50 protein-coding genes and 3 pseudogenes are annotated in these 43,985 nt (G+C 51.1%); 38 read left to right on the top strand and 15 right to left on the bottom strand.

Annotation, left to right across the window (positions count from 1 at the left end):
- Positions 1–175: 175 nt before the first annotated feature.
- The gene (locus tag AC0QKW_RS17360) at positions 176–373 is read right to left on the bottom strand and encodes a ribbon-helix-helix domain-containing protein (RefSeq protein ID WP_473152345.1); all 198 of its coding nucleotides are present in this window, start codon (positions 371–373) and stop codon (positions 176–178) included.
- A 103-nt stretch (positions 374–476) separates the two neighbouring features.
- Here AC0QKW_RS17360 and map point away from each other — a divergent pair, with 103 nt between their 5' ends.
- From map to AC0QKW_RS17255, 21 genes and pseudogenes are all read left to right on the top strand, one after another.
- On the top strand, positions 477–1,301 hold the full coding sequence (gene map, locus AC0QKW_RS17355; protein ID WP_473152344.1) for a type I methionyl aminopeptidase: 825 nt from the start codon (positions 477–479) through the stop codon (positions 1,299–1,301).
- Between the two features lie 458 nt (positions 1,302–1,759).
- Positions 1,760–1,918: pseudogene (locus AC0QKW_RS17350) on the top strand (3-oxoacyl-ACP reductase); the annotation flags it as partial.
- Positions 1,919–1,951: 33 nt separating this feature from the next.
- Entirely contained in the window at positions 1,952–2,686 is a 735-nt protein-coding gene (locus tag AC0QKW_RS17345) for an SDR family oxidoreductase (RefSeq protein ID WP_473152343.1), read from the top strand.
- Between the two features lie 55 nt (positions 2,687–2,741).
- Positions 2,742–3,230: a nuclear transport factor 2 family protein gene (locus tag AC0QKW_RS17340; protein WP_473152342.1), complete on the top strand. Its 489-nt coding sequence runs from the start codon at positions 2,742–2,744 to the stop codon at positions 3,228–3,230.
- A gap of 293 nt (positions 3,231–3,523) precedes the next feature.
- Entirely contained in the window at positions 3,524–4,402 is an 879-nt protein-coding gene (locus AC0QKW_RS17335; RefSeq protein ID WP_473152341.1) for an NmrA family NAD(P)-binding protein, read from the top strand.
- A 31-nt stretch (positions 4,403–4,433) separates the two neighbouring features.
- Positions 4,434–5,177, top strand: coding sequence for a 3-oxoacyl-ACP reductase family protein (locus AC0QKW_RS17330; protein ID WP_473152340.1), 744 nt, complete (start codon positions 4,434–4,436; stop codon positions 5,175–5,177).
- A 47-nt stretch (positions 5,178–5,224) separates the two neighbouring features.
- Positions 5,225–5,404, top strand: coding sequence for a hypothetical protein (locus AC0QKW_RS17325; protein WP_473152339.1), 180 nt, complete (start codon positions 5,225–5,227; stop codon positions 5,402–5,404).
- 203 nt (positions 5,405–5,607) lie between these two features.
- Complete coding sequence (locus AC0QKW_RS17320) at positions 5,608–6,495, top strand: AraC family transcriptional regulator (RefSeq protein ID WP_473152338.1); 888 nt, start codon at positions 5,608–5,610, stop codon at positions 6,493–6,495.
- Positions 6,496–6,655: 160 nt separating this feature from the next.
- On the top strand, positions 6,656–7,417 hold the full coding sequence (locus tag AC0QKW_RS17315; protein ID WP_473152337.1) for an SDR family NAD(P)-dependent oxidoreductase: 762 nt from the start codon (positions 6,656–6,658) through the stop codon (positions 7,415–7,417).
- Between the two features lie 234 nt (positions 7,418–7,651).
- The gene (locus AC0QKW_RS17310; protein WP_473152336.1) at positions 7,652–8,299 is read left to right on the top strand and encodes a TetR/AcrR family transcriptional regulator; all 648 of its coding nucleotides are present in this window, start codon (positions 7,652–7,654) and stop codon (positions 8,297–8,299) included.
- Positions 8,300–8,463: 164 nt separating this feature from the next.
- Complete coding sequence (locus AC0QKW_RS17305) at positions 8,464–8,901, top strand: RDD family protein (protein WP_473152335.1); 438 nt, start codon at positions 8,464–8,466, stop codon at positions 8,899–8,901.
- Positions 8,902–9,026: 125 nt separating this feature from the next.
- Positions 9,027–9,086: pseudogene (locus AC0QKW_RS17300) on the top strand (AraC family transcriptional regulator); the annotation flags it as partial.
- A 306-nt stretch (positions 9,087–9,392) separates the two neighbouring features.
- The gene (locus AC0QKW_RS17295) at positions 9,393–10,376 is read left to right on the top strand and encodes a lysostaphin resistance A-like protein (RefSeq protein WP_473152334.1); all 984 of its coding nucleotides are present in this window, start codon (positions 9,393–9,395) and stop codon (positions 10,374–10,376) included.
- Positions 10,377–10,392: 16 nt separating this feature from the next.
- Entirely contained in the window at positions 10,393–10,491 is a 99-nt protein-coding gene (locus tag AC0QKW_RS17290) for an alpha/beta hydrolase (protein WP_473152333.1), read from the top strand.
- 55 nt (positions 10,492–10,546) lie between these two features.
- The gene (locus tag AC0QKW_RS17285; protein WP_473152332.1) at positions 10,547–11,287 is read left to right on the top strand and encodes a CPBP family intramembrane glutamic endopeptidase; all 741 of its coding nucleotides are present in this window, start codon (positions 10,547–10,549) and stop codon (positions 11,285–11,287) included.
- A gap of 177 nt (positions 11,288–11,464) precedes the next feature.
- Positions 11,465–13,207, top strand: coding sequence for a CocE/NonD family hydrolase (locus AC0QKW_RS17280; protein WP_473152331.1), 1,743 nt, complete (start codon positions 11,465–11,467; stop codon positions 13,205–13,207).
- A gap of 37 nt (positions 13,208–13,244) precedes the next feature.
- Positions 13,245–13,381: pseudogene (locus AC0QKW_RS17275) on the top strand (RidA family protein); the annotation flags it as partial.
- A gap of 88 nt (positions 13,382–13,469) precedes the next feature.
- Positions 13,470–14,150, top strand: coding sequence for a stage II sporulation protein M (locus tag AC0QKW_RS17270; RefSeq protein WP_473152330.1), 681 nt, complete (start codon positions 13,470–13,472; stop codon positions 14,148–14,150).
- Between the two features lie 72 nt (positions 14,151–14,222).
- A complete protein-coding gene (locus AC0QKW_RS17265; RefSeq protein ID WP_473152329.1) occupies positions 14,223–14,510 on the top strand; it encodes a hypothetical protein in 288 nt (95 codons plus the stop codon).
- A gap of 21 nt (positions 14,511–14,531) precedes the next feature.
- Positions 14,532–14,903 carry a hypothetical protein gene (locus AC0QKW_RS17260; RefSeq protein ID WP_473152328.1) on the top strand — a complete coding sequence of 124 codons (372 nt, stop codon included), beginning with the start codon at positions 14,532–14,534 and terminating at the stop codon, positions 14,901–14,903.
- Between the two features lie 153 nt (positions 14,904–15,056).
- Positions 15,057–15,953: a beta/gamma crystallin-related protein gene (locus AC0QKW_RS17255; protein ID WP_473152327.1), complete on the top strand. Its 897-nt coding sequence runs from the start codon at positions 15,057–15,059 to the stop codon at positions 15,951–15,953.
- 175 nt (positions 15,954–16,128) lie between these two features.
- Here AC0QKW_RS17255 and AC0QKW_RS17250 read toward each other — a convergent pair whose 3' ends face one another.
- Complete coding sequence (locus AC0QKW_RS17250; protein WP_473152326.1) at positions 16,129–16,290, bottom strand: hypothetical protein; 162 nt, start codon at positions 16,288–16,290, stop codon at positions 16,129–16,131.
- Between the two features lie 207 nt (positions 16,291–16,497).
- Here AC0QKW_RS17250 and AC0QKW_RS17245 point away from each other — a divergent pair, with 207 nt between their 5' ends.
- From AC0QKW_RS17245 to blaOXA, 8 genes are all read left to right on the top strand, one after another.
- Positions 16,498–16,845 (top strand): hypothetical protein, encoded by a 348-nt coding sequence (locus AC0QKW_RS17245; RefSeq protein WP_473152325.1) that lies wholly within the window; start codon positions 16,498–16,500, stop codon positions 16,843–16,845.
- Between the two features lie 185 nt (positions 16,846–17,030).
- Entirely contained in the window at positions 17,031–17,648 is a 618-nt protein-coding gene (locus tag AC0QKW_RS17240) for a hypothetical protein (protein ID WP_473152324.1), read from the top strand.
- Between the two features lie 431 nt (positions 17,649–18,079).
- Positions 18,080–18,943 carry an SDR family oxidoreductase gene (locus tag AC0QKW_RS17235; RefSeq protein ID WP_473152323.1) on the top strand — a complete coding sequence of 288 codons (864 nt, stop codon included), beginning with the start codon at positions 18,080–18,082 and terminating at the stop codon, positions 18,941–18,943.
- 162 nt (positions 18,944–19,105) lie between these two features.
- A complete protein-coding gene (locus AC0QKW_RS17230; RefSeq protein ID WP_473152322.1) occupies positions 19,106–19,495 on the top strand; it encodes a hypothetical protein in 390 nt (129 codons plus the stop codon).
- Positions 19,496–19,674: 179 nt separating this feature from the next.
- Positions 19,675–20,568 (top strand): AraC family transcriptional regulator, encoded by an 894-nt coding sequence (locus AC0QKW_RS17225; protein ID WP_473152321.1) that lies wholly within the window; start codon positions 19,675–19,677, stop codon positions 20,566–20,568.
- Between the two features lie 116 nt (positions 20,569–20,684).
- Positions 20,685–21,521: an alpha/beta fold hydrolase gene (locus tag AC0QKW_RS17220; protein WP_473152320.1), complete on the top strand. Its 837-nt coding sequence runs from the start codon at positions 20,685–20,687 to the stop codon at positions 21,519–21,521.
- Between the two features lie 138 nt (positions 21,522–21,659).
- Positions 21,660–22,061 carry a RidA family protein gene (locus AC0QKW_RS17215; protein WP_473152319.1) on the top strand — a complete coding sequence of 134 codons (402 nt, stop codon included), beginning with the start codon at positions 21,660–21,662 and terminating at the stop codon, positions 22,059–22,061.
- 81 nt (positions 22,062–22,142) lie between these two features.
- A complete protein-coding gene (blaOXA, locus tag AC0QKW_RS17210; protein WP_473152318.1) occupies positions 22,143–23,051 on the top strand; it encodes a class D beta-lactamase in 909 nt (302 codons plus the stop codon).
- A 223-nt stretch (positions 23,052–23,274) separates the two neighbouring features.
- On the opposite strand, the gene AC0QKW_RS17205 is transcribed toward blaOXA, so the two are convergent.
- A complete protein-coding gene (locus tag AC0QKW_RS17205; RefSeq protein ID WP_473152317.1) occupies positions 23,275–23,646 on the bottom strand; it encodes a hypothetical protein in 372 nt (123 codons plus the stop codon).
- A gap of 1,115 nt (positions 23,647–24,761) precedes the next feature.
- Here AC0QKW_RS17205 and AC0QKW_RS17200 point away from each other — a divergent pair.
- Positions 24,762–25,046: a hypothetical protein gene (locus AC0QKW_RS17200; RefSeq protein ID WP_473152316.1), complete on the top strand. Its 285-nt coding sequence runs from the start codon at positions 24,762–24,764 to the stop codon at positions 25,044–25,046.
- Positions 25,047–25,116: 70 nt separating this feature from the next.
- On the opposite strand, the gene AC0QKW_RS17195 is transcribed toward AC0QKW_RS17200, so the two are convergent.
- Both AC0QKW_RS17195 and AC0QKW_RS17190 read right to left on the bottom strand, forming a co-directional pair.
- Complete coding sequence (locus AC0QKW_RS17195) at positions 25,117–25,548, bottom strand: HNH endonuclease (RefSeq protein WP_473152315.1); 432 nt, start codon at positions 25,546–25,548, stop codon at positions 25,117–25,119.
- A complete protein-coding gene (locus AC0QKW_RS17190; protein ID WP_473152314.1) occupies positions 25,538–25,930 on the bottom strand; it encodes a hypothetical protein in 393 nt (130 codons plus the stop codon). The genes AC0QKW_RS17195 and AC0QKW_RS17190 overlap by 11 nt, the downstream gene beginning before the upstream one ends.
- 240 nt (positions 25,931–26,170) lie before the next feature.
- On the opposite strand from AC0QKW_RS17190, the gene AC0QKW_RS17185 reads away from it, so the two are divergent.
- Entirely contained in the window at positions 26,171–26,530 is a 360-nt protein-coding gene (locus tag AC0QKW_RS17185) for a Pepco domain-containing protein (RefSeq protein WP_473152313.1), read from the top strand.
- A 14-nt stretch (positions 26,531–26,544) separates the two neighbouring features.
- Complete coding sequence (locus AC0QKW_RS17180) at positions 26,545–28,503, top strand: SUMF1/EgtB/PvdO family nonheme iron enzyme (protein WP_473152312.1); 1,959 nt, start codon at positions 26,545–26,547, stop codon at positions 28,501–28,503.
- 20 nt (positions 28,504–28,523) lie between these two features.
- On the opposite strand, the gene AC0QKW_RS17175 is transcribed toward AC0QKW_RS17180, so the two are convergent.
- The 4 genes from AC0QKW_RS17175 to AC0QKW_RS17160 form a co-directional block, all read right to left on the bottom strand.
- A complete protein-coding gene (locus tag AC0QKW_RS17175) occupies positions 28,524–29,840 on the bottom strand; it encodes an SNIPE associated domain-containing protein (RefSeq protein WP_473152311.1) in 1,317 nt (438 codons plus the stop codon).
- Positions 29,841–30,185: 345 nt separating this feature from the next.
- On the bottom strand, positions 30,186–30,404 hold the full coding sequence (locus AC0QKW_RS17170) for a hypothetical protein (RefSeq protein ID WP_473152346.1): 219 nt from the start codon (positions 30,402–30,404) through the stop codon (positions 30,186–30,188).
- A 13-nt stretch (positions 30,405–30,417) separates the two neighbouring features.
- Positions 30,418–30,840: a PIN domain-containing protein gene (locus AC0QKW_RS17165; protein ID WP_473152310.1), complete on the bottom strand. Its 423-nt coding sequence runs from the start codon at positions 30,838–30,840 to the stop codon at positions 30,418–30,420.
- A gap of 32 nt (positions 30,841–30,872) precedes the next feature.
- The gene (locus tag AC0QKW_RS17160) at positions 30,873–31,178 is read right to left on the bottom strand and encodes a UPF0175 family protein (protein ID WP_473152309.1); all 306 of its coding nucleotides are present in this window, start codon (positions 31,176–31,178) and stop codon (positions 30,873–30,875) included.
- Positions 31,179–31,459: 281 nt separating this feature from the next.
- Between AC0QKW_RS17160 and AC0QKW_RS17155 the strand changes: the two genes are divergently transcribed.
- On the top strand, positions 31,460–32,002 hold the full coding sequence (locus AC0QKW_RS17155) for a hypothetical protein (RefSeq protein ID WP_473152308.1): 543 nt from the start codon (positions 31,460–31,462) through the stop codon (positions 32,000–32,002).
- A 15-nt stretch (positions 32,003–32,017) separates the two neighbouring features.
- Entirely contained in the window at positions 32,018–32,563 is a 546-nt protein-coding gene (locus AC0QKW_RS17150) for a hypothetical protein (RefSeq protein WP_473152307.1), read from the top strand.
- 43 nt (positions 32,564–32,606) lie between these two features.
- Here AC0QKW_RS17150 and AC0QKW_RS17145 read toward each other — a convergent pair whose 3' ends face one another.
- The 3 genes from AC0QKW_RS17145 to AC0QKW_RS17135 all read right to left on the bottom strand — a co-directional run bounded on the left by AC0QKW_RS17145 (position 32,607) and on the right by AC0QKW_RS17135 (position 38,115).
- Complete coding sequence (locus tag AC0QKW_RS17145) at positions 32,607–35,687, bottom strand: helicase HerA domain-containing protein (RefSeq protein WP_473152306.1); 3,081 nt, start codon at positions 35,685–35,687, stop codon at positions 32,607–32,609.
- 116 nt (positions 35,688–35,803) lie between these two features.
- Positions 35,804–36,859: a hypothetical protein gene (locus tag AC0QKW_RS17140; protein WP_473152305.1), complete on the bottom strand. Its 1,056-nt coding sequence runs from the start codon at positions 36,857–36,859 to the stop codon at positions 35,804–35,806.
- Positions 36,856–38,115 carry a DUF559 domain-containing protein gene (locus AC0QKW_RS17135; RefSeq protein ID WP_473152304.1) on the bottom strand — a complete coding sequence of 420 codons (1,260 nt, stop codon included), beginning with the start codon at positions 38,113–38,115 and terminating at the stop codon, positions 36,856–36,858. The genes AC0QKW_RS17140 and AC0QKW_RS17135 overlap by 4 nt, the downstream gene beginning before the upstream one ends.
- A 289-nt stretch (positions 38,116–38,404) precedes the next feature.
- On the opposite strand from AC0QKW_RS17135, the gene AC0QKW_RS17130 reads away from it, so the two are divergent.
- The 3 genes from AC0QKW_RS17130 to AC0QKW_RS17120 all read left to right on the top strand — a co-directional run bounded on the left by AC0QKW_RS17130 (position 38,405) and on the right by AC0QKW_RS17120 (position 42,006).
- Complete coding sequence (locus AC0QKW_RS17130) at positions 38,405–38,899, top strand: hypothetical protein (RefSeq protein WP_473152303.1); 495 nt, start codon at positions 38,405–38,407, stop codon at positions 38,897–38,899.
- Between the two features lie 65 nt (positions 38,900–38,964).
- Positions 38,965–41,277 (top strand): tetratricopeptide repeat protein, encoded by a 2,313-nt coding sequence (locus tag AC0QKW_RS17125; protein ID WP_473152302.1) that lies wholly within the window; start codon positions 38,965–38,967, stop codon positions 41,275–41,277.
- A gap of 105 nt (positions 41,278–41,382) precedes the next feature.
- Complete coding sequence (locus AC0QKW_RS17120) at positions 41,383–42,006, top strand: Uma2 family endonuclease (RefSeq protein ID WP_473152301.1); 624 nt, start codon at positions 41,383–41,385, stop codon at positions 42,004–42,006.
- Between the two features lie 117 nt (positions 42,007–42,123).
- On the opposite strand, the gene AC0QKW_RS17115 is transcribed toward AC0QKW_RS17120, so the two are convergent.
- The 3 genes from AC0QKW_RS17115 to AC0QKW_RS17105 all read right to left on the bottom strand — a co-directional run bounded on the left by AC0QKW_RS17115 (position 42,124) and on the right by AC0QKW_RS17105 (position 43,487).
- Positions 42,124–42,708: a hypothetical protein gene (locus tag AC0QKW_RS17115; RefSeq protein ID WP_473152300.1), complete on the bottom strand. Its 585-nt coding sequence runs from the start codon at positions 42,706–42,708 to the stop codon at positions 42,124–42,126.
- Between the two features lie 99 nt (positions 42,709–42,807).
- Positions 42,808–43,119 (bottom strand): helix-turn-helix domain-containing protein, encoded by a 312-nt coding sequence (locus tag AC0QKW_RS17110; protein WP_473152299.1) that lies wholly within the window; start codon positions 43,117–43,119, stop codon positions 42,808–42,810.
- 11 nt (positions 43,120–43,130) lie between these two features.
- Positions 43,131–43,487 (bottom strand): hypothetical protein, encoded by a 357-nt coding sequence (locus tag AC0QKW_RS17105; protein WP_473152298.1) that lies wholly within the window; start codon positions 43,485–43,487, stop codon positions 43,131–43,133.
- Between the two features lie 154 nt (positions 43,488–43,641).
- Between AC0QKW_RS17105 and AC0QKW_RS17100 the strand changes: the two genes are divergently transcribed.
- Positions 43,642–43,926 carry a hypothetical protein gene (locus tag AC0QKW_RS17100; protein WP_473152297.1) on the top strand — a complete coding sequence of 95 codons (285 nt, stop codon included), beginning with the start codon at positions 43,642–43,644 and terminating at the stop codon, positions 43,924–43,926.
- The last annotated feature ends 59 nt before the right edge of the window (positions 43,927–43,985 follow it).

The following is a 43,985-nucleotide window of genomic DNA, read 5'->3' as shown; positions in this document are numbered from 1 at the left end:
TGGCGTCTCGGAAACAACATGAGCAGCGCATCTATCGAATCGAGTTCAAAATACACACGTACTGCTATGCTGCCGATTAGTTTTGTCAGTCAACCAGATCAGCAGGTCTGCCCCGATTGAGAGCTGGGTCACTGTCAGTGCAATGAGCGCAGCCTACTCTACAAGAACTCTAATTTCAGCGCATATTGACTACTTCCAAAACACTTCGCTGTTTTCGGCGTTCTTGCAAAGACTTATCAATCAATTTTGCGACCAGCCAAGAGACAGATCGTTCATCTGCCTGTGCCCATTCCTCCAGTTCTTGCTTTAGCTCTGGAGAAACATAAGCAACCACTCGCTCCAAGTCTGTTTTGCCGCCCATTTTAAGTTTCACGCCTGTTTTTCTTGACTCCAAGATACCAGTAATAGCCTAGCCTGTGTTGTGCTATGCCATGCTGTGCTAGCCTGGCATAGCATGAGTAATCAAGGCTTTATCCATGGACCGTCAGAATTTGCTCTCGATCGCCGGAGATTTTGTCCAACCTCAGGGCCATCGAGGCCTTGTCTTGCTTTCGAATAGAGAATTAGACAAAATGCGGCAGGTTGGACGACTGGCTGCGAACCTCCTCAAGCATCTGGAATCAATGGTGCAACCTGGGGTGAGTACGCAAGCTTTAAATGATGAGGCGGCGCGCTGGATGCAGAACCATGGGGCAACCAGTGCCACCCTTGGCTACGCCCCCCCTGGTCATCCCCCTTTTACGGGTTCAATTTGCACCAGTGTTAATGAAGTGGTTTGTCACGGAATTCCGAATCCAAAGCAGATTCTCAAAGACGGAGATATTGTCAACATTGATGTGACACCACGCCTAGACGGTTACCATGGCGACACGTCTAAAACATTCCTGGTTGGTAATGTATCTGCAACCGCCCGGAAACTGGTTGAAGCCACTCAAACATCGATGATGCGAGGCATTGCTGAAATCAAGCCTGGGGCAAGAATTGGTGATATTGGTGCTGCAATTCAAGCCTATGCCGAGGCGCAGGGGTTCTCAGTTGTTCGAGATATGGTTGGGCATGGCATAGGCAAACAGATGCATACAGAGCTGCAAATTCCTCACTATGGCAAACGAGGCAGCGGGTTGAAACTGCGTCCAGGAATGGTTTTTACGGTTGAACCGATGCTAAACGAAGGGACTCATGAGCTTAAATTTCTCGCGGATGGTTGGACTGTGGTTACCAAAGACAAAAAACTCTCTGCTCAGTTTGAGCATACCGTTGCTGTGACTGAGGAAGGGGTAGAAATTCTGACTCTTCCTTGAATTTCAAGACGCAACTCCTTATTTATTTCTTGAGAGAGAAGCACAATATTGCTCTAAAAATAAACCGCTGCTCCGGAATCCGGTCCCTGTGGGGATAGCTGACTCTTAACATCGCCGTCGAGGGACTGGGTCTTGGCCTATCTAGCTCTTTCCCTAAGCTTTTATCATTGGGGCGGCGCGACAGCGTCATGGACGATTGGCATGAAAAGTCATTGCAGCGGACTTTTGAGAGCAAACTTACCAGCTCTAGCTGAGTCTCGAAAGTCTCTGCCAATGGTCGGTTGAAGCCGTAAAAGGGGCCGGAAGATACTTTCCAATAGAATCGCTCCTGATTAGTGGCTATCTGTATTTGAGAGTTTTCGAAGACTTTTGAAATTACCATAAGAATCTGATAAATCACAATAAGAATCTGAAAGAACTTGAGTATTGGAACTCATTATGCTCAAGCTAATTACACTTTCATCGATTCGCAAGCTGCGTCAGGTCGAGTGGGTCTTCCCGATGATATTAGCAGGGCATTAGCGAAGCTTGCCAAAGGTATCGCAGCATTGCTCTCCGAAGACAATCGCTGGGTAAATGTACAGAGAATCGAAGTCTCTGGCGGTCAGTCTATTTAATTTCAATCCACCTCAACGGTCAGGAGAACCATTATGTTGAATGTAGAAAATAAAGTGATTGCTATCACTGGAGCCAGTAGCGGTATCGGTGAAGCCACCGCGAAGCTGCTCGCCCAAAAAGGCGCAAAAGTCGTTTTGGGGGCACGACGGATAGACAAGCTAGAAAAGCTAGTTAAAGAGATTCATGCCTCCGGTGGCACAGCAGAGTTCAAAGCGCTCGATGTCACCGATCGCGACGATGTAAAAGCATTTGTGGAGTTTGCCAAAACCAAATTTGGCCGCGTCGATGTCATCTTTAACAATGCTGGCGTAATGCCCCTATCACCGATGAATGCCCTGAAAGTCGAAGAATGGGACAACATGATCAATGTGAATATCCGGGGCGTGCTTAATGGCATTGCAGCGGGCTTGCCCATTATGGCCGCGCAGGGCGGTGGGCAGTTCATCAATACCGCATCGATTGGGGCTCATGTGGTCGTTCCGACGGGGGCCGTCTATTGCGCCACGAAATATGCGGTTTGGGCTATCTCTGAAGGACTGCGCCAGGAATCGCAAACTATTCGCGTCACTACGATCTCTCCGGGTGTCGTTGAGACGGAGCTGGGCTCTGATATTACAGACGGGTCGGCGAAAGGTGCTTTGCAGGAATTTCGCAAAATTTCGCTCAGCCCAGATGCGATCGCGAGAGCGGTGCTGTACGCCGTATCCCAACCCGATGATGTTGACGTGAATGAAATCATAGTCCGACCGACAGCCAGTGCGTTCTGAAGGGAATTAGTCAAAGCATAGGAGCGTTATCACCAACACAAAGAACATTGTCGTAATGAAACCATTTCATTTTTTAGCTGCTATGGCGCTTATTCTCACGGTAGGCTGTAACGCTGTCGGACAAACTTCTGTTCACAATGAAACACCGGCACCAAGTAAAAAGGCTGTTGTCGAGGCGAGTTTTCAGCAATGGCAAGATGGTACCGGCTCTCCTTTCGAGCTTTTATCGGAGGATATGCGTTGGACGATTAGTGGCTTTAATACATATGCCAGCACTTACACACGCGAGCCTTTTGAAGTAGAGCTGATTGCGCCTTTTAATGAGCGCGTAGAGGAGCCTTTAAGGCCAACGCAGTGGCAAGTTTATGAAGATGGTGACGTTGTTATTATTCATTTTGATGCCGAAACAACCTTGATTAATGGAGAACAGTATAGGAACAGCTATGCCTGGTTTTTTACTTTCGAGGATGAGGAAGTGACTGAAGTTACCGCATTCTTGGACATGCCAGCTTTTGAAAAAGCTTTGGAAATAGAAGTTAGGTAACCAATGAATTAAATTGTGGATTACACCTGATGAGTTGATGGAAACTGTGTATCTCACGGACAGTTACGTCCAGCTTTCTTCACGCTTGAATTGCAGCAGGAATTCTCAAAGAGCTGTTCCAGGAAAACAACGTTAGTTTTCCAGTAGCATCGCCGAATTAAATATTTTCAAATGTAGTCATATCCCTCTTCTGTCTAGGGCAATCGCATTTTTATCCAAGTCAATGAAGTGATTGTCCGCCCGATCCGCCAAACGATGATGTAAACACGCTATAGAGCCAAGGGGAAAATCTTGTGTATGTAGTTTTTGGTGCGACTGGGCAGACGGGTTCTGCGGTTGCTGACGCTTTGCTTGAGAAAAATCAGTTGGTGCGGGTCGTTTTGCGATCGGACAAAACCGCCGCTGCTTGGCGGGCGAGAGGCGCAGACGTTACTTTTGCAGACCTAAGCGATTTAGAAGCGATGACCCATGCGATGCGGAATGCGGACGCTGTTTATGCGATGAATCCGCCTGCCTACAACATCGCCAATATGTTTGCGGTGGCGAGAGGAATCGGTGAGCGTTACGTTGCTGCTATCAAAAATTCTGGCGTGCAGAAAGTCGTGTTGCTGTCTTCGATCGGCTCACAACACGCCTCGGGCACGGGAAACATTTTTACGACGCATATTTTAGAGACAATTTTTGGCGATTTGGAAATCCCTGTTGCTTTTTTGCGAGCATCAGCATTTTTGGAAAACTGGGGCAGCGTGGCGAAGGTTGCCGCTGAGCAAGGTATTTTGCCGAGCTTCTATACGCCGCTTGAGCGCAAGATTCCGATGGTGTGCGCTGCCGATATCGGACGTGCCGTTGCCCAAGCAATGACCGCAGACTGGACGAGCAAACGCATCATCGAACTGCACGGCGCAGCAGATTATTCGCCAAACGATGTCGCCGCCGCTTTTGCCGCCGTTCTCGGACGCGACGTACAGGCTGTCGCTGTCCCCGAAATCGAGTGGCAGGCAACAATGTCCGGATTCGGCTTTTCGCTTGAAGCCGTCAACAGTTACAGCGAGATGATGCGCGGCTTTAATTCTGGTCACATTGTTTTTGAAGGGGGAAGCCACGTTCAAACAGTCAGGGGGCAAACACTGCTTTCAGATGTCGTCAGCAAACTGATCGAAGCACAAACTTGAGTCAACAATTTCACACCTAAAGAAGTCCATCATGACGACAACACTTGCAGGCAAAGTTGCCCTGGTTACGGGCGGTTCACGCGGTTTAGGCGCGGCGATTGCCAAGCGTCTCGCTCACGATGGGGCCGCTGTTGCGCTCACCTACACCAGCTCACCCCAAAAAGCTGATCAGGTGGTTCGGGATATTGAAGCAACTGGGGGAAAAGCCCTGGCGATTCGGGCTGATAGTGCCGATGTAGATGCGGTAAAACACGCCGTCGCTGAGACTGTTAACACCCTCGGTCGGCTCGACATTCTCGTCAACAACGCAGGCGTTTTGGTTGTAGCGCCGATCGACCAGTTCTCGATGGAAGAGTTTGACCGACTCGTCGCCATTAATATCAAAGGCGTCTTCGTCGCCACTCAAGAGGCCGTTCGTCACATGAGCGAGGGAGGACGGATTATCATGATTGGCAGCTTCATCAGTGATTTTATCCCCTTTGCCGGTCTCTCGGTCTATGCGTTGTCGAAGGGGGCGATCGCTAGTTTTACCCGTGGCCTCGCCCGCGATTTGGGGACTCGCGGCATCACGGTCAACAATATTCAACCGGGTCCGATCGATACCGATATGAATCCCGCAGATGGGGACTCTGCTAAAGAAATCACTAACATGATTGCTCTTGGTCGCTACGGACAGGACAACGAGGTGGCTGGCATGGTTTCCTATCTCGTCGGCCCTGAAGCCGCTTTTGTCACGGGTGCAAGCCTCAAAATTGATGGCGGCATAGCTGCTTAAACAAGACGTAAGCAGTTACAAATCAGCATTTCATTGAGGATGATTCCATGAAGCGTTCAGTATCACAATGCAAGAATGATTCTGAGTATAAGATTACACCTCAACCTGATTATCGCTGTGACTCTCCAGTGAATGATGCCCTGATTGCGATCGCGCAAGAAGTTGCTGAATTGCTGAAACAAGCCTATCCAGCACAAGCTGATAAAAGCGACAGTATAGAGAATTAATAGTCAGGCGCAATTTTGCTGAATGAACGATCAGCGGCTGGATTAGAAAAGTCTGTCTAAGGAGAGAAGCGTTGATGGCTAGCTTGTGCCCTGATGCGCCAGTTATTATCTTAGGCTCCTAACTAGTAGACGCTTTTGCTGCGCCAGAGCCAGGCTGAGAGGTGTTATTTTGTAACTGCAAGCAATCGGTGAGAGCAAGCTCCATGGCCAGCAACCAGCTCAACTCGCTCGAACTCTGCCAACGGTTCAATAAACCACTGATGCTCTCCAGTCGTCAAATGAACTGGAGTGGCATTTTGGTAGAGCAGTGTCAAAGTCCTGTTTCAACCTATGAGGCAGAACTCCCAGCCCTCTCAGACCACTGGCTCAGCTTACACCTAGGGAATCCTACTCCTTTAATTCAGAAACGGGACAATCGCCTGCATAAATCCATCCTCTGCGAAGGGGATAATCTCTTTATTCCGGCTGGACAGCCAAGCTACTGGTGTCAAGATAAAGGTGGTACCACCTGCTCTCCACTATTCATTTGCTTAAAACCAGAACTGATTCAACAGGTTGCTGAAGCCTCTGATATTGATTCAAGTCGGTTCGAGTTTATGCATAGTTTCGGCCAGCAAGATTCTCAACTTCACCAAGTAGGCATGCTGCTGTTCGCTGAGTTGCGATCGGGTGGGGTAATGGGGAAACTTTATGCCGAATCACTCGCTCAAGTTTTGGTGATCCATTTGCTGCGACACTATTCGAGTTTGATACAACCAATCTCGGCCCAAAATAACAGCTTCACTCGCGCTCAGCTTCAGCAGGCGATCGATTACATCCATACCTACCTAAATCGAGACTTATCTTTGGCTGAACTGGCAAGTGTTGTTAACATCAGCCCAACTTACTTTGCGAGTTTGTTTAAGCAGGAAATGGGAATTTCGCCCCACCAGTATGTGATAAAACAGCGCGTAGAACGGGCGAAATTGATGCTGTCAAAAACAGATCTGGCGATCGCAGACATCGCCCTGCAAGTCGGCTTCTCTAGCCAAAGCCATTTGACGCAGCAGTTTAAGCGATTTACTGGCATGACACCAAAGCAGGTGCGCTAACAGGAAGAATCTGACAAATTAGGTTAAGAATCTGAAAGAAGTTAAGCGCAAGAACTCGGTACATTTAGAACACTCAGAATAGATAGAACGGCAGGATTAATATCTCCATTGATTCTATCTAGGAGTACACCTGACTATCTTGCATTGTAGAAATAAGGTAATGACCCAAGATAAACCAAAAATTGCTCTAGTGACAGGAGCAAGTCGAGGACTGGGAAAGAATACTGCTTTGGCAGTGGCAAAGAAAGGAGTGGGCGTAATTGTGACCTATCTCAACGGTGAAGCGGAAGCAAAATCCGTTGTTTCTGAAATTGAGGCAATGGGCAATAAAGCAGTGGCATTGCAGCTCGATATCGGCAACATCGAAACCCTTGATGCGTTTGCGATACAAGTCAAGCAAGCCCTGCAAAACACTTGGGACATCGAGCAATTCGACTTCCTCATCAATAACGCTGGAATTAGCGGCGGTTCACTGTTTGCAGAAACAACAGAGGAAGAATTTGATCGAATATTCAACGTTAACTTTAAGGGGGTCTTCTTTCTCACTCAGAAATTGCTGCCATTGATCAAAGATGGTGGACGAATAGTGAATTTTTCATCGTTTCTGACCCGCACCATAAGCCCAGGCCGAGCGATCTATGCCAGCATGAAGGGCGCGATCGAGGTTCTGACTCGCTCCTTAGCGAAGGAACTAGGACAGCGGCAAATCACAGTGAATGTAGTCGCTCCAGGAGCGATCGCCACCGAGGGCAGTGTCGTGCGGGACAATCCAGAGATCAATAAGTACATCACGTCCCAAACTGCTTTAGGTCGGGTGGGTGAACCCGATGATATTGGAGGTGCGATCGCGCTGTTGCTGTCGGAAGAGAATCGATGGATTACTGGACAGAGAATCGAAGTCTCCGGGGGGCAGTCTCTCTAGCTCAAATCAACTTCAATCGGTAGACAAGGGTGACCTCACCCCTGCCGACTGTGGCGGAGTCTCTCAGATGTCATTCCCTGACTAGCTTCCAGAGTTTGAATGCCTATTGGCTCAATGTGAATGTTGCTGATTAGTAAAGCAACCTCTTGTCACTTAGTGTCATCCAGTGCTATTGTGTCACTTAGTGACAGTCTTTGAAGGAAGACTGTCGTGGGGAGTGACGGTGCCAACGGTATGACGAAGAACGAGCGCAAGCCAGGGGGGATGAGTGAGCAGCGGCACCAGCGGATACGTCTGGAGATTTCGCGGGAGGCGGCGCGTTTGTTCTGGGAGCAAGGCGTCGCTGCCACGACCGGCGAGCAAATCGCCGCTGCAGTGGGTCTCTCGGTGCGCACTCTCTGGCGGTACTTCCGTAACAAGGAGAGCTGTGTCGAGCCGGTCTTGGCGCAGGATGGTGAGGAGTTTGTGGCGCTATTGCGTCGCTGGCCTCGGGATGTCTCCCTTGAAGATCACCTTATGGAGTGGGCGGTGAATCGGACTAAAGATCCTGATCAGCAGTCCTTTGATCAGGCTGTGATCAAGATGACCGTATTGGCCGAAAAAGAGCCGGATCTGCGGACGGCCTGGCTGATGACCAATGACAGAATAGAGCGCGCTCTGGTCGAGATCTTCGCAGATCGCCTGCGGCGATCGCCTGACGATATCGAGGTGCGGCTGCACGCCGCCGCCGCCACCGCAGTCGTGCGCGTTATCAGTGAAGACATCAGTGCGGCCCTGATGGCGGGAGCCGATCCCACCTCGCTTGGCAACACGCTTGGGCAGATGGCCCACGCCGTGCACACAGCTACAGGTGGGACGATCGGCGATCCTGTCGATCCTTAAACCCATTAACAACTGAAATCAGCAACAAGAGTACATTAACAACTGAAATCAGCAACAAGAGTAAAGGAGTTGATCCTCATGTCTCAAATTCCTTCCAGCCATCCCCAAAGGCTGTTCAGAGTATTTTGCTTAGACAATTGTGGAAAACATTTGAGGACATAAAGATGAATAAAGCGACCTTCTTGCAGCGGGCTGCTGCATGGTTAATTGATCAAGCTGTTCTCTCAATCATCTATTCACTAACAGCGGTTGCCATTGGAGTGATTATTGGAGCTTTCAATAATAGCGGGATACGTGTACCCAATTTAATTTTAGCCCCGAGCTTGATTGTATTTTCAGTCGCTCCTGCATTTGGGCATTTTTTGTATTTTGGTTATCTTTGGAGTCAGCGAGAGCGATCAATTGGCATGGGAGTGATGAACATCAGAGTCGTTCAATCCGATGGGCATTTACTATCTTTTTTGATGGCTGGCCTGCGCGGCTCGTTGGGTTACTTCCTAAGTGGGCTAATCTTTGGGTTAGGCTATCTCTGGTTTTTTGTGGATAAACAACAGCAAGCATGGCACGACAAGATTTTTAATACTGTAGTGTTGGAACAATAGCTTAGACAATTTTTAACATCGAGAATCGACTAGAAGACTAGCGGCTCATATATCCTTGGCAAAGCTTAATTCATTTTTGATAGAGAGCTTTTCAGCTGACCTGAAGAAACAGCTGATCACGCCAAAGCCATTTGACGCAACAGTTTAAGCGACTCACTGGCATGACACCAAAACAGATTCGCTAGCGACCTAGGAAGCTAATAAATCACCGTAAGAATCTGAAAGAAGTTGAGTGTTAAAACTCACATACTCAAGTTGGTTAAGACAAAGACAAGCTGTACCAAAAGTATATAAACACATCACAGCAATTCTGTTGATAGTGGCCGTCGACACTCGAATCGTGGTTCGACTAAGGGCAAGTGCATGTCCAACGATGCCGGATCTGGTGACCCCAGATCTATCGAAGTCATCGTTAAATCTTGAAACTATCGACGGCTGTGATCAGTAACCCGACCCAAGTACTACATAACTTACCCATCAAGGGAACGAAGATGAAGATGCAAAATACCGAAAGAACGCAGGGAATCATCGCAGAAGCGAAAAAAGTTACCTACGTGGAGGCTGCCCGGTGGGGTAAGCATCGGGGGTGGCGGTATATTCTGGGATTAGTCGTCATTTTTTTTGTGGGGTTGGTGATCGGCGGCATCGCCATCCCCCGCATCGCGTTCCTACTCGGCGGTCAGGAGGCGCTTGCGGCGTTCAGGCAGCTGGATTACGCCGCATTCGGTCCCGTAGGAGGCTTCGTTGCGTTCAGGGCAACTTTTCCGTTCCTCCTCGCGGGAATCTTGATCGCCGTCACCCTCGTTCACCGTCGCCACCCCCGAACGCTGATCACGGCTCGGGAAAAGATTAGCTGGCGGCGGGTCGGCCATGGGTTTGTGGCGTGGTCTGTGCCAACGTGGCTGATCGCTGGACTGGGACAGTACGTCTTCTATCCCGACACCTTCTCTTTCAACTTCGACCTCGAAACGTTCGCACTCTTCGTCCCACTGGCTATAGTCTTTACCGCGATCCAGACGACTACAGAGGAGCTGTTCTTTCGCGGCTACATTATGCAGGGCGCGAGCATTGTTTGGACGAACCGCGTGTTTCTGGCGATGGTGCCAGCCACGATCTTCGCCCTAGCGCACCTGCTCAACTCGGAGGCAAGCGCGGGCGGTTGGCTCACGGTCTTCTTCAACTACTTCCTCGTTCCGGGGCTGGTGTGGACCGTGGTTTCCTTGATTGACGGAACCACCGAACTCGCTATCGGCGTACACTTCGCGCACAACATTGGCGGCAATCTCTTGGTAGGCGTAGCCGGAAGCACCGGGAACGCACCGACTCTGTTCACAATTAGCACGTTCCACGCGACCTACACAGCGCTATCGATGCTGCTTGTCGTACCCGTGTTTCTGGCGATCGCCTACAAGGTGTTCAAACCCGACGGGGTATCCAAACCCGTTTTCCAGAGCGAGCAGATTGGTCGTCGATGATCTCGTCCAGGACGGTGTGGCTCTCGCCGACGACAACGCCTGCATCGACGACATCATCGACGACTACCTCATCAACCTCGAACTGCCCGACGAAGGGGCGACCTGCACCCGATAACCACCAGATCGCGAAGGCTTGAAAACAGTTCTGAGATAACGCTAAGGATAGAGTCATGGTTAAGCATAAAAACGTTAGGCTGCGACTATTTGGGCTGCTGTGGTTAGCAGGCATGGCTGGGGTAATGTCCCTGGTGTTGCTGCCTTTGCCCTTGCTCCCAGAGGGTGCCCCACCTGCCGCTGTGGTCAGACTACTAATGCTGGTGCAGCCCGCGGTTTTGGTGTCGGTAGCGGTGCTGATAGGGGTGCTCTTGGCCCATCGGCTAGAGCTGACGGCACCGGGGGCAGAGGCGCTGGCCGTGGGGCGATCGTGGCGGCAAGCTATGGTTCCTCAACTGCTGCCCGGTGTGGCGGGTGGGTTGATCAGCGGCGCACTAATGACGGTAATTACCCTGCTGTCTCGCCCGCTGCTGCCACTAGCCGATGGGGCGGCTGAGACCCCCCCGCTGCTAGTGCGATTTCTCTACGGCGGTATTACCGAAGAAATTTTGATCCGCTGGGGACTGATGACGCTGCTGCTATGGCTGGGCTGGCGATTTGGGCAGCATCGCCAGGGCAAACCCCAGACCCGATGGGTGGTTGTCGCCATTGCCGTCTCATCCCTGATGTTTGCAGCGGGCCACTTGCCCGCTGCGATCGCCCTAGGACTATCGTTAAACCCAGTCCTAGTCGGGTTCTTGCTCATCCAAAATGCTTTGTTTGCAGTGGTTGCGGGGTATTTGTTCTGGCGCTACGGGCTAGAGGCCGCCATGATTGCCCACATCGTAGTTCATGCCATGCTGGCCCTCCTCGGCTGAGGTATCTTCTGGCGACCGGGCAAGGTGGCCGCAGGTATCGTGGCCACAAGCCCCCTGCCGGATGGGCTGGACGGCAAAGCATTCACCACCATGGCTCAAATTTTTTCTAACAGGTCACGAAATCGTGGCCGACTCACGCACGACTCAAGACCAACAGCTTCCATCAGGAGGAGAATTATGCGCGTTCCAAAAACCTACGTCAAGCGCTTATTAACAGGCACAGCGGCGATGTTGCTTGTCTTCGCTGGAGCACCTGCCGCATTGACACAGTCAGAGGCGATCGCGACTGCTGCGGTTGCCACCGCCGACAAAGCGGTCACGTACGCCGAGAACGCTCGCGTTCCCCAAGGTGCGGCCTGGACGCAGCACTACTTTCCGTCCTCAGAAGGCTCCGACGTTGAACTGCACGCCGACGTTCTGTTGCCTGAAGGACTGGCCGCAGGCGAGAGGGTGCCGGTGATCCTGTCGGTTGGAGCCTACTTCGGGCACTCCGGCCAACAGGCACTGGAAAACCACGCGCACACCGGCCCCTCGAACCGCTTCAACGACCTGGTCGAAGGCACCGATCTATTCAACCGCGGCTACGCCCTGGTGATGGTTGACCTGCGCGGCTTCGGCGGCTCCACCGGATGTCTAGACTTCATGGGGCCCGGTGAGCAAGCCGACGTGAAGGCCGCGATCGCCTGGGCCGCGAGCCAGCCCTGGTCTACGGGTGCTGTCGGCATGTATGGCAAGTCCTATGATGCCATCACCGGTTTAGTGGGCAACAACCTCGACCAGGACGCGCTCAAAGCCGTCGTCGCCCAGGAGCCGATCTGGGATCTGCACCGCAGCGCCTGGTCAAACGGCGTCCCCCGCTCGACCATCGTGGATGTGTCGCGCACCTATAACGAGATTGCTATCTTGCCGCCGCTGCCCGACGATGACGAGCGCTACCGAACCAATGCCGCCTACGAGCAGATGAACCCGCTGTGCCTGCTAGTGAACTCGCTCGGCTACCAGGACGCTGACCCGAACTCGGAGTTCTGGCAGTTCCGTAACCTGGCCGAGCGCGCCAAGGGCACCGACACTCCGCTATTGTTCACGCAGGGTTTCCTTGAGTGGAAGGCCGAAGCCGAAGCGGTGGAGGAGTTTCTCGCCAACCACCAGGGGCCGCAGCGCGGCTGGCTCGGCCCTTGGGAGCATTACCGGGGCAACGAGCGCACTGCCGATGGAAAACTGGAAATGGGCCGAGAGGACTGGTTCGACGAGGTAATGTCCTTCTACGACCAGCACCTCAAGGGCATCGAACCGACCGTGGACTACCCAGCCTACGTTGTGCAAGACAGTACCGGCACCTGGCGCGCCCAGGACACTTGGCCCGTCGTGGAGTACTCCGCCACCATCGCGCTTGGCGGCGGGTCGTACCTGGACGACGGCCTGCTCGCCGAACCTGCAACCGAGACTCCCAACCGCTTCTTCGTCTGGTCTGAGCCACTTGGGCAGTCGGTTCGGATCACTGGTACGCCGCAGGTGTCTCTGAATACCGAGGGCCACGGCAACGTCATGGTCGAGCTGTATGACGTCGCCCCAGACGGCAGCGCCGTTGCGTTCAACCGGCAGGTAGCGGTCGTGAAACCCGGCACGACCAGCTTCGACTTCAGATCAACTGACTGGACGCTGCAGGCTGGTCACGCGTTGGCCGTCGAAATTGGCACCATTCAGCCCTCTCTGGCCCCCGACAACGACTGGATTGATACACCGTCGCTTGAAACAATCACCGTCAGCGACGCCCAACTCGAGCTTGCCCTAGACGACCCAGCCAACGACACCGTCATCCCTGGCGATCACGCGCCGTGGCTGGACATCTATCGGCAAGCGTACGCGGAGCAGTTGTCCCCTGGGGTTCCCAGCTTCACGCTGCCGACGGAAGACCGCTGAACCCACATCCTAGGCTGGGTCGTGCTGTATGCACGCGGAGGCTAACGATGCAGTGGTCAGGCTATGTCTCCACTACATGCCCAACCACGCCCCCATTTGGACACAGATGGAGTCGCGGCGCTTGGACTGCCAACGATGCAGATTGAAATCTGCGCGACTGCAATTGTCCCGTGAGTTTTGCCTCATCGACAGCGCTGCTCTACGCGGCAGTTCTCACTCTTAAACATCACTACATCCATCACCAAACATTGGAGATAAAAATATGTCACGCAAAGCGATCGCCACAAAGCGCCCTATTCAACCAAATCATGAAGCAAGACACATCCACTTGCTTCGCAGACCCTTCCAGATCATTCGCGCCAATTTTCGCGCCTACCTCATCATCAACGCCATTGTGTATGGCTTAGTCATCGCTGGGATAGTAGCAGCGATGGTCTTCCCCGACCTAGGCGCAGCTCAGGCGGCCACCCTGGAAGACAACGGAACGGCAGATCTTGTTCGATCCCTATTCAATAACCCCTGGCTGTTTTCGACGACCATCCTGGGAGTCAACGTCATGACTGGCGTGCTGTGGATCGTGCTCCCTTCGCTGATCGTTCCCTTCACTGGCATCGCCCTATTTGCGTATAAAGCATTCACTTTAGGGTTAGCCATGGCCCCGTCTACCGAGATTATGGCGGTGGCACTAATCCCACACTCGCTAACGATACTCATCGAACTCCAAGCCTACGCCCTCTTGATGTTTGGCGCATACATCCTCGGTCGGTCTTGGGTTCGCCCCGCCACCATCGGTGCTCGGAACCATCGTCAGGGTTACGTCCATGGGCTAAAACAGCTCGGTTGGCTGAGCCTGGCCACGCTCCCACTGTTCATCGTCGGCGCGATCTGGGAGGCGTTCTCGCTCCGCTACCTGGTTCCTCTGCTAACCCAATGGTTGCTGTAGCCCTAAACAAACCAAATCATGATGGTTTCTTGAATCGATTGTCAGCTCTGCAATTTTAAGATGGTGAATCAAATGATTAAGTACAAAGATTTTGCGCCTCGAATTACCGAACGAGGCCCCTTCGGCGGCCCCTCCGAGTATGAATCTTTTTCGGAAGTCGTGAGTGCTGTAAATCAGTGGATCGAAAGTACAACGATACAGGTAATCAATGTTGAAACCGTTGTTTTACCCGATCGGATTGAAGGCACCGGTGATGGTGACTACGGAGTGAAGACCAGTAATGCTTTCTACCCAGTGATGATCAGTCAGGGACTTGCAATCAATTGTTTTCAATGTGTGCGGGTTTGGTACCGAGAATAAGCTTCACCGGAGAAGAAAAAAATGAAACGATCTACCTTGTTTACTTTCCTGTATCTTGCGCTGGGAGTCTGTTTGACGGCGATCGCGTTTGGATACCAAAACCTGCCTTCGGGTCTTCAAGCCAGCCTGTTGATCAGTGCAGGAGTGTCCTACATCGCTTGTATTTTCAATCCATTTTGGCGGGAGAGGACAATCCGCTTCTATCGCAGCCGCAATTCATCGGTCATCCTATCCTCGTTGGTGATTGGATTCACTATTATTTGGATGATCTGGCAGGTTCAGAGTCAGAACTGGACAACGGAAGCCATTTTACAGGCGTTTCCGTGGCTAATAGGTGTTTTACTGTTTGCTGAAAACATTGTGATTATAAGGCAAGTGAATTCTGAACATTAGTAGCTAAATCAAAACAACAATAGCCCGGACATTTGTCTGGGCAAGCGCTGAAACCCCTGATCTTTCGTTGACTAGACCACTGTGGAAGAGGGCTGAAACTCTCATTCTGCCGTTGGCTCACAAAAACTGTCCGGAGTGTTGATAAATAAAAGTATGAAAAAAACATTTTGGCTGTGGATAGTGGTTGGCATACTGGGTGCCCTATTGGCTCAGCCTGGCGCGATCGCCCAAACGACCCAAATTATTCTATTTGACGGGCCTGACTTTAGCGGTGAACAGCGATCATTTTCCTCTGGGATGCGTAACTTAAACAACCAGGGCTTTAACGATCGCGCCGAATCAATGGTTGTGGTCTCGGGCACCTGGCAAGTCTGCTCTGACTTTGGCTTCCGAGGCAACTGCAAAACCTTTAGCCCCGGCAACTACTCGTCATTGGGTTCCTTTGGGCTAGCCAATGCTATTACCTCCATTCAGCCCGAAACCACCACTACGCCGTCGGTCGGTGGCGGCGCTAGCCCTCGCATTACCGTCTATTCAGACTCTGGCTTTAGCGGTAACAATGCCGCCTTTACCACTTCCATTAACAATCTCATCCCCCGCGGGCTCAACGACACCATTTCGTCGATTCAAATCGATGGTGGCAACTGGCAGCTGTGCGCCGACGTAAACTACCGGGGCAGGTGCCAAACCTTAGGCCCCGGCAGCTACAGCAACCTCAGCGCCCTGGGGCTGCAAGACACCATCAGCTCAATGCAGCTAGTCAGCAGCGATAGCTCGGGCAGCAGTGGGTCTAGCGGTAGCTTGATCACGGTGTACCTCGACGTTAACTACGGTGGTAGCAGCATCACGGTCTCTGACTCGATCGACAACCTGATCCCTCGGGGGCTCAACGATCAGATCTCCTCGGTGCGCATTCAAAGCGGCACCTGGCGACTGTGTTCAGACGTCGGCTACCGAGGCAACTGCCGTACCCTAGGCACCGGCAGCTACAGCAACCTGAGCGGTCTAGGCTTGCAAGACAACATCAGCTCGATTCAGCGCATCCGGTGATCGCGATTGATGGAGACGGGACAGCCGGGACGGCTATCCCACAAGAATTGTCCCAAGTATAGAACAAGGAACACCATGAATAAGCTCAAGTTTTTTGTCACCCGCGGCTATGGGGAATACATGCTGAATGAATTGCATTACTCGCAAGCGGCAAGAAACTTTCTTTAAACGCTTGTTAAGTGGTTTCTACCTTCCACCTTCGCTTATTTTTGACGAGTCTTCGTAGCATCAATCGAATCGTCACTACATAAATCATGCCTTCATGATTCTCTGGCAATCGCTCATAGTCTCGATTCAATATTCGTGCATTCTCTAGCCAAGTCCATGTTTGCTCCACTGTCCATCTTTATAGCTCTATCTGAACCTCAGGACATTATTTCAGGGGAGCTATTTGCTGCGATGAGTCAACAATATTCTCGGCTCAACTTCAAAGGATCGAACATGGCAAATCCAGTCCGCAAATATGAATCCAGTTCGTTCATTTTTACTCCGAAGGGAACTGCGTTCATGTTTAAATCTAACAGTATCAAGAGTAAAATCAACCATGTTTAAGCGATTCTCTAAAGTTTCGATCCTGTTAGTCACAGTTACAGCATTGGTGATGGTTTGTTTACAATCTTTTGGGGCAAAGCCTGTCCTATCTGAGATACCGAATCTAGGCTCCTTAAATCAGCCAACACTGATTGCAACAGCCGCTCTTCCTCCTGATCTTGTCCCGGCTGTTTTAGGCGGCAGACCTGTTTATGTACTGTATGTGACCAGAGCCGAAGATACAGTTCTCATCCGTTGTTATCCCGGTTATGAACCTACGATCACCGTTCGAGCAATGGGAAGTAATCCCAATGCCAATACTCAAAAAGAAGGTGTTATGATGTGCCGCCCTTCTGCTTAGAACTGATACGACAAATTTGCTCTGGTATCGCTACAGGCATATGGACAGAAGCTGCTTCAAACCGATGCGGTGTTCAGACCTGAAGAACGTCCTGAAGCGCGATTGCGAATTAGATAGAAACTGCTCTCACACGGGCTAGGCTGAATAGTACAGGTATAGAGTTGAAGTGCAACTCTGAGGTGAGCATGATGGTTCAGCATGAATGGCAAGATGAAACACGACAGTTGGCGATCGCGCCTCGCCTGTGGCTCTGGTGGACATTGGCTACTGCAATTGCAGGGGCGATCGTCGGAGCACTGGAAGCGTCAGGATTTCAGTTTATAGCAACCATATTTTTCACAGGTTTGTTTATTGGCACAGCCCAATGGCTCATTTTGCGCCAGTACATTCCTAAAGCCTTTTGGTGGATAGTGGTTAGCACACTGGGATGGACTTCTGGGATACTGCTACTGAGTTTTTACGAAAGCCTTTTTGACCCGCTTATTGAATTCCTAAATACGCTTGGCTTGTGGTATGTTTTTTGGATGAATTTGGTCAATCAGCCGATTGTGCTGGCTATTCTTGGCGCGGCTCAATTTCCGATTTTGAGACGATTTTTCCGTAAAGCGCATTGGTGGATTTTGGTCAGCGCTTTAGGTGGTGCATTAGAAGGAGCAAGCGGCTCAATTGTCGCGTACATTTTGCAGCCAGTGCTACTGCCAGCACCATTCTCGACAGCATTGGCCTATGGGTCAGGTTGGCTAGGCTACGGCATCGTTACCGGAATTTTCCTACAATGGCTGTTGCGTCATCAAGCCCGATAGAGCCAAGTATTTCATCGGGTGTGCGCAGGGAAGATTTCAATTTAAGAGAATAATAAAACCGTCTTATAAGCGGCAAATATGGCGATCGCAGAAACCGAAAATGAATATTTTCGTTCTCCTGCACTGACGAAGCTAACTGCAAGAAATCGGTGAGAGCAAGCTCTATGGCCAGCACCCTGCTCAACTCGCTCGAACTCAGCCATCGGTGGAATAAAACGCTGATGTTCTCCAGTCGCCAAACGAACTGGAATGGCATTTAAGCAAAGCAGTATCAAAGCCCTGCTTCAACGATTTACCTTATTTACTTTCCTTCACCTCGCACTAGGAGTCTGTCTGACAGCAATATGCCTGTACAAAACATTAATTCGAGTCATTGAGGCATCGATTTTTTAGTCAAAGCTTACTACAACACACCCATTAGGAGGTTTCCAATGAACCAGAAGATTTTAGTAACGGGCGCAACTGGGAGTAACGGTACAGAGATTATCAAACGACTCGCAGCGCAGAACGTGCAAGTCCGCGCAATGGTTCGTAACTATGATCGAGCAAAGAAGATTGCACTCCCAAATGTTGAAGTGGTGGAGGGAAACTTCGATCGCCCTGAGACCTTGTTGAAAGCGCTGACTGAAGTAGATCGCGCCTTTCTCTTAACGAACTCTACAGAACACGCAGAAGCCCAACAACTCGCGTTTGTTGATGCGGCTCGTCAGAGTGGTGTCAAGCATATCGTCAAACTATCGCAATTTGCAGCCGATGCCCATTCGCCCGTGCGCTTTTTGCGTTACCATGCCGCAGTCGAAGCGGCAATTCAAGCATCAGAAATGACGTACACATTTCTGCGTCCCAACCTCTTTATGCAGGGCTTATTAAGCTTTAAATCGACAATCACGAGCCAAAACGCCTTCTATGCAGCGATCGGCGATGCAAAAGTTAGCGTGGTAGACGTGCGCGATATTGCAGAAGTTGCAGTAGCTGCCCTAACAGAAACAGGACATGAGGGAAAGATTTATACCCTCACCGGACCACAGGCATTGACTCATGCAGAGATGGCAGAACAACTCTCGGCTGCGCTCAATCGTCAGATTACATTCGTCGATATTCCATCTGAAGCAATGCGCGATCAACTACTCAAAATTGGGATGCCACCTTGGCAAGCAGACGGGCTAATTGAGGATTATGCGCACTACCAACGCAATGAGGCAGCAGTGGTTTCGTCTGATATACAGGACGCAATTGATCAAGAGCCGCGCAGTTTTAAGACATTCGCCTGCGACTACGCAACCATGTTTGGCTAGATGCAGCCCAATCAGCCTGCTGCACCGAAACGAACCTGAGTCGTTGTTTAAAGAGAAGCCGTTCGCCAATGGATGACAGAGATATACCTATAAATATCAACGCCTAGGGTCGCAAACTGGATTGCTGAAGGCAGTTTAGTCACAGCACTGGGCGACATCACATTGACGAAAAAGACGGAGGTTTGGCTCATCAAGCATACTGCAATGTCTGGCGCTTTCGCAGCATTAAGATCATCAAATTTAGGGCCTTTACCATCAAAACTGAAGCTAAGGATGAAACCAGTATCGCAGCACAAAAAATCTTTGCCAGTCGATTACAAATCAGCCGCCGAGAATAATCCGATGACGAATTCAACATCACAACGCGAGAATATTTCTGAGTATGAGATTTTACCTCAGACTCATTCTCTCCATGACCCTAAAATTAACTATGCCCTGATTGCGATCGCGCAAGAAGTCGCTGAGTTGTTGAAACAGTCCTATCTATTACAAGGACAAGCTGATAAAATTGACAGCATAGAGGTAATAGGCAGAAACAATTCTGCTGAATGATCGATTCCTGTCTGAGTTGAAAGAATCTGTCTAAGGAGAGAAGTATTAATCGCTAGCTTATGGCCTAAAACTTTTGTTGTTATCTTGGCTTTCTGACTGACAAGCGCTTTTCTGTATCATGGTTGACTTGGAAAAATTCTAATTTTTGTAACTGCAAGCAATCGGTGAGAGCAAGCTCTATGGCCAGCAACCCGCTCAACTCGCTCGAACTCAGCCACCAGTGGAATAAAACGCTGATGTTCTCCAGTCGCCAAATGAACTGGAATAGCGTTTTGGTGGAGCAGTGTCAAAGCCCTGCTTCAGCGTTTGAAATGGAACTCCCTGCTTTAGCCGATCACTGGCTCTACTTTCACACGGGAGGTCCTGCCCCTTTATTTCAAAAACGCGACGATCGCCTGCATGAATCAACCCTCCACCGAGGGGACAGCCTTTTGATTCCAGCTGGACAACCAAGCTATTGGTGTCAAGCACCAGATATGAGTGATGTCATTTGTGCTCCACTGCACATTTGCCTAAAACCGGAATTAATTCAACAAGTTGCTGAAGTCTCTGATATTGATTCAACACGATTCGAGCTTGTGCATGGTTTTGGTCAGCAAGATTTGCAACTTCATCACATTGGCATGCTAATGTTCGCTGAGTTGAAATCGGGCGGGATGATGGGGCAGTTATATATCGAATCACTCACTCAGGCTTTAGTGATTCATTTACTACGACGCTATTCGACCCTAGCGAAACCGATTGCATCACCAAACAGCCGATTAACTCATACCCAGTTGCAGCAGGCAATCGATTACATCCACGCTCATTTAAATCGAGATTTATCCTTGGCTGAACTGGCAAGCGTCGTTAATATCAGCCCGACTTACTTTGCAAGCTTGTTTAAGAAAGTAATGGGGATTTCGCCGCATCAGTATGTGATCAAACAGCGAGTGGAACGGGCAGAAGTAATGTTGAAGGGAACAGATTTGGCGATCGCCGACATCGCTCTACAAGTCGGCTTTTCCAGTCAAAGCCATCTGACGCAACAGTTTAAGCGACTAACCGGAGTAACACCGAAACAGGTGCGCTAACACCTTAAGGATCTGACAATTCACCCTAAGAATCTGAAAGAAATCGAGCATTAGAACTCACTATACTTCGGTTAAATCAGATAAGAACATTTTGCAATGTTCATTAGGAGGTCAATATGCCTTATGTAACTGTTGGTCAAGAAAACTCTGCAAACATTGATATCTATTACGAAGACCTTGGGGCCGGTCAACCCATTGTTCTCATTCATGGATTCCCCCTCAACGGCCATTCCTGGGAAAAGCAGGTCTTGGTGCTGCTAAATGCAGGATATCGAGTAATCACCTACGATCGCCGAGGATTTGGTGCGTCCAGCCAGCCCTCGTTTGGCTATGACTACGATACCTTTGCTGTCGATTTGAACACGCTGATGACCAAACTTGACTTGCATGATGCTGTGCTGGTCGGCTTCTCTATGGGAACCGGCGAAGTCACGCGCTATCTTGGCAACTATGGCTCAGAGCGGGTGCAAAAAGCCGTGCTGATGGCTCCAGTACCGCCCTTCCTGCTGAAGACCGCTGATAATCCTGAAGGCGTTGACCAGAGCATTTTCGATGGCATTATGAAAGCGATCGTTAAAGACCGTCCCGCTTACTTTTCTGACTTTTTCAGAGAATTTTTTAATGTGGATGTGCTGCTGGGCGAGCGCATCAGCAACTATGCCATTCAAGCCTGCTGGAATGTAGCAGCCGGGGCTTCTGCTAAAGGAACTTTGGATTGTGTTCCGTCCTGGCTCACCGATTTCCGCGATGATCTGCCCCGGATTGATGTACCTACCCTAATCATTCATGGCGATGCCGATCGCATTTTGCCACTGGAATCTACCGCCGCAAGACTCCCGGCACTGATTAACAACAGCCAGCTTAAGATTATCCCTGGTGGGCCGCACGCCATCAACTGGACTCACGCTGATCAGGTCAATCCCATCTTGCTGGACTTTCTTCAGCAGAAATAGTTAGTAATCTACCGTATTTCTGACTAGTGAACAAGTTGTGAATTCAACTTGTTCACGGTTCCGATCTAGCTGGCTGGCATAGGCTGAATGTTCAACACCTGAATTCAAAAAATTAATTGCCACAAACAAAGGAATACCATGAATAAGCCAGAGTTTTTTGTCACCCCCGGTTATGGGGAATACATGCTGAATAACTTGCATTACTCGCAAGCGGTAAAAATTGGCGATCGCGTAGAGACATCAGGTCAAGGTGGTTGGGATGACAATCTGCAAATTCCCGAATCGCTCGCAGACGAGATTGCCCAGGCATTTCGAAATATAGAGCGAACCCTAGCGGCCGCCGGGGCGGGTTGGGAGCATGTTGTCCATGTCAATTCTTACCACGCTGGCGGGTTGCCTCCGGAGGTGAACGAGGTGATGGTTAGGCTATATCGCCATTACATGCCCGACCATGCCCCAATTTGGACACAGGTAGGCGTCGCGGCACTTGGGCTCCCAACGATGCGGATTGAAATCCGCGTGACTGCAATCGTTCCATGAGTTTTGCATAGGCGGCAGCACTAGCGATACTGCTGTCGCCTATGCATAGAACGAAGACTTTTATCCGAATAAGATAGCACTATGAATCATCGTTTTCTTTTACTTGTCTCTTTGGTCATGGGTAGTGCAGGGATACTGCTCACTTCACCTATTTCAGCAGGGCATAAACTAGATACTCCGCAAATTGCGCAGCGACCAAAAATAAGTATTTCGATCACCGTAGATGATAGGTCTTGGGGCAGTGTAGAAAGGCAAGAGCGACCGGATTGGGCCAGTTTCTTCGACAGCGCTGAGGCTCAAGGAACTATCGTGGTATTAGATCAGCGCGGAGACGCTCAGCAGTTGTGGGTCTACAACCCGGAGCGGGCTGACAGAGCTTATTCCCCAGCATCAACGTTTAAGATTCCGCATTCTCTCTTTGCGCTCGACGCCGGTGTTGTTCGGGATGAATTTCAAGTTTTTGAGTGGGATGGAGTGGAGAGGGACTTTGCCCCACACAATCAAGATCAAACTTTGCGCTCAGCCATGCGAAACTCAGCCGTTTGGGTTTACGAAATTTTTGCTGACGAAATTGGAGAAGCGAAAGCAAGAGAGTATTTGACGCAAATTGATTACGGAAACGCAGACCCAAGCACTAATGAAGGTGCTTACTGGATTGATGGAGCACTAGCAATCTCGGCACAAGAGCAAGTTTATTTTCTACAGAAGCTGTACCAAAATGAACTACCTTTTAGGGTTGAGTACCAACGATTAGTCAAGGATATTATGATCGTTGAAGCAGAGCGGGACTGGATTCTACGGGCTAAAACTGGCTGGGAAGGGCGCTGGGGCTGGTGGGTAGGGTGGGTCGAGTGGTCAACAGGACCTGTGTTTTTTGCTCTCAATATCGATACGCCAAACCGATTGGACGACCTCTATAAAAGAGAGGAAATTACACGCCATATCTTGCAATCCATTGATGCATTGCCTGCGGAAGAAAATCCCAAATAGCGCTAGCTTATCAGTACATCTTTCTTGCGCATAATTGGGAGACTCTGTACATTAGGCGATTTGCCGCGCCATTTCGACGCCGGACTTGCTGCGTAGAAAGTTGATGGGATTGCATACCTCGGATTCGAGAAAGCCGGGGGCTAGCGCTCGCACGTCGTAGCGCCAATTCTCAAGGCCCGTAAGCTGTGCTCACAAGCCTTGAGAATTAGGTTTTGAGAATCGCTTACGAAGCGTTGGCCTTGGGGGTGCGGCGGCGGCGCTTGTATTCAGACTTTTTCTTGTAGCCAACGGCCTGGGCTTCGTCGCTGTTGGGGCCATACTGGCCGCGCACGGTTTCTTTCATCGCCATCACCATGTCGTGAAACTCGACCTCGGCCAGGCGGGCCGCATCGGAGGCAGCTTTGATCGCGGCCATGAGTTCGGTCTCTTGTTGCTGTTTGGCTCGCATGGTCTCATACCCGGCTTTGAGCGCTTCGGGGGTGGCTTCACTGCGGACGGGGATGTAGTTTTTGATGAAGCCCATGCCGTGGAAGGAATCAATATCGGCCTCAATGGTTTTGGCGGGAACGCGACGGGAAAAGTCAACGGTGTTCATGGTTAGATACGCCCTGAATAGGGGTGGATAATTGGGTTAATTTGGGCAGTGGGCAACGCAGCCGCTGGTCTGGGGCGATGACCTGGGGAAGTGGCTTGAATTGCGGCAATGGGTAAACCGAGATGACGGCGGGGGTTGGCGTCTGATTGTCTCGCCTAAGGGCAGATTGCCCAGTAGAAACAGGCTAATTTTGGGAGAATTAGCAAGATTGTGACCAAAGATGATGGATTTTGATGAAGAAACGATGAATTGGGCGGCGTGGAGAAATGGATGTTGCAGGCGAACGGTTGATGGGCGCGCTGCAACCTTGAGTTTTCTGAGGGTTCAGGGCGGTTTAGATTGATGGCAGAACCATTTGCGGCCCAAATACAAGATTCTGCTCTATGAAAACAATGTTTTGCATTGATGGCGGAATCATTTGCGGGTTTGGAGGAAAGGTTTGCCAGGGCGGCGGAATCATTTGTGGATTCGGAGGAAAGATTCGTGCCCGTGAAGGAAAGGTTTGCGGGGGTGGAGGAATGATCTGTGGCGCTGGAGGAAGCCTACGCGAGGTCGAAAGGATGATCTGCCTGGGTGGAGGAACCTTTTGGGTGGATGGAGGAAAGGTTTGAGCGGGCTGAAGCTTCTACCAAGCGGTCAGAAGAACCTCCCAGCAGATGAAATAAAGGTTGCAAGGGGGCGAAGGAAGGGCTCATAGGGGCTGATGAAGGGTTTGGGGTGGCGAATGAACTTTACCAGCAGCGAAAGTAAAGGTATAGGGCTAGAAACCGGGTTTCTTGGGGATGTGTAAGGGTTAAGTGCAACCAGGCAAAGAAACCCGGTTTTCAAGCTCAAGGTTTCTATCAGACGGTAACAATTCTTACTTGCGCCCGGTGCGCGATTGGACTAAATTACTGAGCTAAGGCTGTGTGCGTGCAGTCTGAACTTCCCAAGAATTTGGTCGAGCGCCACTGGAAGGTGTTGGAGCACCAACCAGCGGCTGACCCCCAAGCCTGATCTAGCCAGTCTCGGAGGCTGAGTATTATGTTACTCGTGGCCGCCCTGAACGGTATATGTTTGGGAGCGGCCAAGTTTTTGGGATTCCTACCCATCGTTTCATCGGAGGAATCCCGATTATGTTGTGTTTGCCATATTTGGTGTCGTCGGCCCGTCGGGGTGGGGTGACTAGTCCGTTGCTGTTGGCGAATCCTGAGGCCCAGCCGGGGCGGGAGCGATTGCGCCATTTGGTGATTGGCTCGCCGGAGGGGGTGCGAGCGACGATTAATCTGCTGCATGTGTTGACCTATGCGGAGCAGGCCACTTGGAGTCAGTTGATTACGATCCCGCGATCGGGGATTTTGATTACCCCGGAGCAGGGGGAGGTGTTTAGTCTGCTGAGGCGTGACAGACAAACAGATTAACCGTAAGCCAGCCCCCCAGGTTTAAGCACTCTTGGGGGGCTGGCAATAAAATTTGGGTTTGGACATTTAGCTATTGGGGAGGGTGCAAGCCTGCTGAGGCTAGGAGGCGCCGTAGGTTAATCACCCCTGGCCGATTCAGGGAAAGAGCGTCGATGGTAGCGCGACCGCAGGGTGTTTGCCCCACTATTTGGGTGGTGTCTGCGCTCCAGCTAAAGTGTTCGTGCCAGTTTCGCTGTCGAGGGTTGAAGATAGGGGCGGTTTCACCGGTCGATGGATCAATGAAATATATTTTGGTATGCTTGCGCCCGTTGCAGCCAAAGCAAGCCCAGGCCAGGTTTTCTAGGGTGGTTGCCCCGCCTCGCTGACGAGGTTGAATGTGGTCGATGGTAAAGCTGTCGGCAGAAAACTCGGCGGGGCAGCGGCAATACTCACAAAGCTGGTTGGCTCGCTGAGCAACCTCTTGCCGAAGACTGGGCGGCACACGTTTAGACTCAGGCGGCATTGAAGGGCTGCGCGTGGGATGAAAACTGTTGGTTAAGGCTGATTAGGTCAAGGTTGCGGAGCTTAGCTAGCGCCATGAGGGCTTCGAGACGCTCGACACGGTATTGCTCTAGGCGATCTTCGTAGTGCAGCAGTTCTTGGTGCTCGGCGTCGCTTAGCTCGCCCCACTCACATTTGTCGCGCAGTTCATCTAGGCGGTTTTGCTCTGGGGCGGGTAGTTGCCATTGGATGGTGGCTAACAATGGGGCCTCGGCTGGGTTGGCTGGGGTTGGGGAGGCAGGCTCAGCTAATACCTCCAGCAGTTGCACAACTGCGGCCAGCTTGTTTTGCGGGAGCTGGTCGAGGAGGGCGATCGCCCGTTGTCGGATATCAAGTGGAGGCATGACAAGACTTAGGGGCAAGGCTAGCTCTCATCTTAACAGGTGACTTTATGAGATTCTGCTTGGCTTACATACCACTAACAGAATCTAACTAAGCGTATTGTGGAGGTTGTCTTTAGCTAAGCTAGTAAAACAATGAGTTAACAGAGACATCCAGCCTCTAGCCTTTAGAAACCTAGCAATATGGTAATTGATACGGTTAAACTTACTTAGAGCCCAATCTTCACAACCATCCTACTTTACATGGCAGACGACTACATATACGTCATTACCGACACGGTACCTTCAGGTGGGCGTGATGGCAATGTTCCTCGTAATCCTTACGCAGATAATCCACCGCGTATCCAAACTACCAATCGTCTTGGCATTCCAGTTTCGGCAGAAAAATTAGAGCAAGGCATAGCAGATTTTTTACAGACTATGGGCCGAGTCATCGGACAAGCCCAAGAGCGTGCAACTGAGCTAGGCAATATGGAACTTGATGAGATTGAGCTATCTGTAGAAGTCAGTGGGGAAGGGCAGTTAAGCTTGTTAGGATCAGGTACAAAATTTGGCGGCAGTGGCGCAATGACCCTACGCTTTAAGAAAAAGAATTTAAACTAGTATTTACCTGAAAAATGGCTAAAAACTGGGCATTGGTTATCGGTATAAACGAGTACAATCCGGTTAATTTTAGGCCGTTGCGATACGCTCGACAAGATGCTGAACGTGTAAGAGATTTCTTCCAAAGTGTTGGATTCGAAGTCTGTTTTTTTGCCAAGGATGCTCCGCCGCTAATCCTGCCTGATGGTCAGTTTGAAACACAACCAACTTACGGCAACTTAATCACTTTTTTACAGGATCGTTTCGAGAGCCCCTTTTTGAGCATTGGTGATAATTGCTGGTTCTTTTTTGCGGGACATGGCGAGCGACACCAGGATCGCGATTATTTAATGCCAATGGATGCAAACTCGCGAGGGTCAAAAATAATAGCTGGTTTAGAAGTCAATGAAATTCAAGGATATTTGAGCCGCTGTGGTGCTGACAACGTGATTATGATTCTCGATGCCTGTCGTAGCGAAGGGAGCCGAGACAGTTCAGGTATAGGGCGAGATACTCAAAATGGAATAATTACTTTTTCTTCTTGTCAACCTACGCAAAAAGCATGGGAAATCGAGGAATTGGAGCAAGGAGCTTTTACTTATGCTTTTTTAGAGGCAATGCAGTTACCAGGAGAACGAAGTTGTGCCACTGTAGAGCGATTAAGTGATTATCTAAAACAACGAGTTCCTGCCCTTTGTAAGCAATACGGAAAAGCTCCAGCCCAGGAGCCGCGTATTAAAGTTGATCCGATTGAGAAACAGCACTTTATTCTAATCCCGAAATATGCAAGACAGTCGGATATTAACCAGCTAAAGCTGGATATATTTCGTTTAAAGAGCACCAACTTAGCTCTCGCAGAACAAATATGCATTCGACTTAATGCTCAAGCCATGGGTCAAGACTTAGAAGTGCTTGACATGTTGCTAGATATTCGCAACGAGATAAGGAACAAACCCTCTCAGGGTTTAGGAGACACATCCAAAAAAGTTGACGATGGCTCATTAACTCGTTCAAATTCTACTGGGATTGACTTCAATGATCGTCAATTAAAATCCGAAGATCTTATAAGTTTATCTGTCAGCAATAAAAGCTTGATTTCAGTTAGTGAAGAATCAATTCAAGCTTATCCATCCTTGCAATCTTCTCTTAAGAAATTGAATTTTGAAGTTATATCCAATGATTCACAAGGAAAAATACTTTCAAGGGAAATCGGTCAAGCATATATCTTAACTGAAGCCCTTAATGATGACATACATCTTGAGCTGGCTTTTATACCAAAAGGGGAGTTTCTTATGGGGACTACGGAAAGAATATCTCTTAATGAACTTCCGGAACATCGAGTAGAAGTTCGAACATTTCTTATAGGAAGATATCCCGTAACTCAGGAACAATGGAAAACAATTTCAAGCATGCCAAAAGTTGATCGAGAATTGAAAAAGCTTCCATCAAGAAAAGGCGGCAGAAAGCATCCTGTAGTAGAAATCACATGGGAAGATGCAAATGAGTTCTGTAAACGCTTATCAAAGTTCACAAAACGCATTTATAGACTGCCAAACGAAGCCGAGTGGGAATACGCCTGTAGAGCAGGCACGAGAACCCCTTATCATTTTGGCAATGCTATTACAACAGACCTAGCAAACTATGATGGAAATTATCCTTGTAGACCTGATTTAAAGGGTGTTTTTCGCAATAAAACTACTCCTGTAGAAGAATTTTGCAACCCAAATTCATTTGGAATTTTCGATATGCATGGAAACGTATGGGAGTGGTGTGCAGATGATTGGCATAATGACTATACCAACGCGCCATGTGACGGGCGTGTTTGGAGAGATAAAGATATAAATCCAAGCAAAGTTATGCGTGGTGGATCATGGATAAGCGAAGCTATGAAATGCCGTTCTGCTTGTCGGCAAAGAGGTAATATTAACTACAAGTTTCCTGACACTGGTTTCAGGGTAGTGTGTGAGCTAGAAAACCTTGAAAAACTTAATTAATGACTAGGCTGCATCAGTTATTATAATTGGTTGTTTTCTCCCAAGGAACGAACATACTCATCTTGCATGGGGATATGCTCACATTCCTCAATGTCTTTAATTAAACCCGTTTCCTTGGCGACTTGTCTTATTCCTTCTTTGATTTTTGGCAGAGGAACGCGAAAGAAATCGCGCCTTGGGTTCACCTTATTGACTTTTTCTCGAAGAAACAGGTTATGAATTCTTTCTATAGAAACTGAAGCATCTTCGGTGTAAGCTTTCAGGTGAATAATAAAAGGGAAAGGAACATAAGGATTCATATTTTTAATATATCTGTCAGGCTCGCCGCTCTGTGTAACAAATACTCTGTAAACACCTTCGCCTAAAGAGCCCTCATTAGAAACAACATAAATCACGCCAGACTTTATCGATCTATATCGTGAAATAGCATTTTCTTGGTCTTGCTTTGCTTTATCGATGAGTGCTTCATACTCTTTCCTCTTGCATTCTAAATCTTGCAAATTCTTTCCTATAGATTTTTGCATTTCAAGCTTTATCTTTTCTATTTCTTGCTCATACTCTTTTTGTTGTTCAAGTGCGTTCTCTTCATCCTGCTTAGCTTTTTCAATATCCTCTCTCTCTTTTTTCTCTCTCCTTAGCTTTTCACGAAAGTAACGATTCCGTTCTCTCTCCTCTTCCTTTTTAAACTCCATTTCATATTTGACTTCTAGTTCTCTAACCCTCAACCGTAAGTATTCTTCCGAAATTTGGCACTGCAATACTTGAGAAGATTTATTCAATCTTTCAAAACTTTTGTTGATTCTATTTTTCAATCGCTGAATATTCCCAGTCTTGGCTTCGTTAACTGCTGAATCGCAAACTGAGTCGAAGGCTTCAAGAATTACTTTAAGGTGAGCTATAATCATTCTCGAACCTTTTTTGGGGTCGTTATTAACTACCCAGTTCTGGCTGCAAAAGGCTGCTTTTCCAGATCTAATCAAGCTTTTTCTTTCAGCAGTTATCTGATCAAATCTAAGCTGATAATCTTCCGATTTCGAAAAATAGTAAACTGGCTCATAAAATCCAAGTTCTTGGAGATGATCCTCTTCCTCAAGCCTGTGAAGTCTACTCTCCAGTTCCTCAATAGAACGAATTGTCCCTTCTTCTTTTTCTTGAAGAGAGATTATCTGACTTTCTTTGCTTATAATCGCCAACTCTAGCTTCCTTTCCATCTCCTCCTTAGACAAAAGACCGCTATACCTACTTAATTTGGCAAAGAGACTTTGTTTTTCCTGGTATAGCTTGTAAGTTTCATATCCTAAAAAAAGTAAGCCGAGGGCAAGTAAGGTAGAAAGCATATGACAAATGATTATTTCTAGGACTTCATGGAAATTAAAAGATTAAATTTGTGTCAGAATTTGCCGAACCAAATCTTGATAGTTTGTAAAACTCTGCTCTTGAGTTTTCTAAAGCGGAGTTGCTGAGGTCGCCTATAGCTAACAAAACCTATGATCATCTGAAGCATAAAGCATCAAAAACATACAATCAAATTCAAGATAGCCTTTCCCATTCCCGGCAATGCTATTGAACAAAGCTAGGCTTCAATCACAACCTAATCCAGTGCCCTGCCGCGCCCTTCTCCAGGGCACTGGCTTCATAAGAGGAGATGGATATCTATAATCCTTGTGCAGCAAGGGTTGTAGTCAATTAACCTTAAATTCCTGAAAGTGCTTGCTAGGCAATGCTTTCAGCCATCTATCACCTGTTGGCAGACTAGTGCTGGCCCGAGTCAGTTGGCAGAAGATCTCGGTATCAGCCACCGTCTCGCGGGAGAGGATCTCCCACAGGTAGCGCAGTTGGGCCGACTCACTGGTCCAACCACCGGGCTTTTCGAGGAACGTCAGCGGGGCCGCTTGTCGCATAAGTTCTTTTATTTCATGCCTCGTTGACATACTCAAGCACAGCCGCAATGAAACGCTGACTGAAATATATACCAACCTCGTGCATAGCTTCTAGCAATGGTTTAACAGCGCTAATCTGCCCTAGCTGTTTCGCCTGAATCAATAAACCTACCGAGCCTGTTACCCTGAGTTGCAAAGACTCAGCGACCTTGCGGCCAGTCAATTCATCCATCAGCACTAGCGTTGCCCGTTTTTCTAACGCTAAGGCAATCACCTCAGCTTTACCCCTATCTAGCGTGGGTAACAGCAGCCGCATTGGGTCCTCAGATTGCAGCCTTTCAACCCGAATCCAAGATTCCTGCGCTAAGTTAATCTGCCCAGCCGCCGAGCCTGTGTAGTTCGACACCTCCTCAGCGACGGCATTTGGAATAACCAGCTTCTCGACCACATTCTGCATGAGCGAGAGCTGCCCAATTCTGGCAAACGCGATCAGAGGTGTGGCATTGCAGATTTATGGCAGTCACGGTCTGCCAATTCAGCAATACCAGCTAAATCCGTTGTAAGGGCAGACTCATCATAGTCAAAGACCACAATGCCCCGCTGAGTCAAAAGATCCATAAACGTCAGGCGATTTAAGCCTGCTAGCTCAGCGGCTTTGCCCAAAGATAGCTGCTTCTCTTGAAAAAATGCGATCGCAGCCAGCAACCGAATCCGCTCACCCAAGTCAGTTGCCCCCATCTTGAGAGCCGCCACCATGTCCTGTGAAACCTCAAGAGTAATTGTTTCTGTACTCATGAGCTTCACCTGCTGGAATCAAACCTGGATTTTTATATCCTAAAGCGGGTGATGAGACTCGAACTCACGACATTCAGCTTGGGAAGCTGACACATTTCCTTGATATACAAGGCTTTTAGGCAAGAGCTTTTAGGCTTGTACCAATTCTATACCAGTTTTCAGCCTGCTGCTGGGTACACAGTCCAGAAAGCTGTAGCTCTACCATGGGCCAGCGCTGTGCAATCCCTATTGGAGAGCCGAACGGTCATTGATAAGCTTTAGGGCATTCCGATGTAATGCCCATGAACCGCCCACTTCGATTGACCAAACCGCCAAATGAAATCGTCACGGCGACAATCGGCCTGCTAACCCAGGAACAGGTCGGACAAATCGATGACATCTGGGCAGGCATTCTGCGGGAGACACAGCAGCCTGATGCCAGTTGGGACTGGGCCTATAAGTTACGACTGGCTGTCAATGATGATGGCTATGAGGCTTACGGCATCGAGTTTGAGGCGCTACTTCAAGGCGTCATTTTGCTGGAAACGCAATGGCACCGTTCCTGGTTGCCGCAACGGTTTCCTTTGGTCTATGTCGAATACTTAGCCTCTGCGCCGTGGAATCGCCGATTACTCGAAGATCCGCCCTATCTGATTGGGGTCGGACGGGCACTCGTACTTTTTGCCCGTCAGCGCAGTGTGGAGTTAGGGTACGGTGGTCGCGTCGGTCTCCATGCGCTACCGGGCGCAGAAGCTTTCTATCGACGTTACAATATGCCGGACTACGGCCCTGACCCGGACAAAGACGGGTTGGTATACTTCGAGTACGGCGCTTTAACGCTCTAACTCAGAGAATCGCTTATGAATGACGCAATCCTAGCTGAGCAACTGAGGAAAACGGGCAACCTGATGGATTTGCTCAATGACGAGGCTTGGGTTCGGGAAGCCGATGCCGATGGCGCTGGAGCGGAAGGGCCGGTTGAGGCTGGTCTGGGCCTACAGCCTTATGTGGAGTTACTCAAGAATGCCTCGCCAGAAGCTTTGCAGCGGCAGCGGTGGACTGTGAAAGTGCTATCTATCTTGTTGCCGGAGCTAAAGGGGTGGTTAGAGTCGTGGCACCTCGGGAGAAGTCTGGAGGTTGTCTACATGGAGGCACAAAAATGCCTGTATCGTCACCTGAGAAATTTGACTCCAGAACAAACGGACTGGATTGAGGCGCTATTGGCTGAAAAAGAGCAGGCACTACCTGACGAGCAGAAGGTGGTTCGGGCTCAAGCGGTCGCCATGCTGGCTCAGATCTTTACTTCCGAAGATTGGCAGGCGATCGCAAATGCTGCTGCTCAAACGGTGTCGAACGATATTCTACAAATGGGGCAAAAAGCGGCGGTTCCCGTCGCTACTCTCTGAGTCAAGGCCATTCGGTTTAGTCGTTCGCTGATGTTGGTTAAACCTATTGATTAACACCACTGGCTGCCAGGGCTTGTACCAACTCTAGCGGTACTTGCTCAGCCCGAACCAATGACAGGTTTGCTTTTAAGCTGGTGACATCCCCAGCCCGGATCGCGAAAAACTCGCCGACCTGTTGGTTGGCCAGCTTACTGGTCACATCTGTTTTGGCTTCGCTGAGCATGGGCTTCAACTTGTTGAGGGCGGTGTTTTCCTTTACCTTGCCGACAAACCAGGAGGAGATTTGATCTCGACACTTGTAGTCCAGGTCGCCGGGGCTTTGGGTAGCAAGCAGAATGCCCAGTCCGGCGGAACGGGCTCGCTTCAGCAGGCTTTCCATGGGCTCCTTGGTGGAGGGTTTGCCCTGGGCGGGCAGATACAGATCGGCCTCATCGAACAACACCACCGCCTGGAGCTGGCCAGACGGGTGCCGCTGGGCATAGCGGTTGAGGTTGAGCAAAAACTGCGACACCCAAAATAGAATGTTGGCGTTATCGCCCAGGCTGCCCAGGTTGATCACCGATAGCCGGGTCTTCTGGGGGTGAGACGAGGCCAAAAGCTGCTCGGTGGACAGTTGTTCGCACTGAGGATTGAAGAGGTGGCCGGCCATCAGGCTGAGGGTTTGGAGGTCTTCCGCCAGCTTTTTGCAGTGCTTCGGGTCTAACACCCCAATCGCATTCACCAGCAGCGGATCTTGCTCGGCGATAAATGAAATCAGCCGGTCGATGCTCAGGGGATTGTCGGTCTGGAGCGTGCTGAGCACGGCGATCGCCTGCCCCAAAACCGCCATCCGAGTTTTGTCTAACCCCGATGACTTGTATCCCATAATTTCCCCCAGGGCGGCGGCGCAGTAGTTGGCCAGTTGCTGCCGCTCAGCGCTAGACAGTTGCCCCAGTCCCGGCGGGGTAATGGCAATGCTCAACGGTCGCCCGGCGTTGCCCAGGGTGCCGGGGGTGTAGACTGCGACATCGATGTGATCGCGCAGCAGTTGCCGGTAGGCCATCAGCCGAGGATCGTCGGTGGGCTTTTCCCAAGCCTCGGGGTTGGCGTAGCTGCACAGATCGCCTTTGCGATCGAGCAAAATGGCGGGCACGCCCCGTAGCAGCAGTTGTTCGATCAATGTCAGGGCCAGGGTGGTTTTGCCGCTGCCCGATCCCCCCAGAAACGCGGCGTGGCGCACCAGCGCTTCCCGAGACAGGTCAACCGGGGTTGGCCCTGTGGCGCGAGTTTGGCCCAAGGGGATGGCTGACGCTGGCTCGGGTAAGGTCGGTTCAGCCTCAAAGTTGGGAATTGGTTTCGGCGGGTTTTCAGGAGCATTATCCCCAGGCTTTATGACTGGCGACTGAGGCGCTGACGGGGTCGGCGGAGGCTGACTGCTGGACGCAGAACTGGTGGCAATCTTCAGGTTGGCCAGATCTAAGATGCGCTGGAGGGAGGGCAATTGCGACAGGGGTTTCTCGGCCTGGAGCCAGGCGGGGTAGTCGGAGCGATCGCCGTACCGCTGCTCGAAGCTTTGAATCGCCAGCATGGTGCGCCAGTCAGAATCAGTCACCTGGGCGCGACGGCCTCCCTGGCTGAGAAAGTCGCCAATCTGCTGAGCAACTTTTGTTTGAGGATTGCTGGGAAATTCGGTGGTGCGCAGGGCTACGGGGATGTGGGTTCCAGCATTTTGCTGAAGCTCCCGAATTTGCTTGGCTAGGGAACCACCCCTGGCGGATTTTTGACACAGCCTCAATAGTAAAGATTTCTGGGTAGCATTCGGACCCAGGTGCAGATTTACAGCTAGGTAATCCTCATTGATTTGGGTGACAAATTGGCAGCCATGGCCTAGTTCCTGCCCACAGCGCTGAATGCTATAGCCCATGAGGTGAAGTAGGTCGCGATCGTCGTCGGGAGGCTCAAAGCTCCCCGCCAGGTGATCATTCCAATGTTGACTCAGCTCATAGTCTGGCGAAGGTTCCGCCCTATTCTCAGACCCCGAAGAAGTGTCATCTAGGTTGGGTAATTGCCCTGTCGTGATGCTGTGTTCTCGCTGACGACGGCACCACTCCAACACGTCGCGAGTCGTTTTACCCGCCAACTGCCCAGCGATTGCGTCAGGGAAGGGATATAGCGCTTCACCACTGTCAATCGGAATCTCAGCCAGTTCGTAAACATGTTGCAGTCGCCGAGCGATAATTTGCCTGACCTCATCATCTGATCGTCGAGCTTTAAGACTGATGGGGGTTGGGTCTAGCTCCAGGCGATCGAGGTGGGGTTTTGGCAGGTGTTGTTTCAACAGATCGTAAAAGCTCTCTAAGCAGGAGAGCACGACGATGACGTTGGGAATCTCAGCTAGCGTAACAATGGTCTGAACAGCTCGTCGGAAACGCTGCCCAGCATCATCCATGCTGTGAATATCTTCTAACTGGTCTAGGCAAACTACAAAGGCCCCGCCTGTAACCGCTTGAATCAACAAGGCAAAAGACCGTAGCATCCGCAGGGGATCATCATCGTGATCGCGGCCAACGACCCCACCTAGAACTCTACTGTCGTAGGGTGTTAGGGGTTCACACCGCAACAGTTTAAGAACTTTAGCGCTGATTGCAGGTTGGCCGGGTTGTAGGTATAACAGCGCCCGAATCACGTCGATATCGACACCATTAAACTGTTTTAAGGCAATCACGCGATCGGCGATCGGGTAAATTAAATCAATCAGTTCTTCCTGGGATAGATCGTCTTCTTTTAGCAGAGTAAGCTCATTAGGCGTAACGACGCCTGAGCTTTCGGCGAGGGCATTAGAAAACTCAATCAGTCCAGTTTTTGGCCCAAAGGGTTCGTAGTAGGGTTTATCGAAGGAATCGATGGTGTTTCTCAGCACATATCGAGCATAGTTCGACACCGCAGAGGTCATCTGCATGTAGCCAAAGAAGCCCTTCTGTTGTTCGTGGGTTTGATTGCGAAAAAACCGCATCAGATGCGTTTTACCTGCCCCCGACTCTCCCAGCAGCAACAGAATGCGGCCTGAATCGCTAGCCAAAGAACTATCGGCTCGATTGAGCAGCCGCTCATAGGCTGAGCGAGCTTCTGGATGAATGGTGTCCACATCGTATAGATCAGGTTGCCAGATTTGATGCTGGTGAGTAACAGCATGAAAAACATCAAGCCCCTGATGCGAACAAAAGGCATCGAATCTCGGATCAGTAGTCATAGCAATTGGCTTTAGTCAAGACGAATAAAGTGAAACGTGCTGTTTAGATGATTAATTTCGGAAGCAGATACATCATTGGCATCTAGGGCATAGGCTAGGTCAGCCCGACTTAGATCGAGTCTTCGCTGCTGATTAGCATTTACCAAACGCTGTTTGAAGTCTTCTAGGGTGAGCGTTAGGTCTGGGTGCTGTTGCTGTAAGGTCGCCCAGACCCGAGAGATAAATACTTTGGAGGCTCCTAACCGGCCATCTTGAGTGGCTTTTGCCGCGTTGAGGGTAAGCTCAGCGAACGCTTCATCTGACAAGGTGGCTGGGGTGGTGGCAATTTTTTGGGGTGGCAATGCGGCGCTGGTCACGGCTTGACGCAAAATCGCGGTGCGCAGTTCATCGGGGGTGGTGCGCTTGGCCTGGGCGACTTTAGCCACCAGCTGCGACAGCGCTTTGCCCCAGGGCAGAGGTTTGGGGGTTTTAAGCAAATCGTTCAGCAGAACCGTCTTGACGGTGCCCTGGTTGAACGCCTGCAGCCGCAGGTTGGGGAGTTGGGCCTGGAGGCGTTCAGCAGTTTGGGGGTTACACAGGTGCTGCCACAACAGTGCATCGCGCACCTGGGTGAGCGTGCTGAAGGGAGCGATGGGTAGGTCGAAGCCCTGCTGGAGAATGGCAGCTCTAAGCCCGTCTTTTTTATCTGAACCCGCCAACCGTCTACGGGTCTCGGTGGAAAGGGCGGGGAGGTTGAGGGCGTGGGCGATCCAGTCGGTATTCTTCAGGGTTTTCCACTGGAGTCTGGGGGGCAGGGTCTTGAGGTTGAGAGCGTCGAGGATGTGCTGTCGTCCACTGTCGCTCAGTTGATGGCGCGATGAGCTGACAGGCTGGGTGTAGCCTTGCTCACTGAGGCTGGTCAAGGTGGTTTCGATTCGCTCGGTATAGGCAGTGTTAGATAGCTCGCTACCGGCGATCGCCTTGAGGGCCGCCTTCAACTCGCTGACGGTCATACCGTTTTTATCGGCCAAGAGTAGGCGGCTCAACAGCAGGTCTGCCAGGGGGATGGGTTGCAGTGAAAGCATCATGCCTCCGAAGGTTGGGTGACAGAAGAAGAGCGGGTAGCGAGGGCCTGGTCAACGGCATCGAGAATGCCTTCGAGGTCTCTAACCACATCTTCTGAGAGAAAGCGCAGCACCAGAAACCCCTGCTGCTGCAACAGCCGATCTTTGCGGCGATCGCGGCGGTAGTTGTCGAGGCACTGAAAGTGATAGTGCCCGTCCAGTTCGATCACTATTTTGGCCATGTCATCGAGAAAGTCCACTTCCATGGGGCGACCGCCAAAGTCTATGTCTAGCTGCGCATTCACCTGAAATCGCCCCGTGGTGGTTGGTTTGGCCTCTAGATACTGAGCCAAAAACCACTCCGCCTGGCTGCGGTAAATCTCAGCCGCCTCTGCGGTCTCGGGCTGGTGAGCAGGGTCGAGAAGAGCCAGCGCCGTGTCTATCACGTCTGGGGTGGTGCCGTGGGTTTCGGCCAGGTTTAGCAGAGACTGGATCCGCTCATCGACTAGGTTGCGTTCGCTCAACCGCTGTCTAAGGTTGCCCAGTTCTAGAGAGGGGACATCGATTAGGCCACCGCGCAGCATCGCCTTGGCTCTCGATTCGGGCAGCTCGTTTAGCAAGCACTGAACCTGGGCTACGGTTAGCGCCAGGGCCACTGGAATCCGCGGCACCGCCTCTATTAGTTGGGCGAGGGCAGCGAGGGCGACAGCGGCTTGATCATCCTCGGGCAGCAGCACCAACAACCCAGGCACCGCAGACGGTGAAAATAGCCGCGCTACGGCAGCAAAGCTGGCCAACACCATAGAGGAGTCTGACAGTGCCAGGGACTTAGTTTGTGGCTCTGATCTTTGGAAGGCAGGGAGCCAGTCAAGGATGGCTCGCAGCCGCTCTGCATCCTCCGAGAGGGGCGCTAGCTGCTGCCAAAACAGCTGACGCTGGTAGTCGCTGGTATGGGCTAACCAGGCGGTCAGTTCCGTTTCGGGGCGATGGGCCAGGGTCGCAAAGTTTTGCAGGATCCGCGATCGCAGTTCATCATGCTGCGCCAATGCGGCGAGCCAGGTTTCTAGGAGGGTGGCGATGGACGTGTAAACCCCCACGCCCGTCGATCGCCCAGTCTGTTCCAACCACTGAGTCCACAGCTGCCGGGCCGCAATGGCTTTTCCCTGCAAAACCGACAGCGTCGGGATGGCCTGGCACCGCTGGGAATGGTGTAGGTCTAACCGGGCGATTCGCGAAGTGATCCCTGCGGGAATCGCGGTTGCTTGTGGCTCAAAGGTCAAAATGTAGAAACACCCTTGCACGGTCAATTCAATGCTAGCCAGGGTTCATCCGGCTCATCCCAAGATAGCTTTGCTTAACCAAAGCTCAATCGGTGTGTGAAGGGGATGTTGTAAGAGTCACAAAGGCATTGGCCAGGAGGATAAGACGGCGGGGGCCGCCACCTTGGCTGAAAGTGAGTCTACAATCCAGGTCACCGAGTCTGTAATGGCATCAGCGTCTAAGTTCTTAGCGTTCCAGCAGGAATTAGGCTAAAACTGAGGCAGAAATCCTTTTTCTCCACTCAATTCTATGCCGACTGATCGCTTGAATCAGCTTGCTGAGCAGTTGGATCTGTTGCAGGAACAACTTGCGGGTACCGAAGAAGCCAAAATCATGGCTCGTCTTGAGGATAAAGCCCTGCTGGAGCAGCGAATCCGAAAGCTCAAGCAGGAAATGCAGCCGGTCGCTCAGGAATATTGGCAACTCGCCGCCCGTTCGGCCCATCAGCTGACTATCCCAGAGTCAGAAGCTGAGGTGGCAGTAGGGGAAATTGTGGAGGCCGTAACGCAGATCGAAACGGCACCTACTCCCGTCTACTCAGCAGAAATGCTGCAACTGCTGCGAGAGATCCGTGACCAGCTGAACCAACCTGGCCCAACGGCATCGGCCAAACTGAAGGGGGTCATTTCGTCGATGCCGCCTTTTATTGGGCTGTCCTATGAAGCGGAACTGGATACGGAGAACTTTTTTCGCACCTACTTTCCCACCTTTACTCGGTTGATGAAGGGGGCCGCAAAAAAGTAGTTTCCCCTGGTCAGGTTAAGGCTAGCCAGGGGAAATTCTCTTCGGAGGAACCCAAACGCTTCACGGTGCCCTACCTCCGCAACGAGTTCTTTACCGGACGTGATGCCATCCTCGCCCAACTCCACGACACCCTGGGGCAAACGGGTACTGCCGCCCTGAGTCAGGCTCAGGCAATCCACGGGTTGGGCGGGATGGGCAAAACCCAAACCGTAGTGGAATATGCCTACCGCTATTTTCAGCACCCCTCTGGCTATGGCTGGGTGCTGTGGGTAAATGCCAGCAGTTTGACACTGGCCGGGAGTTTTGGGGCGATCGCCAACGATCTAGCCCTGCCCAACCATCGAGAAAACAAGCTGGATGAGAACATTACGGCGGTAAAACGCTGGCTATCTACAAACGATCACTGGCTGCTGATTTTCGACAATGTGGACAATCCCGATGCCGTACAGGATTTCCTCCCCAATGCGCCTAACGGGCGGATATTGATCACCTCGCGACTGTCACGATTGGAACGGCTGGGGGTGGGTCGGGCGATCGCCCTCGATACCCTGGCCCCAGAAGATGCCCATACCTTTTTGCTACGGCGTACCCAACGCGATTCCCTCGATGCAGCTGAGCAGCAAGCTCTAGAAACTCTAGCTCAGGAACTCGGCTATCTACCCCTGGCACTGGAGCAGGCGGCGGCCTATATCCAGGCCAAAGGGGTGAGCTTTGCTGTCTATTTGCGGTCTTACCAGCAGCGACGCTTGCGGATGCTAGAAAAAGAACGGCCCCAGGTGGGTAACTATCCCGCGTCGGTGGCTACTACCTGGCAGATCAACTTTGAGGCAGTGCAGGCCAGTAGCCCCGCTGCCACCGATATGTTGCGACTGAGTGCATTCCTGGCACCGGATAATATTCCCTACGAGATTTTAAGCCTGGGCAAAGATCACCTGGGAGAGACATTGGCAACTGCCTTAGCTGAGGTGGCAGAGGATGAGCTGATAATCCCTGAACTGCTGGCGGAACTGACCCGCTATTCTCTAATTCGGTTAGAAACGGATTACCGCTACAGCATTCATCGTCTGGTGCAGGAAATTTTGCGCGATCGCCTCACCTCGGAACAACGGCAGCAATGGCTAGATCGCGTGGTCAATGCCCTGAATGCGACGTTTCCTGATCCAGAATTTGAGAACTGGTGGCGGTGCGATCGATTGGTAGAACAGGTGCAAGCGATTAACCGTCAGCCAGCTACTGTGACGATCAACTTTGCACGCTTGTTGAATCAAACCGGCTATTTCCTGCACAAACGCGGGCACTACAAGGAAGCGGAACCGCTCTATCGGCAAGCCTGGGACATTAGGCGATCACAGCTTGGCGACACCCATCCCGACACCGCCACCAGCTTGAACAATTTGGCAAAATTGTACCAGTCCCAAGGATGCTACAGGGAGGCAGAACCTCTTTTCATCCAAGCTTGGAAAATTTGGCGATCACAACTAGGAGAGAACCATCCCAGTACAGCCACAAGTCTAAACAATTTGGCAGAGTTGTACGATGCCCAAGGGCGCTACGGGGAAGCTGAACCACTCTTTCAGCAAGCCTTGAAAATCCGGCGATCACAGCTCGGCAACGACCATCCCGACACCGCTAGTAGCCTGAACAATTTGGCAGAATTGTATCGTGCCCAAGGACGCTATGGGGAATCCGAGCCGCTCTACCTCCAAGCTTTGAAAATCACACGATCACAGCTCGGTAACGACCATCCCGACACCGCCACCAGATTGAACAATTTAGCATTGTTGTATCGTGTCCAAGAGCGGTACGGGGAAGCCGAACCGCTTTACCTCCAAGCCTTGAAAATCACACGATCACAGCTCGGTAACGACCATCCCGACACCGCCCAAGGTCTGAACAATTTGGCAGAGTTGTATCGAGCCCAAGGACGCTATGGGGAAACCGAACCACTCTTGCTTCAAGCTTTGAAAATCCGGCAATCCCAGCTCGGCGACGACCATCCTGAAACTGCTCAAGGTTTGAACAATTTAGCAGTACTGTACCAGGCCCAAAGGCGCTACGGGGAAGCTGAACCACTCTTCCTACAGGCCTTACAAATCCGACGATCACAGATTGGTGACAACCATCCCGACACCGCTAGCAGTTTGAACAACTTAGCAGCCTTGTATCAGTCGCAAGGGCGCTACAGGGAAGCGGAACCGCTCTTCCTACAAGCTCTGGCAATTTTCATACAGATCTTGGGAGACAATCATCCCCATACGCAGACAATTCAGGGGAATTTCCAGTATTACTTGCAGCAGGTCATAAAATCACGACGTATTGCCGAGCTGTCCGATCATCCCGCAACTCAAGGGCTATTGACCCAGTTGCAGCAGGGATGACGGTGCTAGACGGCAATACGAGATCCACCTGCATCAGGCGTCGCGATAGACTAAAGCGGAACTTAACGTTCGCCTACAACACCACACAGGGCAGCCAGATCAACCATGGCACTCGCAAGCGATCGCCACACACAACCGATTTCCCTGAATTTTGAGGAGTTTCTCGCTCAGTATGGCGATGATAGTCGCTACGAACTCATTGATGGAGAACTGTTTGACTTGGAACCGACAGGGCCTCATGAGCAAGTGGCGGCAACAATTGCCCGTTGGCTCAATTACGACATCGTGCAGCAAAGTGCCGATTACTTCATCCCCCACCGCTGCCTGATCAAACCCCTGGCCAACCAGACCGGGTTTCGCCCCGACGTGATCGTTCTAGATCGCGCCGCCCTCCCCCAAGAGCCGCTCTGGGCTAGCCAGCCCGTGGTCACCCTCGGCAGCACCGTCAAATTTGTGGCAGAAGTTGTCAGCAGCAACTGGCAAAACGACTACGCCCGCAAACTCGAAGACTACGCCCTCCTGGGCATTCCAGAATACTGGATTGCCGACTACCAGGGGCTCGGCGGCGAATTCTTCATTGGTCGGCCCAAACAACCCACATTAACCGTCTGTACCCTGAACTCAGAGGGGCGTTACGACCGGCAATTGCTGCGCGGCGATCAGCGCATTGCCTCTTCTGTTTTTCCCAACTTGAACCTGACAGCCAAAGCCATCCTTGGGGTTGGATGAGATAGATCCCCATCCGCCATAGGTCAATGCCAGCATTCAGCGCCCTTGGGCAGCAGCACAAAGAACGCTGGCACCAAAGCCGAGGAAAATAGCCACAAACGCGATTACCGACAGCTCTCAAGCAAACACTTCCCCATGCCCCTCGGGAGTAAAGCAGGGGCTAGATGGAGCCGGATCGAACATGACGGTGTACTGAGTTGAGGGGCTCAGCCGCCGCAGGGCTTTCAAATGGGCATCAGCATCATTGCGCCGTCGAAACCGGGCCACCATGCGCCGCTGCATGTGGGGAAGAAGTTGAACAACGCACCAGGGATGGAGCAGCTGGTTGTAGGCCGTAGGCGCTTCCCCCTCGTAGGCAGCGGATGACGAGTACTGCTGGTTCCCTAAACGGGGATCTTCCTGCTCGCTGACAGCATCCCTTGGGTAAGGCTGCACGCCCTCCCCAGCACTGGCAGCGCTGGGCCTCAACGTCTGCTCAATCTTGCCTAACAGTTCAGCAGCCTCTCGGTCCGGAGGATGCAGCGTCCAGGCGTTGATTGGAGCAGGCTGGAAGGTCAGTCGGTAGGTTTTGCCACTTCTCCCGTGAACCAGCCACACAGCCTGTCGGGGCAGCTTTTGTACGCGATACGAGCCTTGCCCTGGTTTTGCCAGCGCCGCTCGGATACGTTTGATATCCATCATAATTCGGTGCCCTTGGCTCACGCGACTGTCCTCCCTGATGGGTGAATGAGGTGTATTTGGGGTCACCCTAGCCGGGGGAGATTCGCCAAAACAGAGCACGGTGCTATTGACAGTCTTGAGTTAGGTGTGCTTTTCTTCGGGCTCAGTGGAGCACAGGGATTGCCGCAGGTCTGCCGGAATCTGGTCAAAGTTGTCGAGCAAGAAATCCATCAGGGCCAGATGGCGCAGGTCAACCGGGGTGGGACGGCGATAGCTTTGCCCCTTTCGGAACCAGCCCCGTACCGTTGAGACCGACCGGGAACAGATCGCAGCCATATCTTCCTGACTTACCTGCCACTTGGCGTAAAACCGCTGGGGCGTCATGCCTAGTTGGCAATAGCTGTACCGCTCGATTAAGTGCTGCTCGTGGGGAGAAAGGGGGCGGGGATTCATCGGGCAGCCTCTCAATCGGCGGGTTCGAGGTCGTCTTCCCAGGCGATATCGGCTCTGACCCAAGCGGCACTGGGGGAAGCCGAATCGAGCCAAATCAGGTAGCACCACCGCCAGCGGCGGCTGTGGGGGGCGTAGCTGTAGAACCGGCCAATGACCAGGCCCCAATCGGTCGCGTTGCCGTGGGGAAGCCAGCGGAGGCGATCGCCATAGTCAAAACAAGGTGCTTCAACAGACGGAAAAGACGAGGGTAATCCCGGCCCAGGCTGCGTGAGGTGTAGTTTGCTAAGCAGCAGGCTGGGGTTAGCCAAATCCTGCCGAGCCCGTTCTAGTGAACGGTCTGAAGCCGGGTAGTTGGCAGTCCAAAGCATGCCAGAACCTGTGCCCTCGCACCGTTGATGGCCCGAGAAAAATGCATTTGACATACGGCAAAATTACTCCTCATGGATAGGAGTCGAAATTTAATCCGAGGCGTCAGAAGGTTGCTCCAGATTCAATATAGAGTAATTTCGGCAATTCGGCAATGTGAGAATTATCGAATACAAGAAATCGTTTATCAGGCTAGGTAAGATTGTTGGGGTAAAACCGCTGGGCTACCGCTGGGCAGATGAAATGGCCAAGAAAAAGAAGACCGAGTTGCGTCTTTATATCACCCCCAGTTTGGATAAGTTGCTGAAGACGCTCTCTGGTCTTAGCGATCAACCCGTCAGCAGCATCGTTGAGGACACCCTCCGGGAGAGCTTGCCCAGCAAATATCAAGAGCTGATGGACACCCACAACCTCGGCCTGCTCTTGGAGGATGACGAGTAGCGTCTGGCAGCGGTGGGAGAATAGTCTCTGGTGTCAGTCGGGCAGAGACCGTAACAGTC

It is taken from the genome of Pseudanabaena sp. PCC 9330, from assembly GCF_055795045.1.
Note: the sequence above shows the minus strand (reverse complement) of the source record. Positions and strands in the feature narration are given on the sequence as shown.

Coding starts and splice junctions, on each gene's coding strand:
- map (WP_473152344.1), top strand. CDS start 477: ATGGACCGTCAGAATTTGCTCTCGATCGCCGGAGATTTTGTCCAACCT.
- AC0QKW_RS17345 (WP_473152343.1), top strand. CDS start 1,952: ATGTTGAATGTAGAAAATAAAGTGATTGCTATCACTGGAGCCAGTAGC.
- AC0QKW_RS17340 (WP_473152342.1), top strand. CDS start 2,742: ATGAAACCATTTCATTTTTTAGCTGCTATGGCGCTTATTCTCACGGTA.
- AC0QKW_RS17330 (WP_473152340.1), top strand. CDS start 4,434: ATGACGACAACACTTGCAGGCAAAGTTGCCCTGGTTACGGGCGGTTCA.
- AC0QKW_RS17325 (WP_473152339.1), top strand. CDS start 5,225: ATGAAGCGTTCAGTATCACAATGCAAGAATGATTCTGAGTATAAGATT.
- AC0QKW_RS17320 (WP_473152338.1), top strand. CDS start 5,608: ATGGCCAGCAACCAGCTCAACTCGCTCGAACTCTGCCAACGGTTCAAT.
- AC0QKW_RS17315 (WP_473152337.1), top strand. CDS start 6,656: ATGACCCAAGATAAACCAAAAATTGCTCTAGTGACAGGAGCAAGTCGA.
- AC0QKW_RS17310 (WP_473152336.1), top strand. CDS start 7,652: ATGACGAAGAACGAGCGCAAGCCAGGGGGGATGAGTGAGCAGCGGCAC.
- AC0QKW_RS17305 (WP_473152335.1), top strand. CDS start 8,464: ATGAATAAAGCGACCTTCTTGCAGCGGGCTGCTGCATGGTTAATTGAT.
- AC0QKW_RS17295 (WP_473152334.1), top strand. CDS start 9,393: ATGAAGATGCAAAATACCGAAAGAACGCAGGGAATCATCGCAGAAGCG.
- AC0QKW_RS17285 (WP_473152332.1), top strand. CDS start 10,547: ATGGTTAAGCATAAAAACGTTAGGCTGCGACTATTTGGGCTGCTGTGG.
- AC0QKW_RS17280 (WP_473152331.1), top strand. CDS start 11,465: ATGCGCGTTCCAAAAACCTACGTCAAGCGCTTATTAACAGGCACAGCG.
- AC0QKW_RS17270 (WP_473152330.1), top strand. CDS start 13,470: ATGTCACGCAAAGCGATCGCCACAAAGCGCCCTATTCAACCAAATCAT.
- AC0QKW_RS17265 (WP_473152329.1), top strand. CDS start 14,223: ATGATTAAGTACAAAGATTTTGCGCCTCGAATTACCGAACGAGGCCCC.
- AC0QKW_RS17260 (WP_473152328.1), top strand. CDS start 14,532: ATGAAACGATCTACCTTGTTTACTTTCCTGTATCTTGCGCTGGGAGTC.
- AC0QKW_RS17255 (WP_473152327.1), top strand. CDS start 15,057: ATGAAAAAAACATTTTGGCTGTGGATAGTGGTTGGCATACTGGGTGCC.
- AC0QKW_RS17245 (WP_473152325.1), top strand. CDS start 16,498: ATGTTTAAGCGATTCTCTAAAGTTTCGATCCTGTTAGTCACAGTTACA.
- AC0QKW_RS17240 (WP_473152324.1), top strand. CDS start 17,031: ATGATGGTTCAGCATGAATGGCAAGATGAAACACGACAGTTGGCGATC.
- AC0QKW_RS17235 (WP_473152323.1), top strand. CDS start 18,080: ATGAACCAGAAGATTTTAGTAACGGGCGCAACTGGGAGTAACGGTACA.
- AC0QKW_RS17225 (WP_473152321.1), top strand. CDS start 19,675: ATGGCCAGCAACCCGCTCAACTCGCTCGAACTCAGCCACCAGTGGAAT.
- AC0QKW_RS17220 (WP_473152320.1), top strand. CDS start 20,685: ATGCCTTATGTAACTGTTGGTCAAGAAAACTCTGCAAACATTGATATC.
- AC0QKW_RS17215 (WP_473152319.1), top strand. CDS start 21,660: ATGAATAAGCCAGAGTTTTTTGTCACCCCCGGTTATGGGGAATACATG.
- blaOXA (WP_473152318.1), top strand. CDS start 22,143: ATGAATCATCGTTTTCTTTTACTTGTCTCTTTGGTCATGGGTAGTGCA.
- AC0QKW_RS17205 (WP_473152317.1), bottom strand. CDS start 23,646: ATGAACACCGTTGACTTTTCCCGTCGCGTTCCCGCCAAAACCATTGAG.
- AC0QKW_RS17200 (WP_473152316.1), top strand. CDS start 24,762: ATGTTGTGTTTGCCATATTTGGTGTCGTCGGCCCGTCGGGGTGGGGTG.
- AC0QKW_RS17195 (WP_473152315.1), bottom strand. CDS start 25,548: ATGCCGCCTGAGTCTAAACGTGTGCCGCCCAGTCTTCGGCAAGAGGTT.
- AC0QKW_RS17190 (WP_473152314.1), bottom strand. CDS start 25,930: ATGCCTCCACTTGATATCCGACAACGGGCGATCGCCCTCCTCGACCAG.
- AC0QKW_RS17185 (WP_473152313.1), top strand. CDS start 26,171: ATGGCAGACGACTACATATACGTCATTACCGACACGGTACCTTCAGGT.
- AC0QKW_RS17180 (WP_473152312.1), top strand. CDS start 26,545: ATGGCTAAAAACTGGGCATTGGTTATCGGTATAAACGAGTACAATCCG.
- AC0QKW_RS17175 (WP_473152311.1), bottom strand. CDS start 29,840: ATGCTTTCTACCTTACTTGCCCTCGGCTTACTTTTTTTAGGATATGAA.
- AC0QKW_RS17170 (WP_473152346.1), bottom strand. CDS start 30,404: ATGCGACAAGCGGCCCCGCTGACGTTCCTCGAAAAGCCCGGTGGTTGG.
- AC0QKW_RS17165 (WP_473152310.1), bottom strand. CDS start 30,840: ATGCAGAATGTGGTCGAGAAGCTGGTTATTCCAAATGCCGTCGCTGAG.
- AC0QKW_RS17160 (WP_473152309.1), bottom strand. CDS start 31,178: ATGAGTACAGAAACAATTACTCTTGAGGTTTCACAGGACATGGTGGCG.
- AC0QKW_RS17155 (WP_473152308.1), top strand. CDS start 31,460: ATGAACCGCCCACTTCGATTGACCAAACCGCCAAATGAAATCGTCACG.
- AC0QKW_RS17150 (WP_473152307.1), top strand. CDS start 32,018: ATGAATGACGCAATCCTAGCTGAGCAACTGAGGAAAACGGGCAACCTG.
- AC0QKW_RS17140 (WP_473152305.1), bottom strand. CDS start 36,859: ATGATGCTTTCACTGCAACCCATCCCCCTGGCAGACCTGCTGTTGAGC.
- AC0QKW_RS17130 (WP_473152303.1), top strand. CDS start 38,405: ATGCCGACTGATCGCTTGAATCAGCTTGCTGAGCAGTTGGATCTGTTG.
- AC0QKW_RS17120 (WP_473152301.1), top strand. CDS start 41,383: ATGGCACTCGCAAGCGATCGCCACACACAACCGATTTCCCTGAATTTT.
- AC0QKW_RS17110 (WP_473152299.1), bottom strand. CDS start 43,119: ATGAATCCCCGCCCCCTTTCTCCCCACGAGCAGCACTTAATCGAGCGG.
- AC0QKW_RS17105 (WP_473152298.1), bottom strand. CDS start 43,487: ATGCTTTGGACTGCCAACTACCCGGCTTCAGACCGTTCACTAGAACGG.